This is a genomic window from Shewanella corallii (assembly GCF_023349125.1).
In the GTDB taxonomy this organism is placed as follows: domain Bacteria; phylum Pseudomonadota; class Gammaproteobacteria; order Enterobacterales; family Shewanellaceae; genus Shewanella; species Shewanella corallii.
Genome location: NZ_JAKIKT010000003.1, coordinates 1 through 57,671 on the forward strand (window position 1 = coordinate 1; position 57,671 = coordinate 57,671).

General features: G+C 51.3%; 47 protein-coding genes and 4 tRNA genes (1 of these 51 running past the window's edge). 10 read left to right on the forward strand and 41 right to left on the reverse strand.

Annotated features, from left to right (window positions below; all coding sequences use genetic code 11):
• Positions 1 to 172 precede the first annotated feature (172 nt).
• From L2725_RS09080 to L2725_RS09115, 8 genes are all read right to left on the reverse strand, one after another.
• Complete coding sequence (locus L2725_RS09080; RefSeq protein WP_249248675.1) at positions 173 to 1,297, reverse strand: acyl-CoA dehydrogenase family protein; 1,125 nt, start codon at positions 1,295 to 1,297, stop codon at positions 173 to 175.
• Positions 1,294 to 2,544 (reverse strand): acyl-CoA dehydrogenase family protein, encoded by a 1,251-nt coding sequence (locus L2725_RS09085; protein WP_249248676.1) that lies wholly within the window; start codon positions 2,542 to 2,544, stop codon positions 1,294 to 1,296. The genes L2725_RS09080 and L2725_RS09085 overlap by 4 nt, the downstream gene beginning before the upstream one ends.
• Before the next feature lie 182 nt (positions 2,545 to 2,726).
• The gene (locus tag L2725_RS09090; RefSeq protein ID WP_249248677.1) at positions 2,727 to 3,893 is read right to left on the reverse strand and encodes an acyl-CoA dehydrogenase family protein; all 1,167 of its coding nucleotides are present in this window, start codon (positions 3,891 to 3,893) and stop codon (positions 2,727 to 2,729) included.
• 9 nt (positions 3,894 to 3,902) lie between these two features.
• Positions 3,903 to 5,093, reverse strand: a complete 1,191-nt coding sequence (locus tag L2725_RS09095; protein ID WP_249248678.1) for a lipid-transfer protein — start codon at positions 5,091 to 5,093, stop codon at positions 3,903 to 3,905.
• Between the two features lie 13 nt (positions 5,094 to 5,106).
• Entirely contained in the window at positions 5,107 to 5,520 is a 414-nt protein-coding gene (locus L2725_RS09100; protein ID WP_249248679.1) for a MaoC family dehydratase, read from the reverse strand.
• Positions 5,507 to 6,619, reverse strand: a complete 1,113-nt coding sequence (locus tag L2725_RS09105; RefSeq protein ID WP_249248680.1) for an acyl-CoA dehydrogenase family protein — start codon at positions 6,617 to 6,619, stop codon at positions 5,507 to 5,509. Before L2725_RS09105 ends, L2725_RS09100 begins: the two co-directional genes overlap by 14 nt.
• 8 nt (positions 6,620 to 6,627) lie before the next feature.
• Complete coding sequence (locus tag L2725_RS09110) at positions 6,628 to 7,620, reverse strand: OB-fold domain-containing protein (RefSeq protein ID WP_249248681.1); 993 nt, start codon at positions 7,618 to 7,620, stop codon at positions 6,628 to 6,630.
• A 54-nt stretch (positions 7,621 to 7,674) separates the two neighbouring features.
• Complete coding sequence (locus L2725_RS09115; protein ID WP_428985283.1) at positions 7,675 to 8,445, reverse strand: SDR family oxidoreductase; 771 nt, start codon at positions 8,443 to 8,445, stop codon at positions 7,675 to 7,677.
• 186 nt (positions 8,446 to 8,631) lie between these two features.
• On the opposite strand from L2725_RS09115, the gene L2725_RS09120 reads away from it, so the two are divergent.
• Entirely contained in the window at positions 8,632 to 9,447 is an 816-nt protein-coding gene (locus L2725_RS09120; protein ID WP_249248685.1) for an enoyl-CoA hydratase, read from the forward strand.
• 38 nt (positions 9,448 to 9,485) lie between these two features.
• On the opposite strand, the gene L2725_RS09125 is transcribed toward L2725_RS09120, so the two are convergent.
• The 8 genes from L2725_RS09125 to L2725_RS09160 form a co-directional block, all read right to left on the reverse strand.
• On the reverse strand, positions 9,486 to 10,331 hold the full coding sequence (locus tag L2725_RS09125) for an alpha/beta hydrolase (RefSeq protein ID WP_249248687.1): 846 nt from the start codon (positions 10,329 to 10,331) through the stop codon (positions 9,486 to 9,488).
• Between the two features lie 166 nt (positions 10,332 to 10,497).
• Complete coding sequence (locus L2725_RS09130; protein ID WP_249248688.1) at positions 10,498 to 11,670, reverse strand: helix-turn-helix transcriptional regulator; 1,173 nt, start codon at positions 11,668 to 11,670, stop codon at positions 10,498 to 10,500.
• Between the two features lie 92 nt (positions 11,671 to 11,762).
• Positions 11,763 to 12,716: an electron transfer flavoprotein subunit alpha/FixB family protein gene (locus L2725_RS09135; protein WP_249248689.1), complete on the reverse strand. Its 954-nt coding sequence runs from the start codon at positions 12,714 to 12,716 to the stop codon at positions 11,763 to 11,765.
• A gap of 27 nt (positions 12,717 to 12,743) precedes the next feature.
• Positions 12,744 to 13,493, reverse strand: a complete 750-nt coding sequence (locus tag L2725_RS09140) for an electron transfer flavoprotein subunit beta/FixA family protein (RefSeq protein ID WP_249248690.1) — start codon at positions 13,491 to 13,493, stop codon at positions 12,744 to 12,746.
• 23 nt (positions 13,494 to 13,516) lie between these two features.
• The gene (locus L2725_RS09145; RefSeq protein ID WP_249248691.1) at positions 13,517 to 14,617 is read right to left on the reverse strand and encodes an alkene reductase; all 1,101 of its coding nucleotides are present in this window, start codon (positions 14,615 to 14,617) and stop codon (positions 13,517 to 13,519) included.
• Positions 14,618 to 14,628: 11 nt separating this feature from the next.
• Entirely contained in the window at positions 14,629 to 15,411 is a 783-nt protein-coding gene (locus tag L2725_RS09150) for an SDR family NAD(P)-dependent oxidoreductase (protein ID WP_249248692.1), read from the reverse strand.
• Between the two features lie 164 nt (positions 15,412 to 15,575).
• Positions 15,576 to 16,619 (reverse strand): ferredoxin--NADP reductase, encoded by a 1,044-nt coding sequence (locus L2725_RS09155; RefSeq protein ID WP_249248693.1) that lies wholly within the window; start codon positions 16,617 to 16,619, stop codon positions 15,576 to 15,578.
• A 27-nt stretch (positions 16,620 to 16,646) separates the two neighbouring features.
• Positions 16,647 to 17,867, reverse strand: a complete 1,221-nt coding sequence (locus tag L2725_RS09160) for an acyl-CoA dehydrogenase family protein (RefSeq protein WP_249248694.1) — start codon at positions 17,865 to 17,867, stop codon at positions 16,647 to 16,649.
• 383 nt (positions 17,868 to 18,250) lie between these two features.
• Here L2725_RS09160 and L2725_RS09165 point away from each other — a divergent pair, with 383 nt between their 5' ends.
• Together L2725_RS09165 and L2725_RS09170 are read left to right on the forward strand one after the other, a co-directional pair.
• Positions 18,251 to 19,312 (forward strand): WD40/YVTN/BNR-like repeat-containing protein, encoded by a 1,062-nt coding sequence (locus L2725_RS09165; protein WP_249248695.1) that lies wholly within the window; start codon positions 18,251 to 18,253, stop codon positions 19,310 to 19,312.
• Between the two features lies 1 nt (position 19,313).
• On the forward strand, positions 19,314 to 21,761 hold the full coding sequence (locus L2725_RS09170) for an efflux RND transporter permease subunit (protein WP_249248696.1): 2,448 nt from the start codon (positions 19,314 to 19,316) through the stop codon (positions 21,759 to 21,761).
• 44 nt (positions 21,762 to 21,805) lie between these two features.
• Here the strand turns inward: L2725_RS09170 and L2725_RS09175 are convergent, their stop codons facing one another.
• Positions 21,806 to 22,405, reverse strand: a complete 600-nt coding sequence (locus L2725_RS09175; RefSeq protein WP_249248698.1) for a hypothetical protein — start codon at positions 22,403 to 22,405, stop codon at positions 21,806 to 21,808.
• Positions 22,406 to 22,430: 25 nt separating this feature from the next.
• Entirely contained in the window at positions 22,431 to 23,036 is a 606-nt protein-coding gene (locus tag L2725_RS09180) for a TetR/AcrR family transcriptional regulator (protein ID WP_249248700.1), read from the reverse strand.
• Between the two features lie 216 nt (positions 23,037 to 23,252).
• Between L2725_RS09180 and L2725_RS09185 the strand changes: the two genes are divergently transcribed.
• On the forward strand, positions 23,253 to 24,260 hold the full coding sequence (locus tag L2725_RS09185; protein ID WP_249248702.1) for an HlyD family secretion protein: 1,008 nt from the start codon (positions 23,253 to 23,255) through the stop codon (positions 24,258 to 24,260).
• 3 nt (positions 24,261 to 24,263) lie between these two features.
• Positions 24,264 to 25,802, forward strand: a complete 1,539-nt coding sequence (locus tag L2725_RS09190) for an MFS transporter (RefSeq protein ID WP_249248703.1) — start codon at positions 24,264 to 24,266, stop codon at positions 25,800 to 25,802.
• A 250-nt stretch (positions 25,803 to 26,052) separates the two neighbouring features.
• Here L2725_RS09190 and L2725_RS09195 read toward each other — a convergent pair whose 3' ends face one another.
• The 4 genes from L2725_RS09195 to L2725_RS09210 all read right to left on the reverse strand — a co-directional run bounded on the left by L2725_RS09195 (position 26,053) and on the right by L2725_RS09210 (position 32,411).
• Positions 26,053 to 27,669: a FadD3 family acyl-CoA ligase gene (locus L2725_RS09195; RefSeq protein WP_249248704.1), complete on the reverse strand. Its 1,617-nt coding sequence runs from the start codon at positions 27,667 to 27,669 to the stop codon at positions 26,053 to 26,055.
• A gap of 31 nt (positions 27,670 to 27,700) precedes the next feature.
• On the reverse strand, positions 27,701 to 29,446 hold the full coding sequence (locus L2725_RS09200) for an FAD-dependent oxidoreductase (RefSeq protein WP_249248705.1): 1,746 nt from the start codon (positions 29,444 to 29,446) through the stop codon (positions 27,701 to 27,703).
• Positions 29,447 to 29,654: 208 nt separating this feature from the next.
• A complete protein-coding gene (locus tag L2725_RS09205) occupies positions 29,655 to 31,340 on the reverse strand; it encodes a class I adenylate-forming enzyme family protein (protein WP_249248706.1) in 1,686 nt (561 codons plus the stop codon).
• 15 nt (positions 31,341 to 31,355) lie between these two features.
• Positions 31,356 to 32,411 carry an MBL fold metallo-hydrolase gene (locus L2725_RS09210; RefSeq protein WP_249248707.1) on the reverse strand — a complete coding sequence of 352 codons (1,056 nt, stop codon included), beginning with the start codon at positions 32,409 to 32,411 and terminating at the stop codon, positions 31,356 to 31,358.
• Between the two features lie 280 nt (positions 32,412 to 32,691).
• Between L2725_RS09210 and L2725_RS09215 the strand changes: the two genes are divergently transcribed.
• Entirely contained in the window at positions 32,692 to 34,065 is a 1,374-nt protein-coding gene (locus L2725_RS09215) for a spinster family MFS transporter (RefSeq protein ID WP_249248708.1), read from the forward strand.
• Positions 34,066 to 34,095: 30 nt separating this feature from the next.
• The gene (locus L2725_RS09220) at positions 34,096 to 35,190 is read left to right on the forward strand and encodes an aromatic ring-hydroxylating dioxygenase subunit alpha (RefSeq protein WP_249248709.1); all 1,095 of its coding nucleotides are present in this window, start codon (positions 34,096 to 34,098) and stop codon (positions 35,188 to 35,190) included.
• A 74-nt stretch (positions 35,191 to 35,264) separates the two neighbouring features.
• On the opposite strand, the gene L2725_RS09225 is transcribed toward L2725_RS09220, so the two are convergent.
• The 7 genes from L2725_RS09225 to L2725_RS09255 all read right to left on the reverse strand — a co-directional run bounded on the left by L2725_RS09225 (position 35,265) and on the right by L2725_RS09255 (position 44,071).
• A complete protein-coding gene (locus L2725_RS09225) occupies positions 35,265 to 38,408 on the reverse strand; it encodes a hybrid sensor histidine kinase/response regulator (RefSeq protein ID WP_249248710.1) in 3,144 nt (1,047 codons plus the stop codon).
• 6 nt (positions 38,409 to 38,414) lie between these two features.
• Positions 38,415 to 39,368 (reverse strand): ABC transporter substrate-binding protein, encoded by a 954-nt coding sequence (locus tag L2725_RS09230; RefSeq protein WP_249248712.1) that lies wholly within the window; start codon positions 39,366 to 39,368, stop codon positions 38,415 to 38,417.
• 1 nt (position 39,369) lies between these two features.
• A complete protein-coding gene (locus L2725_RS09235) occupies positions 39,370 to 40,287 on the reverse strand; it encodes a diguanylate cyclase (protein WP_249248713.1) in 918 nt (305 codons plus the stop codon).
• A 139-nt stretch (positions 40,288 to 40,426) separates the two neighbouring features.
• A complete protein-coding gene (locus L2725_RS09240) occupies positions 40,427 to 40,708 on the reverse strand; it encodes a YeaC family protein (RefSeq protein ID WP_249248714.1) in 282 nt (93 codons plus the stop codon).
• Positions 40,705 to 41,022, reverse strand: a complete 318-nt coding sequence (locus L2725_RS09245) for a zinc ribbon domain-containing protein (protein ID WP_115136852.1) — start codon at positions 41,020 to 41,022, stop codon at positions 40,705 to 40,707. The genes L2725_RS09240 and L2725_RS09245 overlap by 4 nt, the downstream gene beginning before the upstream one ends.
• A gap of 9 nt (positions 41,023 to 41,031) precedes the next feature.
• The gene (locus L2725_RS09250) at positions 41,032 to 42,159 is read right to left on the reverse strand and encodes a M14 family metallopeptidase (protein ID WP_249248715.1); all 1,128 of its coding nucleotides are present in this window, start codon (positions 42,157 to 42,159) and stop codon (positions 41,032 to 41,034) included.
• Between the two features lie 130 nt (positions 42,160 to 42,289).
• The gene (locus tag L2725_RS09255) at positions 42,290 to 44,071 is read right to left on the reverse strand and encodes a DUF885 domain-containing protein (RefSeq protein ID WP_249248716.1); all 1,782 of its coding nucleotides are present in this window, start codon (positions 44,069 to 44,071) and stop codon (positions 42,290 to 42,292) included.
• Positions 44,072 to 44,242: 171 nt separating this feature from the next.
• On the opposite strand from L2725_RS09255, the gene dgt reads away from it, so the two are divergent.
• Positions 44,243 to 45,700: a dGTPase gene (gene dgt, locus L2725_RS09260; protein ID WP_249248717.1), complete on the forward strand. Its 1,458-nt coding sequence runs from the start codon at positions 44,243 to 44,245 to the stop codon at positions 45,698 to 45,700.
• 9 nt (positions 45,701 to 45,709) lie between these two features.
• Here dgt and L2725_RS09265 read toward each other — a convergent pair whose 3' ends face one another.
• Positions 45,710 to 46,543, reverse strand: a complete 834-nt coding sequence (locus L2725_RS09265) for an endonuclease/exonuclease/phosphatase family protein (RefSeq protein ID WP_249248718.1) — start codon at positions 46,541 to 46,543, stop codon at positions 45,710 to 45,712.
• Between the two features lie 120 nt (positions 46,544 to 46,663).
• Here L2725_RS09265 and cls point away from each other — a divergent pair, with 120 nt between their 5' ends.
• Positions 46,664 to 48,121: a cardiolipin synthase gene (gene cls / locus L2725_RS09270; protein WP_249248719.1), complete on the forward strand. Its 1,458-nt coding sequence runs from the start codon at positions 46,664 to 46,666 to the stop codon at positions 48,119 to 48,121.
• Between the two features lie 32 nt (positions 48,122 to 48,153).
• Here cls and L2725_RS23215 read toward each other — a convergent pair whose 3' ends face one another.
• The 10 genes from L2725_RS23215 to astE form a co-directional block, all read right to left on the reverse strand.
• On the reverse strand, positions 48,154 to 48,744 hold the full coding sequence (locus L2725_RS23215; protein WP_283164261.1) for a type II secretion system protein: 591 nt from the start codon (positions 48,742 to 48,744) through the stop codon (positions 48,154 to 48,156).
• Between the two features lie 153 nt (positions 48,745 to 48,897).
• Positions 48,898 to 48,985 (reverse strand) — tRNA-Ser (locus tag L2725_RS09280).
• Positions 48,986 to 49,073: 88 nt separating this feature from the next.
• Positions 49,074 to 49,161: transfer RNA gene (locus L2725_RS09285), tRNA-Ser, on the reverse strand.
• 96 nt (positions 49,162 to 49,257) lie between these two features.
• Positions 49,258 to 49,345: transfer RNA gene (locus tag L2725_RS09290), tRNA-Ser, on the reverse strand.
• A gap of 87 nt (positions 49,346 to 49,432) precedes the next feature.
• Positions 49,433 to 49,520: transfer RNA gene (locus L2725_RS09295), tRNA-Ser, on the reverse strand.
• Between the two features lie 209 nt (positions 49,521 to 49,729).
• Positions 49,730 to 50,797 (reverse strand): quinolinate synthase NadA, encoded by a 1,068-nt coding sequence (gene nadA / locus L2725_RS09300; RefSeq protein WP_115136860.1) that lies wholly within the window; start codon positions 50,795 to 50,797, stop codon positions 49,730 to 49,732.
• A 195-nt stretch (positions 50,798 to 50,992) separates the two neighbouring features.
• On the reverse strand, positions 50,993 to 52,537 hold the full coding sequence (locus L2725_RS09305) for a dihydrolipoyllysine-residue acetyltransferase (RefSeq protein ID WP_249248720.1): 1,545 nt from the start codon (positions 52,535 to 52,537) through the stop codon (positions 50,993 to 50,995).
• Positions 52,538 to 52,548: 11 nt separating this feature from the next.
• Positions 52,549 to 53,526, reverse strand: a complete 978-nt coding sequence (locus L2725_RS09310) for an alpha-ketoacid dehydrogenase subunit beta (RefSeq protein WP_249248721.1) — start codon at positions 53,524 to 53,526, stop codon at positions 52,549 to 52,551.
• A 3-nt stretch (positions 53,527 to 53,529) separates the two neighbouring features.
• Entirely contained in the window at positions 53,530 to 54,717 is a 1,188-nt protein-coding gene (locus tag L2725_RS09315) for a thiamine pyrophosphate-dependent dehydrogenase E1 component subunit alpha (RefSeq protein ID WP_248936245.1), read from the reverse strand.
• Between the two features lie 164 nt (positions 54,718 to 54,881).
• Entirely contained in the window at positions 54,882 to 55,928 is a 1,047-nt protein-coding gene (astE, locus tag L2725_RS09320; protein WP_249248722.1) for a succinylglutamate desuccinylase, read from the reverse strand.
• A gap of 238 nt (positions 55,929 to 56,166) precedes the next feature.
• Between astE and msrA the strand changes: the two genes are divergently transcribed.
• Positions 56,167 to 56,649, forward strand: coding sequence for a peptide-methionine (S)-S-oxide reductase MsrA (gene msrA / locus L2725_RS09325; RefSeq protein WP_115136865.1), 483 nt, complete (start codon positions 56,167 to 56,169; stop codon positions 56,647 to 56,649).
• A 118-nt stretch (positions 56,650 to 56,767) separates the two neighbouring features.
• Here the strand turns inward: msrA and pgm are convergent, their stop codons facing one another.
• Positions 56,768 to 57,671: the 3' portion of a phosphoglucomutase (alpha-D-glucose-1,6-bisphosphate-dependent) gene (gene pgm, locus L2725_RS09330; RefSeq protein ID WP_249248723.1), read on the reverse strand. It continues 764 nt past the right edge of the window; only the last 904 of its 1,668 coding nucleotides appear in the window; its start codon lies off the right edge, out of view; it ends in the stop codon at positions 56,768 to 56,770.

Genomic DNA, 57,671 nt, shown 5'->3' on the forward strand with positions numbered 1-57,671 from the left:
TACTCTTTGTTGCAAGGTATTTGCTTAGGCCCACTAGGCGGCACACCTTGCGTCGCGATTAAAGCGCGTCTATCTCGAGCAAAATTCAACCATGAAAGGTCAACAGACCCTTGCTTCTTTTGTTTCTTTTCGGCCAAAAACTACCAAGCTCAGGCAGCTTTCCTGCTCAGGCTCACTCCTGAGTCAATTGGTGATAGCGGCTGACCATATAGTCGCTGTCACCCAGTGCCATTTGCGCAACTCGAATGCGCTTGAGGTATAGCCCTACATCCAGCTCATCTGTCACACCGATCCCGCCATGCATCTGCACCGCTTCACCCGTGACCTTGTCAGCCATTACCCCGACTTTCCATTTAGCCAGGGCGATAGCGGAAGCTGTCTCTTTGCTGCCGGGGGCCTTGTCGATGGCCGCCAGAGCGTTGATAACTGCACTCTTCGCCAGCTCCAACTCGACAAAGCATGCCGCCGCTCTGTGCTGCAATGCCTGGAAGGTCCCTATCTGCACATCGAACTGCTTTCGGGTCTTCAGGTAATCTGTTGTCATCTGAAACAGGGCTTCGCAGGCGCCAAGCATCTCTGCAGCCAGACAAGCTCTTGCGCTGTCTATCACTTGCTCAAGAAGCGCCTTTACCTCTTCACCTGAGCCCAGAAGCTCAGCATTGACCTGCATCAGCTCAAGGGCTGCGTTATTGCGGGAGTCCACCAAACCGGTATTTCGGACATTCAGGCCTGCAGCGTTGGCATTGACAATAAACAGCCCAAGACGGTTTGACTGGGGAAAGCGAGCCGCCACCAGATAGGCATCGGCCTCCAGACCATCAAATACCAAAGCCTTGGTACCTGTCAGCTGATATCCCTCACCGGACTTTGCTGCAGCGCTAGCAATACGGTCAAGATCAAATCTGTGATGCTCCTCCAGCGCCAGCGCCATGCGCTGCTCACCATACATCAAGGCATTGAGCCAGCTGTCCTGCTGCGCCTCGCTGCCCAGCTTCTCAATCAAACTGCCACACAAAACCACAGATGACAGCATGGGCGAGGCAGACAGATGCCTGCCCAGCTCCTGAAACACCGCGCCCATACCTTTGTAGCCAAACTCCAGCCCACCTTTAGCCTCAGGGAAAGGAATGGCGCCCCACCCCAGTTCTGCCATGGTCTGCCAGATCTGGGCGTCGAACCCCAACGTCACCTGCTCGTCTCTGAGTTTACGCTGCGCCGAAACCGGACTTTGCGCCGCCAGAAATTCAGCGGCCGTATCCGCCAGCATCTGCTCATCCTGAGAGTACACCATGCTCATTGAGCACCTCCTTTCGCCTGTGGCTGAGTTGGGATTTTGGTTTCAGGTAACTCCAATACCCGCTTGGCGATCACATTCAGCTGAACTTCTGATGAGCCACCGGCAATGGTTTGGGTAAAGCCATTAAGCCAGGCCTTGGTCAGTTTGAGTTCCTGTGCAGAATATTCACAGCCTTCGCCTGCCAACGAAAGGTTACCCAGCGCCCGATACCCCATGGCATGCAGCAAAAGCTCAAACTTTTGTTTTTCCTGCTCGGTGTGCACCAGTTTCATAATCGACATGGTGCCAAATACATTCTTACCGGCACGAACCTCTTCGCCCATACGTTGCACTGTCAGGTTGTAGGCGATTTCATCCATCTCAGCCGCCATTGCACGCTGACGCAGCGCGATATCAGAAGCAGCTTCGCCCTCTTCTGCCATAGGCAGATAATCTTTCACCAGAGACATCAGGCTGAAATGGGTGGGCAAGCAGAACTGACCAAATTTGGACATGGCACTACGTTCATGTTGCAGCAACTTCTTGGCCAGTGCCCATCCGCCGTTGAGTTCGCCAATCAAATTGTCTTTGGGCACTTTGACGTTATCGAAGAAGACTTCACAGAAAGTGGACTTACCGCTGATAAGATCGATAGGCGCTACCGTTACCCCCTCAGCGTGCATATCCAACACCAGCAGGGAGATCCCCTGATGCTTGAGTGCATTGGCATCGGTTCGCACCAGGGCGTACATGGCATCAGACTTATCACCGTAAGAGGTCCAGATTTTAGAGCCATTGACCAGATAGTGATCGCCCATATCCACAGCACTGGTGCGAATACCCGCCAGATCAGAGCCGGCATTGGGCTCACTGAAGCCCTGACACCAACGCACCTCTCCACGGCACATAGGGCCAAGCAGACGCTGCTTTTGCTCATGGGTGCCATATTCCAGTACCACAGGCCCCAGCATCCAGATCCCCAGGTTGATCTGAGGTGGACGGCAGCCCAGCTTCATCATCTCTTTTTCCAGTACCGCTTCCTGAGACGGTGTTAATCCGCCGCCCCCAACGTCAACAGGCCAGGCCGGCGCAAACCAACCTTTGTCGCGCATCCGCTCAAACCAAACACGCTGATCCTGGGTATTAAACTGGACATGACTGCCGCCCCAGATCATCTCATCATCACTCATTGGTGTACGCAGGGACTGAGGACAGTTGTCCTCAAGCCACTGTTTCACTTCAGTGCGAAAGCTGTCGATTTCGCTCATCCTGCTCTCCTTCGCCGGACTGAGATGCCGACTGTACAGTGTTCTTTGTTTTCGCCCGCTATCTTTAGCCAACCAATAACGGGCGATGGTTATATGGCACTGGGCCTTCTATCTGACTCTGGGCTTTTTATCTCGCTCTTAGCCTTCTATCTGGCTCAAGGCTGTTATCTCACTCTTAGCCTTTATCTGGCTCTGGGCAGTCCCAGGCCAAACTGGGCGATAAGCTCACGCTGGATCTCATTGGTGCCGCCACCGAAAGTCAGGGTGACAGAGGCGCGCACCTCATATTCCAGTTCGCCACCCAGCAAGGCGGCAGCACTGCCCTCGCGGATCATGCCATTGGCGCCAACCACATCCTGCAACTTGCGCAGGATCTCAACGGCAGACTCACTGCCATACACCTTGGTAATGGACGCCAGCGCCACATCCATCTGACCTTGTTCAAGATCTGCCGCGATGCGGAAGTTAATCAGACGCATGGCTTCCAGGCGGGAATAGCATTCAGCCATGGCCGAGCGCACCCAGGGCTTGTCCATGGCGCGCTTGCCCTGCTCGTCACGGGCCTTGGCCCACAACAGCACCTTGCGATACAAACCTGCGACTTTATCTGACCAGGAACCCAGTCCCAGACGCTCATGGTTAAGCTGAGCTGTGATCAGCTTCCAGCCGCCATTAAGCTCACCCACCAACATCTCTTTAGGCACTTTGACATTGTCGTAATAGGTCGCCGCTGTGGGGTTGGAGCAGGTCGGGATAACGGTATGAGAGAAGCCCTCTTCCTGAGTGTCCAGAATCATGATGGAAACCCCTTTATGGCGGGGAAGATCCGCATCCGTTCTGGCCGCGAGCCAGATGTAATCCGCACTTTCCGCGCCAGAGGTCCACAGCTTATTGCCGTTGACCAGGAAGTGGTCACCATTGTCTTTGGCCGAGGTTTTTAAGGTTGCCAAATCTGAACCGGCATCCGGCTCTGAATAACCAATGGCGAAGTTAATTTCGCCCCGGGCGATCCCAGGCAGGAACTTCTCCTTCTGCAGATCTGTACCGTAAGTCATCAAAGATGGGCCGACGGTACTGATGGTGACAAAAGGCAGTGGCGCACCGGCAATATTGGCCTCTTCAAAGAAGATCAGCTGCTCTGTGGCTTTATAGCCCTGACCACCAAATTCCTTGGGCCAACCGACGGCCAGCCAACCATCTTTACCCATCTGGCGGATCACAGAGCGAAATTCATCACCACCCTCTTTGCCCCGCAGGCTGGACTTGAGCTCAGGGGTCATCAAAGAGGTAAAATAATCTCTGACTTTAAGACGCAGCTGATGCTGCTCTGGCGTTAAATCAACAAACATACCGCCTCCTTAATCTGCGCTACCCAGAATCAAACCACTGGTGGGCACACCAGTACCGGCAGTGACCAGCACATTACGAACATTGTCCACCTGATTGACCGCAGTGCCGCGAACCTGACGAACCGCCTCAGCCACTCCGTTCATACCATGAATGTAGGCCTCACCTATCTGACCGCCATGGGTATTGATAGGCAACTTGCCGCCACGGGCGTGATGGCCTGCACGGATAAACTCCTTGGCCTTGCCTCTGTCAGCAAAACCAAACTCTTCCAGCTGCGGCAATACAAACGGGGTAAAGTGGTCGTAAATAATGGCGGTCTGGAAATCATCCGGCGTCAACCCTGACTGCTTGTAGAGCTCACGGGCCACAACGCCCATTTCCGGCAGGCCAGTGATGTCGTCACGATAGTAGGAGGTCATAATTTGCTGCCCTTCTGCGATACCCTGAGCACCGGCTTTAATCACTACAGGCTTGACTGACAACTCATTGGCTCGCTCGGTAGAGGTGATCACCATGGCTACAGCACCATCTGACTCCTGACAGCAATCCAACAGATGCAGCGGCTCACAAATCCAGCGGGACTTCTGATGTTCTTCCAGGGTAATAGGGCGTTCATAAAAGAAAGCCTGAGGATTGGTAGAAGCAAAGTCTCGGGCTGCCACAGCCACACGGCCAAAATCTTCCGATGTTGCGCCATATTCATGCATATAGCGCTGAGCAAACATGCCTACCCAGGCCGCAGGCGTATGGAAGCCATGGGGCATGTACCAACCGTAGTTAACGTTCTCGAAAATGGGCGTTGAAGCAAAGCCATAGCTGCCCGCACCAAAGCGGTACCAGGAACGCTCATTCATTGCCCGATAGACCACTACGGTTTTAGCCACACCTGACGCGACCGCCATCGCAGCATGCATAATCGGCGCACAGGCGGCACCTCCGCCGTGGGGGATCTGAGAGAAGAACTTTACCTCTTTACAACCCAGCAGACGGGCGATCTCATACTCAGGCACCTTGTCCACTGAATAGCTGCAGAAACCATCGACGTCAGCCGGATCTATGCCCGCATCTTTAAGGGCTGCCAGTGTTGCTTCCATCGCCAGCTTAAGTTCAGTCCGTCCTGAGTTTTTGGAGAACTCAGTCGCGCCCAGCCCCACAATTGCTGCCTGACCACTGATATTTTTTTCCATTGCACTTGTCATTGGCTATTCTCCCTTAGACCGGCAGCGTCAGGCTGACCGTACCGCTCACATGGGTGCCCATGGAGTTCTTTCCTGCCAGCGCTACCGTGACAGTTTGGCTGACCTCATCCTTGTCTGTTACCTCACCCATCAGCTTCATGGTGTCACCCGGGTAGTTGGGCACACCCAGCTTGATCTTAAGATCCTTGAATCTGGCCTGTGGACCCGCCCATTTCTCTACAAAACGTTGCACCAGCGCATTGGTGGTCAGGATGTTCATAAATACATGGGGTGACCCCAGCTCCTGGGCCGCATCTTTATCATGATGTCCCGGAAAGTAGTCACGGGTAGCAATAGCGCCACCTGTGATCAGGGCTACTGTGACAGGGATTTCCAACTCCGGCAGTTTGTCGCCCGGATTGGTGTCATTGAAATTAATGGTTTTCATCGAGGTCATACTTCCATCCAAGCTTATCGTTATCGTTCAGCCAGTCGCCCAGCTGTGCCAAAGTGTCACCACTGCCCCCCAGTGCCAGACGAATTGCCCGGCTCCAGTAGAGGTATCTGTGAATGGGGTAAGTGATGTCGACGCCAAAACCGCCATGTACGTGCTGAGCTTTATGGCCGATAAGGTGGCCAGCATCACTGGCCTGAAATGCGGTCGCCAGCGCTTCTGAATCGCAGCCAAGGCCCGCATCCAAGCGGTATACCAGTTGCCACAGGCTGGAGCGCAGTGCTTCCAGTGCCATACGGCAATCTGCCATGGTCATCTGTACCGCCTGAAAGGCCCCAATCTGACGCTCGAACTGGCGGCGCTCAGAGATATATTCAACGGTGCGTTTGAGTTGATGTTCACTGATCCCAAGTTGTTGGGCGCACAGTGCGGCTATGGCCCTTGGCTGCAGCCAGGCGCTCGCGTCTGCAGCTAGCAAATTAACCGCCGGAACTGTGACCTGTTTGCATTCAACATCAGCGACCTTCTCACCCTGGGTCATCACACCTTCAATTAAGGTGACCCCATCAGTCGCAATTTGCAGGGCCAACAAGCGGATCTCACCATCCAGGTTTACCTTGATAACGGCCGTCTCGGCGTTATTCGCTTCGGCCAGCGCATGCACTTTGCCACTCACTAGTAGACTCTCGCCCTGCCACTTCGCCGAAATCGGGGATGAAGCGGGATCTGCCACGCTCAGGAGGTTCCCCCCTTCTGCGGCGGCCAGCACTGTGGGCATCAGGGCTTCATCGCCATATTCAGCAATAACCGTTGCCGCTAACTGATGGCGCCATAAAGGCACCAAACCCAGTGCGCTGCCCTGAGCCTGCAATACCAGCATCAACTCAGTCATGCCCAGGCCACTGCCGCCTGCGCTTTCCGGGATGTACAAAGAATGCAGTCCAGTCTCGATACAGGAGGCCCAAAGGTCGTCCATTGAGGTGTCCCCACGCTCAACAAACTCCCGCAGAAAATCATCGCTGCAGGTGTCATGAAACAGGCTGGTTGCCATCTCTTCTATGGCGCGCTGCTCCTCGTTTAAAGCAAAATCCATGTCGCCTCCTAAGTCAGTGATTCCGCTGCAGCCGATACCGGCGCGAACAAGGGCAATGTCATCTCGTCATCGAAAGTTTCGAAACGCACCTCCAGTGCCATGCCAATCTGCAACTGATCTTTGTCAACATCAATCAGCTGCGCAGACAGACGAACGCCCTCTTCCAGCTCGATAAGGCCAATGGGGTTTGGATGATCAAATGGAGGGACTTCGGGATAGTGCATCACGACAAAGGAGTAGAGCTGACCTTTACCACTGGCAAGCTGATAATCGAGCTCGAAGGAGTGGCAATACATGCATACTGGCGCTGGCGGGTGTTGCAGCTTGTCGCAGGCCTTACAATGTTGAATACGCAGCTCACCCTGCTCACAGCCTTCCCAGAAAAAGCGGGTATCGTCACTTATCCCCGGCTTGGGACGTTTGATTTTTGGCAGACCGGACTCTGTCTTCTCCGGCCTGGCAACCGGATTGGCGGGCTTGAACTTGAACACCCGGAACAGCAGCTCACCGACTTTGTCATCTTCGCCGCTGTCATTGATAGAGAAGTAACTCATGATCAGGGTGACAAAAAATCCGGTCCCCAGGGCAGTCACCTTCTCTTCGCTGATGGCATCAAAGCGGGTGGTGTAATACAGCTTTTCCCCCATTTTGACGTAACGCTCAAAGGTCAATTCAGAGTTGACCGCGACTACAGATGGATAGCCTTCAGCTTCGATAAGCTTAAGTACGGTATAAGGGTTGTCCTCTGTAGAACCCGGCGCATAGCTGTCACGATAAAAGCCCGCTTCACACCAGCTTTGCAACATGGATGGCGGAGCCACCAGTTCCCCAAACTCACTCTGATGGGCATATTCAGCATCTGTATAAAGAGGATTTTCCACACCCATCACTTCGCACCACTGCCTCACCATGGCAGGATTCACTTCGTCCCAGGCGATGATGCGACCGTACTCACGGCCTACCATCTCGCGTATCGGTTTTAACCATTCATAATCTGCCAAGGTGTTTCTCCTGAGTTTATGGACGTGCGTCCTCATCTTTAATTTTTAATGCGGTTATTCGTTGGCGCCTGAAGCTGACAAAAACGCCGGCATTTCACCGCCGCCATTAAGTAGTAAGTTGCAACCACTGGCATACAGACAATGCTCTGAAGACAGGTATACGCAGGCTTTGCCGATATCTTCGGGTTCAGCCATACGACCAGCGGGGATAGTTTTGCTGACAGCGGCAATGCCTTCGTCATCGCCATAGTGCAGATAGGATTGCTCGGTTTTTACCAGGCCAGGGCTAACAGCGGTCACCCGCACTTTTGGGGCCCACTCCACCGCCAGGGATTGCACCAGCGAAAGGATGCCGGCTTTAGCCGCACCATAAGCTGCAGTACCCGGAGATGCTCGCAGCGCGCTGATACTGCCAATAAAGATGGTCGAACTGCCCTGCTCCTGAGTTTGCATCAACTGGTTGGCTCGTTGAGCCACATTCAGCGGAGCGATCAGGTTCAGGCGTAAAATGCTTTCGTGAAAACGAGGTGAGACGGTATCCGCCATGGCAAATGGACTGCCTCCGGCGTTATTGACCAATACGTCAAGCCGGCCAAACTCCTGCTCGATGAAATTAAACATCTCATCAATAGAGTTAAGATCCCGCACATCACAGGCAACGAACACCGCGCTATTGCCATCGCACTGTGGCAGTGTGTCCGGCGCCTTACGCCCACAAACCACGACTTTTGCGCCTGCACTCAGATACTCCTGTGCGATACCGGCTCCGATACCCTTGGTGCCGCCGGTAACCAGCACCACCTTGTCTTGATAATTAAGCTTCATCATTGTGTTCCCTCAATCGCCCTGACGGAGATAGATCAGCATCTGGGCTGCCGGTTAAGCTTCGGCTTTTTTCGATGTTTCACATTCTGGGCTGATGTGGGCAAACCCATCTTCGTCTGAATGGACGATGAGAGAAATTGGGTGAAACAGAGAATGGAGTCAGATGAAAAAACAGGACCTTTTCCCATGAACACAAACGTCAGCCAAAGCCAGAGTGAGAATTACCCTGAAAGCCAGACTGTACTCCTGAGCTTTCCCGAGCCCGGTATCGCCCTGCTGACCCTGAATCGGCCTGATGCCACCAATGCTCTCAGTCTTGAACTTCAACATTGTCTGGCCAAACACTTTGAGATCCTGTCTCAGGATGACAGCGTACGTTGTATCGTTCTGACCGGAGGCGATAAGGTATTTGCGGCTGGCGGCGATATCACCGGTCTGGTGGATGCCGATCCCATCGAGATCTATAAGCGTCATACCGAACGATTATGGGCACCTATTGAGAAATGCCCCAAGCCGGTAATTGCAGCAATTTGTGGTTACGCCTTTGGCGGGGGCTGCGAACTGGCGATGCATGCCGATATTCTGATCGCAGGGGAAAGCGCAAGCTTTTGCCAACCTGAAATCGCCATCGGCATTATGCCGGGCATTGGCGGAACACAGCGCCTGGTGCGCGCTGTCGGCAAAACCAAAGCCATGAGCATGGCACTTACCGGCCGCCCGATTAGTGCCAATGAAGCCTGGGTAGCAGGCCTGGTGAGCGAGGTATGTAAAGATGAAGACGTCCTGATGAACGCTTTGGTTGCCGCAAAGCGTATCGCCCGCATGCCACCGCTGGCCGCGGAGCAGATCAAAGAAGTGATTTTAGCCGGTATGGACGCGTCACTGGATTCTGCCATGGCACTCGAGCGAAAAGCTAACGCATTATTGTTTGCGACCCGGGATAAGCGAGAAGGCATGACGGCATTTTTGGAAAAGCGCTATCCCGAATTTAAAGGAGAATAAGATTAAACTCTGGCAGCAGTGATCCGCCTTGCTGCCAATCAGTTGGTTTGTGGAACGCCATATATCCAATCAAGCCCTTGGATAAGCGTTGTGGGAAAAGCTGTGGCATGGGTTGCCCCTTCGATAACCCTGTATTGCAAGCTGACTTTGTTCCCCAGCTCTAATTTGATCTTGTCAGCGAGTCTGCCTGCGCCCTTTATCATATCGTTGTTTAATCCAAACTCAGGAGTTTCTCTACTGCCGACAGAGAGATAAACCTTTACAGGCACGTCAGGTTTTTCCACCTTTGATGACAATATTTGATCTTTGTTAAACCAAACTGATGGACTGCCAAGCAGATAACTGCTGAACAATTCAGGTTGAGAGAACAAGATATACGCACCAAACAAACCTCCCAAAGAGTTGCCGACAAAAGTGCGCCTGTTTGGATTGGTTCGATAATTCCTCTCTACATGTGGGATCAGAACATTTTTGATAAATTCTGCATGCCGCTTTGCGTCACCTGTTTCCCGCTTCCAGTCAGCTGCCTTGGTGGGCGTATAGTCTCTTATCCTGCTTTCAGCCCCTTTTGACCCTTTGGAATATGATAGGGCTATCAGAATTGCTTCATCCATCTGCCCTGAATTCATCGGGAACCGGGTAGCCCCTGAAGCGATTTGAAAGCTATAAGCTCCGTCGGTCAGATAGATTACCGGGTAATGTTTATCGGCATCAGATTGGTAGGATTTCGGGAGTTTGATAAACGCTGGATAGGTTCTTTTACTGCTGAGGTCTTCAAGCTCAATCACCTCACTGCGGGGGATCTGAAATGCGTCTTTTGCAATGACAGGTACACTCGCAAGGAGCCAAACCAACGCGACTGGTAAGCGTAATAAATTTATCATGTCGGTTCCTCCCCGGGCGTCACATTAAAGGCTGTATTGAAAATATTTGAACCAAAGATGCCCACCTAATATAACTTTGAGACGCATCCATCTATCCAAAGTGGGTATCTAGTGAATTACTTTCACAAAAAAGCCGGTATCACTACCGGCTTTTAACTGACGACGTTTACCTCGGTGGCTGACTGTCTGTATAACTCAACGGAGCCACACTATTGAGGAAAATACGTACCAGCTCAGTTTGGCGACGAACACCTGTCTTGGAGAAGATAGCTCTCAAATGTGCTCTGGCAGTGTTACGGCGAATATTCAACGCCTCTGCCGCCTCCTCCAAAGACAAACCATTGGCCAACTGCAAAGACAGCGCGGTTTCTGCCGGTGTCAGGCCAAACAGTTTTTTGGCCACATCACTGGATGCCTGAGACTTGGCTACAGAATCACGGATATAGACCACCGCTTTGCTCTGCCCCTTGTTCTCAGCCCAAACTGGTGTAGGAACCACTTCAATCACAATCCCCAGATTTACCTCACCAGAAGGTCTGGTGACCGACATAGCTTCCGGCAAAATTGCATTATTGTTCTCTTTGGCTCGCTCAAAAGCGCCTTTAATCAGCTGCTTGAGTTCCCGGTTATCGCTGGCATAGGTTGCAGTCAGCTTACCGGCGACTACCTGTAAGCCATCGGCTTCTTCCAGGATCTCCTTGGCAAATACGTTCTGTTCCAGGATTCGACCTGACTCATCTATCTGCACTGTGGCGATAGACAGTCGACCAATGGCCTGAGAGAACATAGAGCCAATGGAATGGCTTCGATCCAGTTCCAGGTGAATTGCCAACGCCCGTTTCAGGTGAGGTACCAGAAACTGACACAGAGCTTTTTGTTCAGAGCTGAAGTTTTCAGAATCTTGCGGGCGCGTGATACGGAATCTGAGGCTGCCCACTTCCGGCGCTGAGATATCCACCGCCATCACGTGGTAGACGTCATTGGCTTCGCACCAATGCTTACGATAGGAGCTTTCCCGCCACTCGCTTTCGTCCATCAGGTCATCGACAGTGAAAACCTGATCGGGTCGTTGATCAGCGAAAGGCGTTAGGTTGTGGCGATATGGCAGGTATTGAACCCTGCCTTTGCCATTTAGATTTCCCCCAACAGCGATCATCAGACCGAGGTCCTCCTCATCGTCCTGAGCCGGCTGTTTAAGGATTAGCGTCACAAAGTTTGCGCTGAACAGATTCCGGAATTCTTCCAGTGGCTCTGCCCAACTGATTTTATCCCTGGCTGCGTCATAGATTTTTTCAATGAGGCCATTATAACGCTCAAGGTCCATGTTGATATCTGCCAAAGCATCCCCCTGTTATTATTGTCTGCAAGGATAGGCAACCGCAGCGGTCCTGCACTGCTGCGGCAAATCATCATGTTTGTGCAAGACGCTGCTTAAGCGAGGCACTCGGTCAGCTCTGGCACCAATTCATTGAGGTCACCTTCAAGACCATAGTCTGCCACCTGAAATATCGGAGCATCCGGATCTTTATTGATAGCCACAATCACCTTGGCGTCGCTCATACCTGCCAGATGCTGGATAGCACCTGATATACCCACCGCCAGATAAAGCTCCGGCGCGACTATCTTTCCGGTTTGTCCAACCTGATAGTCATTGGGTACAAAGCCTGCATCGACAGCTGCCCGTGATGCCCCCAAAGCCGCACCCAATTTGTCAGCCAGGGGTTCCAGCAAGCGCTGATAGTTATCGCCACTGCCCATACCACGTCCACCGGACACCACTATGGGCGCACTGCTCAACACCGGACGGTCTGACTTGCTGAGTTCACGCCCCAACAGGCTGGACAGTCCGGCATCCTCGCCGGCATCAAGACGTGTAACAGTCGCGCTGCCACCCAGGTCTGCTTTATCAAAAGCAGTTGGACGAACGGTCAGAACCTGTACCGGCTCAGCAGACTCGCACGTTAACATGATGTTACCAGCATATATAGGTCTGATATAAGTTCCAACCCCAATAATCTCTGTAACATCAGAAACCTGGGCAACATCCAACAGGGCTGCAATACGGGGGGATATGTTCTTTCCTACGCTGGTACTGGCACAAATCACTGCCTGATAATCACGGGTTCTGACTAATTCCACAACCAAAGTAGTGATATTTTCAGCAAGAGACGCAGCATATTGTGGCGCGTCGACCTGTATCACCTCATCAACGCCAGCCACTGCCGCACACTCTGCTGCCAATGCATCAGTGTTGTGCCCGGCAGCCAGCACGTCGATTGCCGCAGAACCATGACTGGCGGCCAATTTTTGTGCTGCATTTATTGCGTTCAGCGAAGTTTCCACCAAGCTGCCATTTTCCTGCTCAGCTATGACCAGAATTCTCATTTCATCTCTCCTTACAATCCTTTGCCATCAGAGCACGCGTGCTTCACTGCGCAGTTTCTCAACCAACTCGGCGACATCAGCCACTTTCATTCCGCCGCTTCTGGGTGCTGGCGCTGCAAACTTCACAGGCTGAATTCTTGGTGTGATATCCACCCCGAGTTCAGATACAGGGATCTGCTCCATCGGCTTACGCTTGGCCTTCATAATGTTGGGTAAAGAGGCATATCTGGGTTCGTTCAGGCGCAGATCACAGGTGATGACCGCCGGCATCGCCAGCTCCAGCGTTTCCAGGCCACCGTCAATTTCCCGGGTTACAGTGGCTTTATCGCCATTGAGCTTAAGTTCTGATGCAAAGGTTCCCTGAGACCAGCCCAACAAGGCTGACAGCATTTGACCTGTTTGATTGCAGTCATCATCAATCGCCTGTTTGCCCATAATCACCAGCTCAGGATCCTCCCGGCTGACAACCTGCTTCAGGCATTTAGAAACGGCCAAAGGTTCAACACCATCTTCAGCGTCAATATGAATAGCGCGGTCAGCACCCACCGCCAACGCAGTGCGCAAGGTCTCCTGGCACCCTTTTCCGCCCAGGCTTACCACAACCACTTCAGATGCGCTGCCTGCTTCCTTTAAACGCACCGCTTCCTCTACGGCTATTTCGTCAAAGGGATTAATGGACATCTTCACATTGTCCAGGTCCACACCAGAACCGTCCGACTTCACTCTCACTTTAACGTTGTGATCCACTACCCGCTTTACCGGGACTAAAATCTTCATACACTTGTCCTCTTGCTGGGCCTTCAGGCCTCTACTTCCAATTCAAGTTTCGGGTAATCGTTATAGCCTTTGTCTCCCGGGGTATAGAGAGTCTTGCGATCAAAACGAGCAAGCTCTGCACCATCACGTACCCGTGCCACCAGGTCTGGATTGGCAATAAAGTGACGGGCAAAGGACACCGCATCACCTTTACCAGCTCGCACCGCCTCCCCGCCTGTCAGGGGATTGAAGTTGTCATTGACGATAATGCCGCCTTGCCAGGCTGTTTGCGCCATGGCAAAAGCATCCAATCCCGGAACAGGCGATCTCATGATGTGGACATAGGCCAGAGGTAGTTCAGCGGCCATCTCAAGCAGCACTCGATGGCTTTGCTCCGGGTTGGCGTCATTGGTGTCATTAAAGGTGTTGCCAGGATTGAGCCTGATACCAACACGCCCTGGCCCCATGACCTCACACATCCCCTTTAAACATTCATAAGCAAACCGGGCACGTGCTGTGACACTACCACCAAACTCATCGTCTCTTTGGTTGCTATCTGAACAGAGAAACTGCATCGGCAGGTAACCACTGGTGCAATGAAGTTCAACTGCATCAAATCCAGCCAATTTCGCGTTTTTAGCGGCCTGGCGATGAATATCGACCTGCTGCCAAACCTCCTGAGTTGAAAGGGCTCTTGGGGTGTCAAAGGGCTGCATACCTGCAGCATCGGTGTAAATTTCACCGCTGGCACGGATCTCACTGGGGGCAATATGGTCTACATCAACCCCTTTGATATGGTGACTGCCAATTCGACCTGAATGCATGATTTGCAATGAAATCAAACCATCCTGTTGATGAACTGCATCCGTCACCTTGCGCCACCCCTCTATCTGACTCGCATTCTCAATACCAGGCTGGCGGTTATATGCCTGACCTTCGCGACTTGGCCAGGTTCCTTCTGCAACAATCAAACCTGCAGATGCTCTGTCGCCGTAGTGCTTCACCATGGCAGCAGTGGGCACACCCTTATCATCAGCGCGGTTGCGGGTCATAGGGGCCATCACGATGCGGTTTTTGAGCTTTAGCTCACCCAGCTGGAAGAGTGATAATAAAGGGGAATGAACAGCCTCAGTACCTGGCTTCATAAACTGCTCCTTTAATCCAATGCGGTGATCAGCACAGCGCTGCGACCACCATCGACAGGCAGACTCACACCGGTAATGTAGGAGGCGTCATCACTGGCGAGAAATGCAATCGCCGCGGCCAGTTCATCGGGCTTACCAACCCGTCCCATGGGGATCAGCGTCTCAGTATTACGGCGGGCAGAATCATCGGACAGCATGCCAGCGGTTGCCGGGGTTTCCACTACAGCGGGTACGACACAATTAACCCGGATATTATCAGCCGCGCCCTCTGCCGCAGCTGCACGGGAGAAGTTATTTACCGCGGCTTTGGAGGCTGAGTAACCTGACATCCAGGGTGTCCCCAGCTCGCCACAGATAGAGGAAATATTGATAATCGCGCCGCCCTTGCCTTTCATTAGCTTCATGGCGGTGCGGGTGCCCCAGAAAGTACCATCGACCGAGGTTTTAAAATTGGCGTGCCAGTCCTCTGTGCTCATCTCTTCAATCGAGCCCCAGGTAAAAGCCATGGCGTTATTGACCATGATATCCAGGCCATCGAAATCATCAGCAGCTTTCAGCATGGCACCTACAAGCGCGCGCTCGTCGCTGACATCTGCAACCAAAGCCGCTGCCTTGCCCCCCAGAGCCTCAATTTCAGCGACAGTGTCATCCAGCACCTGGGCACGGCGGCCACAAATCACGACGGTGGCACCTTCAGCCGCCAATCTGTGGGCTGTGGCTGCACCTATGCCTGTACCGCCACCGGTTATAAATGCGGTCTTGCCCGCCAAACGCTGTTGTATTTGATTATTCATGGTTGACCTCCAGCCAGCAGGCTTGGTTATTGATTGAACCAAGTTAAAAAAGCAGACGCCTGAAGCCATCGTCCAGAGGGACTAACGGCAATCAAGATTGAAATGGAGGTAATAAAAAGCCCCGGCTAAGGGGCTTGATTGGCATTGACAAATATTCAATGGTGTCAGGTATAGCGGATATGCACTTTTTCCGTCAGCGGCACGGCCTGACAGCTTAAGGTCAGGTTGTTTTTCAGATCTCTTTCATCAAGTACATCATTGATCAGCAGATCGACGTTGCCCTCTTTGACTTCACACATACAGCTGGCGCACATGCCACTGCGACAGGAGTATGGCAACTCCAGCCCGATCTTTTCAGCAGCATCCAGCAAGGTTTCACCACCTGCCCAGGGGATTTCATGAGTCTGCCCATCCAGCTCAACCACAGCAATCGCCTGGTCTACCGCAGCGGCTTTTGCAGGCCCCTGGGATGGCTGATCATTTGGGGCTCCCACACTTTCGTCCGGCAAAGACACAAAACGCTCTACATGAACTTTCGATGATGGCATGCCATTTTGTTTCAGCGCCGTTTCCATAGCATCCATAAAAGGCCCAGGCCCGCAAATAAAAGCTCTGCCGTGCAACAATGGCTTGGCCAGCGAACTGAGCAACTCCATTGAAGGAATGCCATTTAGACTATCCAGCAGGTGAATTAACTGGAGACGCTTTGGATACTCCTGTGCCAATTGCCTCAATCGCTCGGCAAAAATGACAGAGGCCTCATCGCGGTTGGCATAGATAAAGCGGACTTTACCCCGTCCTTTGGCCAACGCGGTTTGCAGTATGGAAAACACAGGTGTTACCCCACTGCCACCGGCGCAAAGCAAAAGATCTTCATCCTGGCTTTTGGGTACAAACACCCCGGCAGGACGCATCACCTCAAGAAGATCACCAACCCGGACTGTGTCACACAGGTAATTTGAAACCCTGCCTCCTTCCACTCTTTTGATCGTCACCCTTAACCCTTTATCAAGTTCCGGGCTGGACGACATTGAGTAACACCGCAGCAATTGCTCTTTGCCCTGTGCAATGCGAAAGGTCAGGAACTGACCGCTGGCATATCGATATGACTCTACAAGTTCAGGAGGCACATCGAAGATCAATGATTTCGCATCATGGGTTTCCTCAATCACCTCAACAACTTTCAAGCTGTGATATCTGGACGACATGGAACCTCCTTATCGCGATTTCCGTGCTTATACAAAGGGATCCATATTGGGCAGACCCAGCATAACGCCGCCATGGGCACGGGCGTACGCATCGGTATTATTAGCGATATGGCCCCGGGCCTGATTAATGTCACGGAAGACCCGTTCGATGGGGTTTCCCCGATACAGGCCGGATGCAGCGCAGGCACGCAGCAGGTCATCCACTCTTTCGGCACAAATCTTGGGCACACGACTGGCCTGGGCTCGCTGCAGCAATCTCTCTTCGACAGACATGGGGTCGTCATTGCGGATAGAGTCGACGATGCGGCCATAGTTGCGGATTAGCACCAGTTTGAGCTGATCAGCCTCTATCATGGCTTGAGTCACTGCCATCTGAGCATTGGGATCTTCCGCAGTCTTGGAGCCATGTTTACCCACGTGGGCACCGGCGCGAGCTCGAAACTCTTCAATGGCGCCGTCCAGTGCACCAATACAAGCCGACGATACAGCACGCTGGAACACCTGAGTAAAGGGAATTCGATACAGCCAGCCCGGGTTGGTCTCACGGCCGGGACACCCGTTATCTGAGTGATTGTTGGTACGCTGAGTTCTGTGCTCAGGTACAAAGGCATTTTCCACCGCTATGTCGTGGCTTCCTGTCCCCAGTAACCCATGGACGTCCCAATTCTTTTCAATCTTGAAGTCTGACTTGGGAAGCAGAAAAGTGACATGCTCCAACTCATCACCACCCTCCTCTTTGGGCAACATGCCGCCGAGGAAAATCCACTCACAATGCTCACAGCCACTGGAGAAACCCCAGCGACCGTTGAACTTATAGCCACCTTCAACCTTCTCTGCCTTACCTGTTGGCATATAGGTAGAAGCAATCAGGGTAGAGTCATCAGCTGACCACACATCCTGCTGCGCTTTTTCGGGAAACAAAGGCAACTGCCAGTTGTGCACACCAATCACCCCATAGATCCAAGCAGTGGACATACAGCCGCTGGCAAGAATCATCTGCACCCGGTAAAACACACGTGGATCCAGCTCATAGCCGCCCCAACGCTGAGGTTGCAGGATACGGAATAATCCGGCATCAGCGATCGCTTTAACATTAGCCTCAGGCACCTTGCCTTCCCTTTCTGTTTGAGCAGCACGCTCACGCAGCTCAGGCACCAGCGCTTTAGCCTTGGCAATCAATTCCAGCGCCACATCATTGAGATACTCTTCCGTGGTCGACAGGGCCACATTATCCAGCTGAATTCCCATATTGCTCTCCTTGGTCCACCCCGTCTGTGGCGTGGATTGTCTTGCTTTTTGGATGCTTCCGAGAATTTCACAGCCCCTCAAGTCACTCATCGTCAAAATGGACTAACGCGGCTGAAGCGCCTAAACGCCTAACCTTTACGTTAACTACCCCCCCTAAAAATCCCTCCTGTCCGTTTGGACGATGTTGCACCGGGTGAAGGCGGAATAATGAGCCCAAGACCCATAGAAGGTTGCGACCAGAGCCAAACAGCTTAAGTCTCCTTTGAATAGGGGCACGCCTGATGACAGGCAATAATAAAAACAAGCCAGATGAGCCCGGTTCTTTGGCACAACAAGACTATTGCAAACCTCAGGTTTGACCTGAGCAACACAGGGGAGGTGTTATGCGAACAACACTGGCCATAGGGATCTCTTTGGCGGTGGCGGCTGCAGGCGTTTTCGCCTTCTCGCCCCGTCATTCAGCCCCACTCGCCCCCACCCGTATCCCGGTGGACAATATGAATATCACCAGTCTGCACTCAGGTTCAGCGGGTATTATTGCTGCAGGAGAGTTAGGACATATCCTGATTTCCAAAGATCAGGGTAAATCATGGCAAGCTGCCAGCATCGATAATCAGCGCAATGCACTAATCACCCGAGTCCGTTTCTCCGATAACGACCATGGTCTGGCTATTGGTCATGAAGGCTGGATATTGAAAACTCAGGATGGTGGTGAGAGCTGGAATGAGATCAGCTTTGGTGAGTTTGGTAGCACGCCTTTATTATCACTGGAAAAACAAGCTGATGGTGATTGGCTCACTTCTGGGGCCTTTGGCTACTACCGAAAATCATCTGATAGCGGGTCCAGCTGGCAGGATCTGCCGCCACCTCAAGGCCTGGATTGGCACCTGAACAGCATGATTCCTGGAAAAGATGGTCAAACCTGGCTGCTGGCGGGTGAAGCCGGTACCTTGCTGCGTTCCGACGATAGTGGGGACAACTGGCAAACCGTTGACCCTTTTTATGATGGCTCCTTTTACGGCGGCCTGCATCTGGGTGGAGAACGTTGGTTGGTGTACGGCATGCGCGGCAACATTTTCCGTTCAGATGATAATGGCCATAACTGGCAACGCCTCAACTTCAATATCCCGGTCTCCCTGTTTACCCATGAAGTAATGCCTGATGGCGAACTGCTGTTGGGTGGACAAGGCGGCTTTGTCATCAGCACCCGAAACCAGGGAGATAGCTTTAACATTATTCGTCGTGGCGGCCGCCTGGCCATTACAGATATCCATCCTCTTGGATTGGATGAATTACTACTTGCAAGTGATAAGGGCCTGCTCACTCATGGGCTCACATCCAACTCCAGTCAAAATAGTTCAAAGCAAAACACAACAATGGACACCCACAAAAATACCCAGGACGCCATAAAGCCAACCGCAAAAGCTGAGAAAGCAGGAGTATGATATGAATCAATTTCAACCCAGCAGAACCCAGCTCCTAGTCGACAATATTGCACACTGGCTTATCAGCTGGCGTAAACCTCTGGGCGTGATGTTTATGTTGCTGACCATATTGCTTGGTTATACCGCAACCCAGACCCGCTTTGACCCGGGCTTTACCAAACTTATTCCGGTTGAGCACCCATACATGCAGGCGTTTATGGACCACAGCGCCAAGTTCACCGGGACCAACCGCATCATGATTAGCCTGAGCTGGAATGGTGAGGGCGACATCTATAACCCAGAGTTTCTCAGCCGTCTTCGCACAGCCACCGATGAGGTGTTCTTTACGCCTGGCGTTAACCGGGTAACAGTGCGATCACTGTTCTCCCCCGAAGTGCGCTATATGGAGGTCACTGAATTTGGCTTTATGGGCGATGTGGTGATCCCCTCTCGCTTTACTGCAGATAAAGAGGGCCTGGCCCAGGTACGCAGTAATGTTGCCAAATCCGGTCAGGTGGGCAACCTGGTGGCCAATGATCTCAAGTCAGCCATGGTGCAGGCAGAGCTCTTGGATATAAACCCGGAGACGGGTGAGAAAACCGACTACGCGGAAGTTGCCAAGCATCTGGAGAAGATCCGCTCAGATCTTTCAGGTGCCGGCGTTGATATTCAAATTATCGGCTTCGCCAAGGTGATGGGAGACGTAATGGATGGCCTGGAGACAGTGCTGCTGTTTTTCCTGGTAGCCTTTATCATTACTCTGCTGCTGCTGTGGCACTACAGCCTGTCTATCAAGCTCACTCTGCTGGCCATCACGGTTGCTTTGCTGCCGGTTATCTGGCTGCTTGGCATTTTGCCCCTGATTGGCTACGGCATCGACCCAATGTCGGTGCTGGTGCCCTTCCTTATCTTCTCCATCGGCGTTTCCCATGCTGTGCAGATGACCAACGCCTGGAAGCTGGATGTACTTGAAAATCATGACCCGGAAAAAGCAGCCGCCAATGCGTTTCGTCGCCTGGCCATTCCGGGCACTGTTGCCCTGCTCGCCAACGCCCTTGGTTTTATGGTGATCATGGTGATCGACATTCCTATTGTGCATGAGCTCGGTGTTACCGCGTGCCTGGGTGTTGCTCTGATGATTATGACCAATAAGATGTTTATGCCGATTGTGCTGTCACACCTTAAGCTTGAACAGATGGCGCTTAGGCATGAGAAGCAGCACGAACAGGACAATGACAACAACAAACACAATCTGTGGTGGAAACTGTCGGCACTGGCAACGCCGGGGCCAGCCAAAATCTCAATCACAGTGATGTTGTTATTGTTGGCATTGGGTACCTGGCAGTCACGATCGCTGCTGACCGGTGATGTGGGTACCGGTGTGCCTGAACTGCGCGCAGACTCCCGCTACAACCTGGATAACGACACCATAGTCAATGACTATTCTATTGGTATGGATGTGCTGTCGGTTTACGTCGAAACCCGTAATCGTGAAGAAGCCTGTCTGGATTGGGAGATAATGAACGCGGTTGACCGCTTTGATTTCCATATGCGCGGGGTCGATGGCGTGCAGTCTGTTACCACTACCGCGGGTATGGCTAAACTTTATGTCTCCGGCAATAACGAAGGTAACCCGCTGTGGCGTACGCTGCAACGCAGCGAACAGTCGCTGGTCGCTGGCTCTCACGCCGCTCATCCTCAGTTGGGTATGAATGATAACGGCTGTAAAACCATTAATATGATGGTGTATCTGGAGGACCATCAGGATGCGACACTAAAGCATGTGGAAGGCGAGATCCTTAATTTTATTGATAATGAGCAGCTGACCGACGCCAACTTCCGTCTGCTTGGGGGCAACGCCGGCGTGGCCACTGCCACCAACCAGGCCGTGGAAAAAGCTGAAGTACAGATGCTTATCTCCATCTTCGGTGCCATCAGCCTCTTGTGCTGGCTGACCTTCCGCTCTATCAAAGCGGTACTCTGTGTCATCCTGCCTTTGGTGCTGGTGTGTATCCTGTGTAATGCCCTGATGGCCCTGCTGGGGATCGGTCTTAAGGTAGCTACCCTGCCGGTAATCGCCCTGGGCGTTGGCGTAGGTGTGGATTATGGCATCTATATCTATGAACGCATGCAACATGCGCTGAACAGAGGCACCCCACTGCGCCAGGCCTTCTATGAAGCGATGCAAAGCCGTGGCACAGCCGCAGTATTTACCGCAGTGACCATGTCTATTGGTGTGGGCACCTGGGCCTTCTCGGCTCTCAAGTTCCAGGCAGATATGGGCATACTGCTGGCCTTTATGTTCCTGGTAAACGTACTCGGCGCCATCTTCCTGCTGCCGGCACTGGCCTGTATTTTTGATGTGGGTGCGGTGAGACTGAGTAAAGAGAAATCCAGCAAGAGTGCAGACACAAGTGATACTAGTGCCGGTACCGTAACACCTGAACTAGCCCGTGAAGGCGGAAATTAGCCCTGCTGTGTCAATTGCATAAAAACAAAGCCGCGCGGAATTCACTAGAGCGCGGCTTTTTCATTTAAACCAGACATGCATAGCGCCGCTTCAATCCCTACCCATTTATGCCTGGCTTCAACATCCAGGTAAAGTGGGTGGTGGGGCTGATAATAGCCTTCCGGCATCCTATACCTGAGACCGGCAGCCCTGAGTTTGTCATCTTCGGCTTTGGTGACCTGACGCACATGATAAAGCCTGCCGATGAGTTCAATCACCCTGGCAGCATTCAGGCGCTCTTCGGCATTTGATATGTCAGTGGCATTTGATATGTCGGTGCCACTTGATAGATCGCTATCCTTGGATGTGTTGGCCCTACCGTCCTTCGTTTGCAGCTTTTGCAACTCCTGAAAGATCACCGCCATTGGCACTATATGCTCGAACACTCTAGGCAGTTCAGGTGCCTGTGCCGCCGCTTTTGATAAAGGTGCAGATTTCTTGTACCTGTCCAATGCCCTTTGATTGTTTTTGGTGACATGCCCATAGAGGTGACAAAACACGCCGTTGATGGGCTCGCGGTAGGATGCGGAGTCGTCAATGCCAGCTTCAAGCATGACGATGATGGCGTTGGCGTAGCCCAGTGCCTTGGGATCCAGGTGATTCATGTACTGCATCTGCCAAAAGTCGCTGTCAGTCTTTGCTATAAATCCGGTAAAAGGTATCCACCGTACGGCGAATATGCGCTTGCAGCCACTCCTGGCCGGGCATCCTGTGGCCCAGAGTGGCCTTGGATTGGAGATCTAATCTCAACAAAGCCAACAACTGCGAGCATGCTATATCGGCATCGGTAATTGCCAGTTTTTCACTGACAGGGGCACTGGTGAGAAACGCCACCAGGTTCTGATGAATACGTGCAGGACCGCTGCGCCAAAATATCTGGCCGATCTCGCTTTCGTACTGATGAAATTCAGTCAGCACTACCCGGTATAACCCCAGAATCGGGTCCTGACACAACCCCTCAATATACTGACGCCCAAACCGGCAAAGCACAGAGTCAATATCGGCTTCATCCTCACCCTGAAAATCAAATATCTTCTCAAAGCTCTCCATATGGCTTTCGAGCACAGCCAAAAACAATCCCTCTTTGTTTCCAAAGTACTTATACATGGTTTGTTTAGACCCGCCGGTAATACTGACCACCTGATCCAGCGTGGTATCACGGTAGCCCTGCTCCAAAAACAACCTGGTCGCAGTATCAATAATGGCTTGCCGCTTTTGTATGGTCGATGGCCGCATCTGTATGAAGTCTCCGGTAATTTGGCTGCGTCACATAATATCACCTGCAAGGCAAAGCACAGAGATGCGCTGTTGCGAACAGCCGATAAAATGATCTCATTGCGCGTTATCGTACTGTACGGTACAGTATCGCGATCTTCCCGACAAGTCATGCCCGGATCCTTCTGGCTTAGCGAGGGATTCGGGCCCTCTCCTTGTATTTTTCAGGAATCTTAAATGAAACGCATACTGCCTGGCTTGCTTTTGGTGGGTGTTGCCGCCACCGCGATCAACTGGTATTTGAACCACAAAGATGTTGTCACCACAGACAATGCATATGTAAAGGCCGACATTACCCTGCTCTCGCCTGAAGTTTCGGGCCAGGTAGCCAGGGTATTGGTCAGCGACAACCAAAAGGTCAATGCCGGCGATCCCCTGTTCACCATCGATGATGCGGACTTTATTGCCGAGCGGCAGATTGCACAGGATGCCTTATCTGTGGCGGAATCAGCACTTATCAGCAATCAAACCCAGCAGGCTCTGCAAAAGCTCAAGGTGCAACAGGCTCAAAGCCAGATTGAAGCCATGAATGCTCAGCATCAATTGCAGCAAAATGAGCTTAAACGGTATCAGGCTCTGCTGAAAACCAATTCTATCAGTCAAACCCAATACGATCTGCAGCGCACCCGTGCTGTTGAGGCCAAAGCTGCATTGGACACGGCAAATATTGCTTTATCTGCAGCCAAACAGGAAATAGATATCCTGAATGCCCAAAGGCACCAATTAACGGCACAAAAAAACCAGGCTCAGTCAAAACTCGCTTTGGCAGAACTGGCGTTGAGCCGCACTGTCGTAACCGCCCCTGTCAGTGGCACTATTGCCAACCGCCAGGTTCAGGTGGGCAAATTTGTTCAACCCGGCATGGGCCTGATCACCTTAATCCCCGATAACATCTGGCTTGAAGCCAACTTTAAAGAAACCCAATTGACCGAGGTGAAACCAGGGCAATCAGTCCAATTGGCGCTGGATATCTATCCTGATCAGCCCATTACCGGCAAGGTCGAGTCAATCACACCGGCCACCGGTGCCCAGTTCAGCATGATGCCGGCGCAAAATGCCACGGGTAACTTTGTAAAGGTGGTACAAAGAGTTCCGGTAAAAATCACTCTGGATATCCCGAAATCTCTTGAAGGCAAGGTATACCCTGGTCTGTCAGCCAACGTATCAGTGGTCACCCGGGGATAGTTGATGAGATCACAATTCAGATTGATGCTGCTTGTAATCCTGGGCCCGACGCCATTTGGTATTGCAACCTCTTTGTTTGGTGTCGCCAGCGCAGAAATGGCGGCAACGGCCGGCCTCTCTTTGGATGAAATGAGTCTGGTCAATATCCTGTTTATGACCAGTCAGGTGCTGGGGTTTATTGCCTGTGGCCTGCTTATCAGAGCGCAGGGGCTTGTCACCACCATTAAGCTGGCGCTTTCTGGCGGCACTGTAGCAGCAGTGCTGCTTGCCAATGCCAGTAATCCACTGTTGATAACTATGGGGTGGAGCTTAATGGGATTGAGTGTCAGTTCAGTGATGATCGGGATCACCCAATTAGTACTGGAGCACTGTGACTACAGGGAGATGACGTTAATGGCTGCTTTAATGCTGGTACTGACTACCCTGGCTCCTATGGGTCTGTATCCCTGGCTGTTGGCCAGCATCACAGCTGAAATGAACTGGCAACTATTGGCGATTCTGGTTGCGGTATTTATGCTGCTGGCATTGCTTTGGCTCCTTCGTCAGTCTGATAAACTGACAACGTTAACCCCAGCTGACTCAAACCCGGTGCCCGAACGTTCGCCCTGGCAGTGTTATCTGGCACTGTCCAGCAGTACTGCACTGATGGTGTATCTGCTGATGCGGGGCGAATACTACAACTGGTTTGATACCGGGCTTTACACTTTACTCTGGGCTGCTGCGCTGGTGCTCCTGGCTATCGGTTTTGTGTTCAGATCCAAAGGCAAAAACTGTGGGACTCAAAGCGACAAGTTGCTTAAAGATTTTAAGTTCCTGGTGTTCGTCTATAACGGTTTTCTGGCTGGCTTTGCGGTTATGGTCAGTGGCAATTTGTTGATTCAGTTTCTACAAACATTGTTAGGCTATAACCATATCAATACAGGCTGGGTGCAAGTCATCAGCTTTGCCACCATGCTGCTGGGCATGCTGCTGAGCGTATTAGCCTGCAATCAAAATCGGTTTCCGGCAGACGCACTGACACCCATTGGCGTTGCTATGATTTTGGTTTCTGTGTGGATGATGAGCGGGATGACGACTGAAGTGGGACCGGACAATCTGTTTCTCCCCATGTGTCTGCGGGGCCTCGGCGTTGGCCTGTTAAATGTGTCGGTCACCATAGCGGTATTTGCCTATATCATACCAGGGCAAAGAACCGAGGGACTGGTGCTGTTTTATCTTATCAGAACCTTTGGCGGCATTATGGGAGGCGCGCTGTTTGGTTGGTTAATGCAGTGGCAAAAGCATCAGATGACCCTGGAGTTGTCCAACGTGATGACAGCGGGAAAGTCCAGTATACAAAGCGTGGTCAGTCAGGTCTCAGGCCAGCTTGCCAGCTCCGGCTATCTACCAACAGACGCGCTGATTTCAGGACAGATGCAACTTCTGGTTAAAGGTCAAAGCGCCAATCTGGCACTATCAAACGGCCTTATTTGGTTTATTGGCTGTATAGGCATTATGGGCCCTATCCTGCTTGTCGGTAAAAAGATCGCGGCAAAGCCTTAACATCCTTTACAACGCCCCAAGGGCTAGTGTTTCAGCTCGACATTCAGGTAATTTCCGCAGCAAGCGATAAACTCACTAGCCTGTTGCGGGGAAGCCTGACGAATAATACGAATTTACGCGTACGATGGGACCTGAACCATCGCCGGATAATGCTGACGATTGGTGTGGTTCGCTTGCAATTGCCATCCAGTAACTAGGTCCGGCGGGCAATCTTCCCCAACCAGGCAAAAGTGTTACGGCCCTGCCAGCGTTACGCTGGCTCAGCCTGGCTTTGTTTGGATTGATTAAACATATGGACCAGATCCTGTTTAATCACTTTATTGGAAGCATTGACAGGCATGGCATCCAACACTCGCACGTACCTGGGCACTTTATAATTGGACATGCGTTCCCGGCACCATTGAATCATTGAAACTTCATCGATGGCGTGTCCCGGCCTTAATACCAGGCAGGCACATCCGACCTCCCCCATACGATCATCCGGCACACCAATGACAGCGCTTTGGGCAATAGCCGGATGCTCCGCCAACTGAGCTTCAATTTCAGCCGGGTAGCAGTTAAAGCCACCGACGATAAACATATCCTTAAGCCGCCCGGTAATTTTCAGATTACCTGCGCTGTCGAGCTCACCCAGATCCCCCGTATGCAGCCAGCCATCACTGTCAATGGTTTCAACGGTTGCTTTGGGGTTATCAAAATAACCCTGCATAACATTAAAGCCACGAATGCAGATTTCGCCGGTTTCACCGGCAGGCAAAATAGTCCCCTGTTTGTCCAGAATCGAGACCTCAGTACCGGGAATCGCTTTGCCACTGGTGCCCGCTATGATTTCTGCACTGTCCTGCGGATTGCAGATAGTCGCTAAACCGCCACATTCTGTTAAGCCGTACGCCGTGGTGACCACCTCAAAGCCCAACTCCGCCCGCATACGCGAGATAAGTACCGGAGGTATGCTTGATGCGCCTGTAGATGCCACCCTCAGACTGGATAGATCCGTATTACCCAGCTCAGGATCCGCCAGCAGAGAAAGGTAAAGAGTCGGTGGCCCGGGTAACACACTTACCCTATCCGATTCGATTCGCTTAAGTACCTTTTTGGCGTCAAACACCTGTTCCGGCAATATGGTACAGCCCGCAAGCAAGCAGGCGAGCCAGCCAGCCTTGTAACCAAAGGCATGAAAGAATGGGTTGACCACCAGATACCTGTCACCTGCTTTTAAGCCGAGTATCGTCACGAATTCACTGAAGGCCTGCAGACAAGCTGAGTGTCTGCTCATGACGCCTTTAGGTTTCCCTGTGGTGCCAGAGGTGAACATCAGATCTGACAGATCATCTCCGGTTACCGATGCAGCTCTGTTGATTGCCACCAACCCGGCGATATCTGCTCCATTGGCAATAAAGTTGTCCCAGCCGATAATCCGGTCGCAGGCGGGAGCTTGCCTGTTGCTCATCACCACTATGGATTGCAATGATTCTGGCCACACAGGGTTAAGGGATGCCGGATAATCTTTATCCAGAAAATCACCGACTGACAGCAGCAGCTTTGCACCACTTCGACTTAGTACATCGGCAGCTTCTGCCGGTTTCATCCTGGTATTAAGAGGCACCAGCACAGCGCCAGCCATCTGTAAGCCAATGGCAGCTATCACCCAGCGGCTACAATTGGGCGCCCACACTGCTACCCTGTCTCCCTTCTCAATCCCCGAAGCGATCAAGGCCCTGCACACACTCAGGCACTCTGCGGGGAGCTGGTCATAGGAGACTGATTCGCTCCCGTCTTCAATAGCAGGTAAATCACCATAGCGCCGGGCTGCATCGAATACCAAAGCCGGAATGGTTTTAATTGGGTTGGTGGATAAATCGCTCATGAATTACTTAGCTCCCTGCTGTTTACCCGGCTTACGCCACACTTTGGTGTTGCTCTGATGTGTCAGCTTCACTGGCTTGCGAAGCGATGTGATTGGCGGCGATATAGCCAAAGGTCATGGCAGGCCCAAGTGTGGCACCAGCCCCAGGATAGCTGGTTCCCATGACAGAGGCTGAGCAGTTACCTATGGCATAGAGCCCTTTTATAGGACTGCCACTCTCACCTATTACCCGGGCATACTCGTCTGTCAGCAAGCCACCTTTTGAACCTATGTCACCGGCGTCCATACGCATGGCATAAAAAGGACCTTTGTTGATGGGGGCCAAACATGGGTTGGGTTTGACATTGCGATCGCCATAGTAGCGGTCAAATACATTACCCCCCCGGTCAAAGTCTTCATCGACACCGGTTTGGGCAAAATGATTCATTTTGGCGACGGTATCTTTAAGCCCCGACGCGCTGATGTTAATCGACGAAGCCAGCTCATCCAGTGAGTCTGCTTTCCAATACAAATTATTGTGCCAATCTTTGGGTAACCGACTGTCCGGCATAATCTGTCCCGGCATCAACGGCCCCATTGCGTAGTTGAATCTGAAGCTGGCATCGAAGATCACCCAGGCCGGTATCGATTTGCCGCCGGACGCCTGATGATTGCGGTACATGGCATCGCCAAACTCCAGATATGGCGCGGCTTCATTAAAGAAGCGCTGGCCATTGCCATCCACCACTATGGCGCCGGGAAAGGCACGCTCGGCAAACACGCCTCTGGCTTTATCTTCACGTGGTACACTGATGGTTGGAGCCCACCAGCACCAGTCCAGCAGATCGGTCGCAGCACCCAGCTTTTGCCCTGCAACCAGAGCAGCCCCGGTATTGGCATTCGGTGGCGTTGCACTCCACTCCTTGCGGCTGGGTTTAGCCAGATACTTATCTCTGAGCATTTGGTTTTGCTCAAAGCCACCGGACCCCATGATCACCCCTTTGCGGGCATAGATGGTTTGTTCGCCCTGTTGCGTGGTTACCCGAATGCCTGCGACTTTGTCATTCTCCATCACAAAGTCGGTAAAGTCGGTATTGAGCCACAGGGGAATATTTCTGTCTCTCATTGATTGACGCAATGCGGCGACTAAAGACCCTCCCAGGCCTGCACGTTTATCACGTCGGGTTTTCTTACGCTGTTTAAAATCGAATTTATATCTGAGCATGAGTTTGATAAGCATCCAGCGCCAACCGGACTCTCGAGCCATGGCTTTATGAGCATCTCTTGCAGTCCAGGCAATTTTGCCCATCAATAAGGTAGAAGGAGACGCCTTGCGCTGGTTTTCGACCTCGTCGCCCAACACACTGGTATCGAACAGCTCTGGGTCCAGAGTTCTTCCCCCGGGCAACGCCCCTTCCAGATGCTGATAGTAGTCCGGATATTTTTCGGCAACTGCGTAACTTACCCGACTGTTCTCTTCAAGATAACGGATCATCTCGGGCGCATTATCCAGATAGGCTTTCAACCTCTCCGACTCCACTCGTCCTCCGGTGGAATGTTGCAGGTACTGCATCGCAAGCTCATGGCTATCTTTGCCACCTTTGTTGCGGAAGTAGTGATTATTGGGGAGCCAGATGCCACCTCCGGATAAGGCTGAGGTACCGCCATACTTGTCCGTTTTTTCAACGACTAAAACCGATTGGCCTTTATCTGCGGCAAACACTGCAGCGGACATGGCGCCAGCTCCTGAGCCGACGATCACTACGTCATAGATTTGCTTGTTGTGACTTGCACTCATTAATGAACCCCGATTATTGGCTGACCCCTGCCTTGCAGGTTTGTTGGTTATGCCGATAATCGCCTGTCATATCCCGTCCCTCATCGTCGAAGCGGACTAGCTCAACAGAGCCTCAGACTATTCATCAAAAATTTTGATAACAAGACAACAAAAAAGAGCCCATGCAAAACACAGACTCTAATATCGATGCATTTCAGCCATCAAGTACTCAGGTAGTAAAAGCCTGTTTCAATTGACTGCGGAGCAATTTACCCGCTGGGTTACGTGGTAAATTCTGCTCCAAAATATGAATTTTAGACGGGACTTTATAAGCCGCGAGAATGGCAGCGACATGAAGTCTGAGGTTCTGCTCACTCACAGATTCCCATGGAGATACCGACACAACGGCGACCACAGCTTCACCGGTTTCTTCATCGGGCACACCAAAAACTGCAGCCTCCCGGACGGCCTGATGCCGAAGCAAACAAGATTCCACCTCTGCTGCGGCAATCTTCTCACCAGCGCGGTTAATCACATCCTTCAGACGGTCTACGATATACACAAAGCCATTATCATCCAGATAGCCGAGATCGCCTGTATGCAGCCAGCCGTCTCGCATGCAGTCGCGGGTGGCAGCATCATCCCCTACATAGCCGTCCATCAAGGTGACACCCCGCAGACAAATTTCGCCATTTTGGCCAGGAGGTAACGGGTCCCCAAGAGGGTCTGCCACCATCACCTCCATCAATGGGGAGATCATTCCTGAGCTTTTGGGGTGCATACGGAACAGATCGCCGGAGATAGCAGAGCCAACGCCATTAGTCTCTGTCATACCAAAGCCTATGCCCACCATCTGTTTGGGCAGCTTATCCATCACCAGCTCAACCAGAGTGTCCGGCAAACCGGCGCCGCCGAAGCCCAGACCCGAAAATCCTGCCAGGATCTCATCACTGAAGAACTCCTGGTCACGAAGCAGTTGCATCACCATGGAAGGCGCACCGTTAAACTGAGTGACCTCTTCAGCCTTCATGGTGTTGATGGCATCCTGCGTATTCCACTTATGCATAAACACCAGGCGACGACCTGTTCTTAAAGCCGTTAACAGTTGTGCATGCAGACCACTGACATGAAACAGAGGAACAGCGGTCAGGATAACCGGCGCTTTGGCCTGCGCCATAATGTTTTGCACTATCTCAGGGGACGTCATGGCGGAAATCGCCGAGATATAATCTATGTTAAACAGCGCCTGACATACAGCCAATTGGCTCGACAGCACCGCCTTTGCCCGGCTGGTCGCCCCTGAAGTAAATAGAATAAGGGCAGGATCTGAGTCGTTAAGCCTGGGTATGGCGAGCGGGACATCGCTGACATGATCAGACACTAGATCCTGATAATGGAATACACCGCCTGATTGACGCATATGGTCATCCACCATCAGGGTGCGACAGTCGATATCTCCCTCCAACCGGGTATATCTGTCCAGATCGCACACCAACAAGCGAGGCTCAATATCATTAAGGGCGGCCGTCAACTCCTCTTTCTTACCGAAGCTATTCAGTGGAGCAGGTACAGCGCCAATACGGGCTGCGGCACAAAATGCCGCCACCCATTCTGGACGGTTGCGACATGCTATCGCGATAGGATCCCCCGCCTGGACTCCCTGTGACAGCATCCAGCGCCCAAGAGCATCCATCTCCTGAAAAAAGCGCTTAAAGCTCCACCTGTCATCGCGATATACCAGAAAGCAGGCATCATCGTCCCGTCTGGCGGATTCGATAACCTCCGCCAGGCTCCGGGGGGCATTTTTGTATCTGGGCAGTTTGACGCCATCCTGCTCTGTCATGCTGAGTTCAAATGGGGAACCGGGCGCAGTCAGCTGGGCCTTAACCTCCATAGCTCTTGCAATTGCATCCATGACAATACTCCTGATTTATTGAGTCTTTTGGTCTTGTTGTCGTAGTTTTATATATTGTTCGCCGTCCTGTTCTCGGACGTTATTTTTCTCAAGCCTTGCGGCATCGCAAAGATAGTTCAGGTGTGCCTGGGTCTCTCCCAAAGCCAACATCTTCTCAACCGGGCCAAGCTTGCGGCTGCTTAGCTGCCGGTTAAACATCACCTGCATTGCCTGCCATAGGGTCAATCCCTGCAGGGCTGCAGACTCCAGCAAGTCTAAATGGGTATGATGATGCTCAATCAAGGCCCGACTTCTGGGCTTTATTCCCCTGAATACCGGCCCATGGGCTGGCAGTACCAGGGTATCCGCCGGAAACTGTTCAAGGCGGTCAAGCGACTTAAGCCATAGCGCCAGCGGGTTGGCGTTTGGTTCAATCTCATTGACCAGTACATTTGAGCTGATTTCGGGCAGCAACTGATCACCGGCCAACAAAATGCCGTCCTGTTCACACCAGAGGCAGGCATGCTCGGGAGAATGCCCCTCCCCAATGACAACCTGCCACTTTCTGGCACCGATCGCCAATTGCTCACCCTCCCGCAGGCGGTTGAAAGTGTTTGGAAAATGACCGACAAAGGGATCTTTTACCACGGCTTTGATAATGTCTGTTATCTCTTGCGGCGGAACCCCGCCAACCTGGTAGAAACGGGTGAGTTGCTCAACCATGTCAGGATTTCTTTGGGCGCCAACACTGCGCATAAAGAAATACTCGCCGAAACTCATGTAAAGGGGGATGTTGAACGTCTGGGTTAACCAGGGTGCCAATCCGGCGTGGTCATAGTGAAAATGGGTACAAATAAGCCCTTTCAGCGGCTTGCCCTTTAGCTGAGTGTCCACCAGGGTTTGCCATAGTTTTTTAACCTGATCGAGCTGCAAACCAGTATCGACACCGTACCAACCATCGTCATCTTCCAGCAGATACACATTGATATGGTTAAGCGCCATCGGCATGGGCATCCTCGCCCAAAGCACGCCAGGTACGACTTGCTGCACTGAAGCATCCGCAGCCGGTACCGGAAAAGGGTATTCCAACATTGCTGCCTGTCCTTTTACCTGTTGCAACGGCTCCCCCTTTACTGTGAATGCTTATTCCTGAATGTGTTCATAAGAATTCATTCACCGGCCAGCCAATACGTCCAAAAGGACGATGATGGTTTTTTTGTGGACGCTACCTTCAGAAGCAAGCGTGTAATCCCACAGGTTTTTCACGGACAAATTTTACGGACTTTCCAATCCCTGAATACTTGCCCCTTAACTGCAATCGTTCCGGGTTTAAGTCCCGCCGGTCACCCCGGCTATAACAAAGGAGCGAACCATGCAGTCGTCCAACTCATCCATTCCCAATTGGCGTAAGCACACTACGCTGGTGTTGCTGGCGTTGGTATATGTCTTTTCTTTTATTGATCGCAATGTTATTGCCATTGTGCTGGAACCTATCAAGCAGGAGTTTGGTGCATCAGATACCTTGATGGGCCTGCTGACGGGCCTGGCCTTTGCGGTCTTGTATGCCGGATTAAGTCTGCCCCTGGGGCGGATGGCTGATAACGGCGCCAATCGTCGCAATATGGTGGCCATTTGCTGTGGAGTGTGGAGTTTCGCCACCATGGCCTGCGGCATGGCCCAGCAGTTCTGGCAGATGATGCTGGCACGCATGACAGTAGCCGTGGGTGAAGCGGGAGGCATGGCGCCTTCGGTCTCCATGGTTTCGGATCTCTATCCGCCTCACCGCCGCTCGCTGGCCATGAGCGCCTTTATGCTCGGCCCTCATATTGGCTTGCTGGCCGCCATGGTGCTTGGTGGCTGGATTGCACAAGAGTATGGCTGGCGTTCCGTGTTTATCTGGTTTGGTGCCCCGGGCATTTTGCTGGCAGGTTTACTGCTGCTCCTGGGTAAAGAGCCGGGACACGGCGTGTTTGACAAACATAAAGGCGATAAAGACAGCCGCCCCTTTATGACCCAGCTTAACGGCATTATCCGTGTACAGGGCTTTGGCTGGATTGCCATGGGTTGCGCCCTTGCCGGCATGGCGGGTTATGGCTATGGGATCTGGGCACCGACCTTTATGGTGCGCAATTATGATATGTCCCTGGCTCACGCTGGTATCAGCTTTGGTGTTGCCGGCGGTATTTTTGCTGCAGTGGGCTCGATTTTTGCCGGTATTTACTGCGACAAGTTAGCCAATAAAGACGCCAGATGGCAGGTATGGATGCCGATGATAGGCATAGTGCTGAGTCTGCCCATGGGCATCGCTTTTCTGATGTGGCCGGCCGACGCGATTTGGATGCTTGGCGATCTTGTCGTGCCTCACGCCATACTTTTTGCTGCAGGTTTCAGTTTTTTTGCATCCTGGTGGCCCAGCCTCTCCTACGCCGCCGTCAGCCATATCATGACCAGTCGCCAGCGTGCGACAGGCGCCGCCGCGCTGAATCTGTTTTTGACCCTGTTTGGCGCGGGTCTGGGACCTATGCTGACCGGCACACTCAGCGATCTCTTTGGTGAAACCGATGGACTTAAATTTGCCCTAATCGTCACCCTGTCATTCCTGTTGCTGTCTGCCTGGTGTTACTGGCGGGCTGCGACGCCTTACACCCAGCGTATGGCCAACCTCGAGGGCAATACCCCACAAACATCAACTGACTCAGGCGATGCGGCTGAGCCGGAAATGAATACTCAGGGCGCCGCTGGATAAGCGCCCGCTTAAGCCAATAAGGAGAACTATATGGCGACTTCACAAGATTATCGTATGGGTGATTTCACCTTCCCAAGAGGCTGGTTCATGATTGCCACCTCGGAAGAAATTAATACCCACAAGCCACTGGCTATCCGCTATTTTGGGCGCGATTTTGCCCTGTATCGCGGTCGCGCCACTGGCCGTGTGGTGTTGTTGGATGCTTATTGCCCCCATATGAAAACCCATCTGGCGGCCGAGAATGATACCTCCTATGTGATTATTGATGGCGGTGGTACCAATATCGACGGTGATGGCATTCGCTGCCCATACCATGCGTGGCGCTTTGGTCCTGATGGTCAGTGTGATGATATTCCTTACCATGATGGCCCCATTCCCAAGACCGCCTGTGTCAAATCCTGGCCTGTGGTTGAAAGTCTTGGCGCCATTTGGGTCTGGCACGACCCGGAAAATGGTGAACCCGAGTGGGACCATCCATCACTGCCCCAGTGGGATGATGAAGCCTGGGTACAGTGGCAATTCGACCACCTGGGCATGCTGGAACACCATCCACAGGAAGTGATCGACAATATCTGTGACTATGGCCACTTAAGCCCGATTCATGGCTCTACTGTGCAACGTTATGAGAACGAGTTCAGCGGACATTACGCCATTCAACGTCAGTGTGGTCCTCACCGGACCCTGGTTGGCGATGATGGCGTCAGCCCAGTGCTGCATACTGACACACGCTATCATGGTCCAGGTGTGCTGATCTCTCATCTAACCGGCTACTATGAGTCAATTTTGATGATTACCCATACCCCTGTGGAAGATGGCTCGGTTAAAGTGTGGCACGCGCTGTTGGTCAAGTCCCCTTATGGCAATGACAAGGCAACTGTGGAAGATACCATTGCCGCCCGTCAATTCCAGCAAGCCAGTCGACTGGCGTTTGAGCAGGATTTCCAGGTGTGGATGAATAAAGCGCCCTGCCTCAACGGCCTGTTTATTCCAAGTGATGGGCCCTTTATGAAAGCCCGTATCTGGTATAAACAGTTTTATAACCCAAGAGAGCGTAAAGCTGAGTATCTGGATAAATGTGAAGGCACTTATGTGCCAAGAGGGATTGAGCCTTATACACAGGGCTAAGCTTGAGTACAGACGCCCCAACAGTGATATAAAAAAACGCCGCAATTGCGGCGTTTTTTTATATCACTGTTGATTTACCCTGCGGTATTTCCTGAAACAAACTCGCTGTTATCCTGTGGCTTGATATTTAAGATCTCATTCACCTGTTGCACAGTGGCCTCAAACAGTAATGAAAGCTCACGGTACCTGTTGGCAACATCATTCGACTGCCCCTTCTTCGCAATGCTCTCCAACTCTTTGGCCTTGGTGGCCAGGGGACCCATTGAAAGATTGGCGGAGGCACCTTTGATGGTATGACTGATAGCCACTATGGCATCAGCATTTTGAGCCTCCACCTCAACTTCAAGCTGAACCGCCAAAGAGGTCATCTCATCCACAAACGCAGCGAGTGTTTCGCTTAATAACTCCCTGTCACCCATAAAAGTTTTAAGGGCTGAATCCAGATTAAACATGCAAGGCTGATCCATCGTTTTCCCTTCATAAGCAACTACGGGTTGTGCATTAGCTGTTGACCCATTAACCCCAAGATACTTGCTGAGTGTAATACCCAGTATGGGGATAGACAGGGGCTTGCTGATATAGTCGTCCATTCCTGCCGCCAGGCACTTCTCCCTGTCTCCCTGCATCGCATTGGCAGTTAACGCGATCACAGGTAAATCTCGCTTACCCTCTCCGGCGTCCCCCATCCTGATCGCCTGAGTGGCGTGATAGCCGTCCATCACGGGCATCTGACAGTCCATCAGAACCAGGTCAAAATCAGTGGATTCAAGCACTGCCAGAGCCTTTTCTCCATTGGCTGCAATCAACACCTGTTGAAGCCCCAATTTCTTCAACATTCCCTTGATCACGATTTGGTTAACCTTGCTGTCTTCCACCAGCAGAATCTTATATTTGTTCTCAAAGTTAACGATAGCTCCTTCGCTTGCAGGATCTCCGGCAAGTTTGCCTTTTAGGCAGGCCTCTATCACATGGAGTTGCGCAGGACGGGTACTCAGATGGATCTTATTGCCAAATCGTTCCGACGCCTCCAGCACCTGCTTGTGGGACATAACTGCCATGACATTACTTCCCAGGTTGGCCACCCCAACCAACTGCTCGAGAAGAGCTTCGATATCAGTAGGATGCAAAGGAACGCTGCAGATCAAAGATGACGGCGCATTTTCAATATCATTGAATATACTCATGTCACGCACTTGAGTATCTGCTCCCCAGGAATTGAGCAATACCCGAACCTGATCGTCATCAAAGGCTTGTTCCCGCACCATCATAATTTCCTGGTCAGCAAGACAAGGGGGCCATAGTTCATCACTCTGTTGAGGTGCCTCTTCTACTTCAATATGGAAAGCAAAGACACTGCCTTTTCCCGGCTGACTACTGACTCTGATATCTCCACACATCAACTGACAAAGACGCTTCGCAATGGAAAGTCCAAGTCCAGTTCCGCCAAAATGGCGGGTGGTAGAGGAGTCAGCCTGAACGAAGGGTTGAAACAACATGCCCTGATTTTCTTCATCTATACCTATGCCGGTATCTTCCACTTCAGCCCTCAGCCTTAGCCGACCATCATATTCAGTGACATTGACCGAAACCTTAACCCACCCCTGTTCGGTAAATTTAATGGCATTACCAATCAGATTACTCAGGATCTGACGGATCCGGGTAGGGTCACCCTTAATCCAACGACTATCCACTGCTTTCACATCCAAGACAAGCTGAAGTCCCTTCTCTTCGCTTCTCATTGCCAGTGGTTGAATAACGTCGTCAAGTAACTGAAGGAAATCGAACTCTGTCTTGTCTATGACGAACTTGCCGGACTCTACTTTGGAAAAATCAAGAATATCATTAAGTAAAGTCAGAAGAGCATCGGCACTGGATGATGCCACCGACACATATTGTCGCTGCTGGCGGGAAAGCTCTGTCTGCTCCAACAAGGATAAAATTCCCAATACCCCGTTCATCGGTGTGCGTATTTCATGACTCATACAAGCGAGAAAGTCTGCTTTGGTTCGCGTCGCTTCCTGAGCTTTCTCCGTCGCCTCTGTGAGCGCCCAGTTTTTAAATTCCATCTCTTGGGCGTAAAGCTCAATTTTATGTTCATTTGCCTTAATATGCGTCATATCCTCAACGCACATAAAGAAGCCATTAACATCCTGATGTTCATCCAGATCCGGCACATAGGTAGATTGCAAAAACACCTGGCCTGTATCAGCTTCTTCAAGCTGAGATTCAAATACCTGAATTCGCCCTCTGAGGGCTCTTGAAATGTGGGGGCGGATAAGTGTTTCAAGCTCCTGAGGCATCACGCTGGCAAGGTCTTTACCCAGTACCTGAGCCTCTGATTTTCCAAGCCATTGAAGCAACCTGCGATTAACGAAACGAAGCTTCAGCTCACGGTCTACATAAGCCAATTGTACCGGGATAACGTTGGTGACTTTATCGATATAGTGACGGGACTGAAGCAGCTCTCTTTCCCCAATTTGGCGTTGGCGTATTGCGTTGTTATAGCTGTCAATCATCAGTCCAAACTCATCGTTGGAACGAAAGTCGATGGTGGCTTTGGGGTTTTTGCTGATTTGAGTTCTGATACTACGAATAGGTTTAAGTACCACTTCACGCTGAATCAAAGGGTTTACCAGCAGAATTAAGATAAAACCGATTGCCTGAATAATAATAAATTCAATAAGATCAGATTTAGCCTGCCGTTCCATCAGGTCAGTGTTGTAGGCAATATACACTTGATATGGCCTGAGTCTCTGCTCCTCAGGCGACACCCAAAACAGTTGATGAGCCTGATGCATTACCCCTTGAGCCTGATCCAGCAGAAACTCCTGATTCTGCTTTACAGACTGTTCAAAAAGCCGGCTTACCTTGTTATCAAACGCAAAGTCCCTGCTACGTCCAATAAATTGACCATTACTGTCTGCTATCACAGTATCGCCTGAGAGAATACTCATACGTCTGATGGTAGACTTGGCTGCCAAAGCTCCTACCACTCTCTGCAAATCAGCGACTTCTGCTTTCGCTTCCAGAGAGATATTCAGCGTGCTGAGTACATCAGCTATTTCGGCCCTGGCCTGATCTTCAATCCTGTTTGCCAGCACGTTGTAATAGGAAACCGTGACCATCAGGCAAACCATAATGCTCAGGGTAATATTGGCAACATTGAGTTTGACGCCCAAAGAGCGTCTGAATCTGGCTTTGGCGTTACTGGTCTGCATCCCTGATTACTCTCGGCCCTGGCTCCATAAAATGTCAGCTATATGCGTACAGTCAGTTTCCAGCGCATTGACCTCTACCAGAGTGGCACACACAGATTGCATTTTTTGATTAATTTCGCTGTCAGTAACAAACAACTTTCGCTGTTCGTTACTGCTGATGATATGAACTCCATTGAGAGCGTCCGTAAACTCCCTGGAGCTTATCCCTTCACGGGCTGCCATCAAGGCTGCTCCAGCCTCTGGATTGCTGGCGTAATCATCCAGCGCCATCTGCCACGCCTGCCATAACTTATTGACAAGATCAGGATGCGTTTTCAGTACTGCGTCCGACACAGACACAGTATCAAGAATCTCCCAGGGGATGATGTCGCTGCCGAATATCTGGTGAGCCAGCTCCTCTCTTATATATTCAGTAGAATAAGGAGGGTAAGTGACCATAGCGTCAATATTGCCTTGGATCAGCTGATTTTTTCCGTCACCCTGCTCGACATTAACAACATTCACATCACTCAGTGTCATCCCCTCATTTTGTAGCGCCCGGGCCAACACATACAGACCAAGGCTACCCACCTCGCAACCCACAGTTTTGCCCTTAAGCGCTGACACCGAGTCAAATTCACTGGCAGCCACAATCACATCGCTGCCGTTGGAGTAATCTGCCGCCAAAACCACTTTGACCGGCTCGCCTCCCAGCGCTTCGACCTGTATCGCTTCAATTAAGGTACTGGCGAAACCATCAACCCTGCCTGCCAGATAAGCCCGTTGCGAATCTGACAGTGTGGATACCTGAACCAACTCAAGATTCAGATCCACAGCTTTAAAAAAACCCCTTTGTTCAGCAAGGTACAGAAACTCGTATCCCGGCCAGGGGTTGATGGCTATACGAACGGTTTTTTGCTGCGCGGGCGAACAGGAGAGCAGCAATAGAACAGCTGCGAGTAACACCATAATCCTTTGCATCTTAATTTCCTTTGTAGTTCAGTTCCTGAAGAGCTGCAGGCTTGGAGCACCAACCCACCACCTGATTACGGCCCTGATCTTTGGCCTGATAGACGCATTCATCGGCCCGCTTAAGCAGTGGATTCAATTCCATCACTTCGGCACACGCATCGACGACACCAAAGCTACCTGTCACCATCAGTCCCTGAGGCATTAATTGCTCCATTTGCTGCCTCAGCTTTTCCACCTTAACCATAGCGGCATCCAACGGGCACTCCATCAGGATGACGAACTCTTCGCCCCCCAAACGAGCAACCACATCTTCTCGCCGGGTATTATTCTCAAGCAGTTCCGCGACCGCCATCAACACCAGGTCACCCATCTCATGGCCATAGGTGTCGTTAATGGACTTGAATTTATCTATGTCCATCAGGACCACACTCAAAGGGGTTTTATGGCGGCGGAAATGGGCCAGGCGGACTTCAGCATTCTCGGTAAGAAAGTAGCGATTAAACAGACCAGTTAGCTGGTCATGAAGGGCCATAAATCGCAATTTATCCCTTTGTTGTTTAAGCTGCATATGCACAGATACACGGGCTCTGACAATCACAGGGCGTATCGGTTTGGTAATGTAATCTATCGCTCCCAGCAATAATCCCTGCTCTTCATCTTCCTCACTGTCGTTACCAGTGACAAAAATCACCGGAATAGATTCTGTTTCTGGCGAGGCCTTCAGCTCTTTGCACACAGCATGTCCGTCCATATCAGGCATGCGAACATCCAGCAGAATTAAATCTGGCTGTGGATGAGTTCTGGCAAGTTCCAGGCAGTCACGTCCATTGTGCGCTTTGATGACTTCACATAATCCCTGAAGACATTTTGCCATCACCATCAGATTACTTTTGATGTCATCGACGATGAGGACGCGAAACGCTTCCATCAGGACAGGTGTCCTTATTGCAACCAACTGTTACGCATAAGTGTAGTCAAAGAACAAAGATGCGCCCCAAACAACAGTGAAGGCAAAAATAAAAAAGGAGCCAAAGGCTCCTTTTAAACGGCTGTACCGACAGTACGGGTTACAGATCTTCTTGTTTAAACTCTGCGATAGTTTCGCCTTTAAACTGTTTTTTCAGCTGTGCCTTGGAAAGTTGATTCAACTCGCCACCAGACGCAATGGTAAAGTGCTCATGCTGATCCAGGCGACGGGCCTGATACAGCATCACTACCTGCAGTGTTGACTCTTTTTGCTCGGCTGTGAGAGGGGAACCATCTTCCCATTTCCCCAACTCAACGGCTGAAACCAATCGCTCATACACCTCGAGGGGCATATCATCGATCACCTTATTTATATCTGTCATATGCTCTTCCGTTTATGCAGGACGATACGAACCCGGCAAATCAAGTAGCCGATAAAACCAAATACGAAACAAACGCCAGCGGCGATTGCCCGGGGCCCTTCTGCGGTTTCGCCCCCCCAGAACCAAAGTACCATACCGGCAATAAACAGTGTCATTGCAATAAAACTCTGGTTCATCAGTGTCTGCGAACGTTTGATGTGGTTGATACGCTGCAGCGATTCAAGGTTTCCTTCGAGTTTGGCACTGCAATGCTTACACTCCCTGGCAAGGCTGGAAATCCTTTTACTGCAAACCGGACATTCGATCAGTGCCATAAAGCTTCCTTATCTTAACTTATCTACCACAGCCAACATGGCGATCAATGAGGCTTCGCCCAGGTAAGCGCTGCGTTCAGGAGACCAACCTGCATAAGGGTCTGGCAGGTTATCGTTATCTTTGAACGGCATTTCCAGCGTATTGGACAGACACTGGAAGGTCTCAGCCACCCAGTTGGAGGCGATGGTCAGGTTAGCTTTACCCGGCTCATCCTTGTCATAACCAAACTCGCTCTGGAAGTCTGCACTGGCAAGAGTCAGCGCGTCGACAAACTTCTGCTGCAGATTTTCCAGACGCTCATCCCAGCAAGGTACACCTTCGCAACCGGCCAGGAAAACATAAGGTAGCCCCTCGTCACCGTGGACATCATAAAACAGGTCAACACCTGTCTCTTTCATCTTATCGGTAACGTAAAGTACTTCCGGGCTTTTCTCTTTCGATGGTGCCAACCATTCGCGGTTCAGGTTAATACCCGCGGCATTGGTTCGCAGATGACCGCGGGCGCTGCCGTCCGGGTTCATGTTTGGCACAATGTAAAAGTTGGCTTTATCCAACAGTGATTTGGACGTCGGATTTTCACTGTCGAGCAGCTTGTACAGCAGGCCTTCCATTAACCATTCAGCCATGGTTTCACCTGGATGCTGGCGGGCTGTGATCCAGATATTCTTCTTGGCTTCGTCACCATCACCGATTTTCACCAGAGTCATATCCCGGCCATCCAAAGTCAGACCCAGATGTTCCAGAGAGACTTCCGGGTGCACCTGCACAGCACTGAGCAGATCAAGATGACGTTCATAGCTGTAAGGCGCAAAGTAGGCGATTTGAATAGCTTCACAATCCAGGTCAAGTTCGATGCTGAGTACGCCATTCTCATAAATGGTTGGCAGACGGAACCAGGCTTGACGATCATAGCTGGCAACCGCCTGATAACCTTCCCAGCCTTTCGGGTAGGAAGATTGACCGGCATTCATGATGTTCAGTCGGTACTGATTGCCCACCTGCCCCTCAAAGCGGAAGTTAAACCACTGATAAAACTCCCCACCTTCGTCCTCACGGATCGCCAGTTGAATATCATCTTTGTTGTCCAGGCTCAGTACCTGAATGTTGCCGCCATCGAAATTGGCCGTGATACGCATATTCACATCCTTTGCGTTTTCAGTATTTAGTGAGCGTAAGCATAAACCAAAATGCTCAAGCCTTAAAACCATCGGCAGGATTAAATGTTATTGACCATTTAATCCTGCGTATCGGTTAAATATCAGTCAGTTACTTTGACAACATCAAGTCTCTGACGTATTTTACCGGCGAGCTGCCAAAGCTGAGAAACTCCTCATGGAACGCCCTTAAATCGAAGTTCTCTCCTTTTACACCCTTATACTCCTCACGGAAATCGTAAATCTCACGATAACCTGAGTAGTAACTGGTCAACTGAACCTGACTTAAGGTCGCTCTGCGCCACTTGCCTTCCGCTTCAGCCTGTTGCTGGAACGCTTCCTGAGTCAACAGGTCAATCGCTTCTTCCTCTTCCATCCCCAGAACCTGAATGGAGTAATCCAGTATGGTGTTGCAGATAACTCTCAGGTTCCACTTGTAATACATCAGCCACAGCTCAGGCTCAAAGTCACCATACCCCTCTTCCAGCATCATTCGCTCGGTATACACTGCCCAGCCTTCAATCATGGCGCCATTGCCGAACAGGCTCTTTACCATGCTTGGTGACTCATTTGAGTACACCAGCTGGGTGTAATGTCCTGGGATCGCTTCATGAATATTCAGGATCTGCAAAATCCAGTGGTTATACTCCCGCAGATAACTCTCGGCCTGTTCATCATTCATCGCGTCCAAAGGGGTAACATTGTAGTAAGTATTGCCCCCTTTATCGTAAGGGCCTGGCGCACTGATCGACGCGCCGGCAAAGCCCCGCATATATTCCGGAGTCTCACGCACAACCAAAGGCTTGTTGGGATCCAGCGTGATTAGCTGCTTTTCAACGACAAAGTCGTTTAATTCGGGGATTTGTTTGCGCACTTCGCTGACAAAGTCCTCCCGCTTAACATGACGCACCGACAGGTGATCAATCAATTCGCGGATGGCAACTTTGTCATCGGACGGCATTGGCTTGCTGAAGTATTTTGGCCAGAGATCTTTGGTAATTTTGGCCATCTCACCCTGAACACGGGTTTTGTCCGCCATCGCTTTCTCATACAGTGCCCTGGCGCTCATGCCGGCCTGGATGTCCATGGCAAACTTCTCTTCATACAGGGCTTCGCCGATGCGAAAGTCTCTGGCGCCCTCTTTCTCGAGTGTGGCTGCAAGATCTTCAAGCCAGACAATATGTTCATTGATCGCCTGGGTCGCCAAAGCAAAGCGTTCATTAAACAGGGCTTTTTCCGCTGTCGTCAGACCTGAACCGGCCACCTTTTGCTTAAGCGCGTCCGACAAGACAGAAAATGCGCCTTTATTCTGCATGATCGCCAACTGGGTATGCTGCAGTGTTGGATCGCTGATATTGCTCCGCGCGGCCTCATAATAAGCAGGGACATGCACAAGGCGGGAAGTTACTGAGCGCAGGCGCTCTTCCAGCGGCGCAAAGTCCTCATTGATTATCTGAGCAAAACCACCGGCAACGTTATAGTTGGAAGGCATCCACTGCCAAGATTTGAAGCTGGTGATTTGCCATTCCATCTTATTCAGCAGATTTTCAATCAACCTGAAGTCAGTGACTTCATTTGGTGTCAGTAAATTGAGGTCAAACACCTTAAGCAGATTGCGCTGGGTATTCACAAATGCCAGGGTTTGCTTACGGCTTGCTTCATCGGGGATCTCAAGAATGCCATCATATTTGTGATAGCCGGAATACAAACCCCAGGTCGGCGCAATTTGCCACAGGGCATCAATAAACGCCTGGCTATAGGCTGCAAATGCCTGTTGCTCCGCCTCTGCGGACACAGCTGGGGATTGGCTCTGTTGCTGGGTAGTTTGGCAGGCGGTTAATGACGCACTGCCAAGCGCCAGCATAATCGCCAGAGATAAGGGTTTGTTCAACATAGGATTTCCTTCCTTAGATTGTTATTCTAGTTCTTAGGTATTTGTAGGTAGCCCAAGTTAATCATAACCCGGGACTTTTTTCAGCCCGTCCGTTAAGGTCTGTTACATAAAATTGCCCTTCTGATAACTGGCTCTGGCGCACCCGGTTATCAGATTGCACAGGATGTCGAGATGATAGATTTTCGCAGTAAGATTTTGGCCCATCGGCCCTATGGTGAACCCAGAAACCTCTCTGGCCGTTCCCTGCAAAGGCAATTTGAGAGTGACCGTGGGCGCATCATTAACAGTGCAGCGATCCGCAGACTGCAGCAGAAAACTCAGGTATTTCCTCTGGAACGAAATGCCGCAGTAAGAAGTCGGCTGACCCACTCTTTGGAAGTTCAACAAACCGGTCGATTCATTGTGCAAACCATATTCGACCGTTTATCAGATACTCAATTGGCCCAATATGGGCTGACGGATATGGAGAACTCAGTAGAGTCACTGGTGGAAATGGGCTGCCTTATGCACGATGTGGGTAATCCCCCCTTTGGGCATTTCGGAGAAGCCGCAATTAACGACTGGTTCAGTCGCTATATCCCCGCCCTGTTTCCAGCAGAAGTTTCGGCTTTACTTCCAACCCGGGATCAACTGATGCGGGATGTGTGTCAATTTGAGGGCAATGCTCAAGCGATACGCCTGCTACAGAACCTGCTGGGTCTGAACCTGACCTGGAGTCAGGCTGCTATTGTGATGAAATACACCCGCCCGGCGATCGAGCCCAAACCCGCGCACGATGACGCTCTGAGTTACCTCAAGAAAAAGCCGGGTTGGTACTTCAGTGAGCAGAGTTATATTGAGCGTTTGTGCGCCGCCTTGGAGATAACCCAGGGTCACAGGCACCCTCTGGCTTATATCATGGAAGCGGCAGATGATATCTCATACTGCCTCGCTGACATTGAGGACGCGGTTGAAAAAGACATTCTGAGTCTTAATGAGCTTGAGTCCCACCTGCTGGCACAACATTCAGCATTGATAGAGCAATGGCAATTACCGGATAAAGGGATATTGTCAGGCGCAATAAGCTATGCCAGTGAACAGGCTCAACGCCAGGGAATCAACCATGTCAGCCAGTTCTTTACCTTCCTCAGGGTCAAACTTATCCATCCTTTGGTTAAACATGCCGCCAGTCGCTTTCTCGACAATATTGAGGCAGTGTTCCATGGCAATTTCAATCAGGCACTTCTGGAAGACAGAAGCCCGGCTCATGCCATTACCGAAACCCTCAAGCAGGTCGCCTTTAAGCAGGTGTTCTGCCATAAAGAAGTGGAGCGGATGGAGCTTAAAGGCTACAAGGTGATTACCGGCCTGCTGGATGCGTATCGACCTCTACTGGAACTCAGTGAAGATGAGTTTATGGCACTGTCAGCGTCGGGCAAGAAGCCCTTGGTGGCCTCCCGCCTCTACAACAAATTACCGGGCAAACATAAGGCGACCTACCACCAGGCTCTTAAGGATGCTCAAGTAAATCACTGCCTGTGCCCCGGCCTTGAGTTTTACCACAGATGCCGCCTGATTCAGGACTATATCAGTGGCATGACAGATCAGTTCGCCTGGGATGAGTACCGAACCCTGATGGCGATAGATTAAAGATATCGACTACATCAGGCTGAATCTGGCCTGGATTGGATTGTGATCCGACGCCTGGGTTTGCCAGGCCTGGGCACTTTCAAGATGTAATCCCCGATAGAAGATATGGTCCAGCGGAAAACCAAACACCTGACTGCGTTCATCCAGCTGATATTTGACCTCCTTTAAGCCAAATTCAGCCATCATCTTATTCACCAGCTGAATACGTCCCTCCCGCCAGGTATTAAAGTCACCGGCAACGATCACAGGCCCCTGATGAGCGGCCAGCGCCTTTGCAGCACCTTTAAGTTGAGCGGTATAGGTTTCCAAACCCCAACTGAAATTAACGCTGTGGAGATTCACCACCAACAGGGATTCGCCGTTGGAGAGCGGATAACTGGCAACCAAAGTGGATTTTGGCAATCGAATAAGAGGCTCTGTGGTGAGTTGAGCGCAGATATCAGTTGCAGGAACTGCGGCAACATCAAGCACGCCATTGGCAATCTCAAAACCGGTGAAGGCGCGCACCATAGTGGCATGACCCGGTCTGCCTGCAAAGAAGCTCTTCAGCGGTGTCGTCAGACTGGCTTCCTGCAGCAATACCAGCTCACTGCTATCCAACAGTCGGGTTAACTCTGTTTTCCACCCTACATTTTGCTGCTTATAAATATTCCAGACGCTGACCGTCAGCTCGCCGTTGCTGTCCAACGGCTGCTGGCTGACGCGGCTTTCGCAGGCCTGATTGAAGTCAGGGCTGGCCAGATCACTGGTCAGGCCCGGAGGATAACGTTCAAAAATCCAACTAAGGCTGATTAATCCTGCAACAGTCACAAGGGCGATAGTTAATGAGAGTGTCTTTTTCATTTTAGTCAGGATCTGAGCAGTAACAGGGATAGAATTTGAAACAGGTGTATCAAAATAGCAGAATCAGACGGGTTTGTGATTATAATGGTTTTTCTTTCATGGTGTTGAAGACCCGTTTTCATGGAAAAAGTCGTTCATCTGCTCACCCTTGCCGGCATTTCGCTCTATTGGTTAACTACCGCCGCCATTACGATTCGCATTATCACCAAGCGTCGTGCCATTGGCGTCTCTCTGGCCTGGATGATGGTTATCTTCGTCGTTCCCCTCGGTGGCGTGATTGCTTATCTGATGTTTGGCGAACTGAACCTGGGCCGTCAACGCGCCTCTCGCGCAAGGGAGATGTTCCAGCCCTACTCCGACTGGTTTCATCGTTTACATAAGTGGCGTCAATATCAGCCAGGTTCACTCAGCCGTTACAGTGAAGCCATAACCTCTTTGTGCGAGCACAGAATGGGGATCCCGGCCCTGGCCGATAACAAGCTGGAACTGCTTGATACCACGGATGCCATATTCTCCAGTCTGAAAAAAGATATCAACCAGGCCAGTACCAGCATTGATATGGAGTTTTATATCTGGCACCCGGGAGGTCAGGCTGACGAAACTGCCACTGCCCTGATTGAAGCCGCCGGGCGGGGCGTCAAGGTCCGGATATTGCTGGATACCGCAGGAAGCCGTACCTTTTTTAAAAGTCATTGGCCCCAAACCCTTAGGGATGCAGGTATTAAGGTGGCTGCGGCACTGCCGGTGTCCCCTTTCCGTATTCTGTTTCAACGAATCGACCTTAGGTTACACCGCAAGATAGTGGTGATTGATAACACTATTGCCTACACAGGCTCCATGAATCTGGTGGACCCGGCCTTCTTTAAACAGGATGCCGGTGTGGGTCAATGGATTGATGTGATGGTGCGTTTGACCGGCGCCAATGCCCCGGTACTGGCCAGTATTCAAGCATGGGATTGGGAGGCCGAAACCTCAGAGCGCCAGTTGCCTCCGCCACCTGTACTGGATGCTCACACCCAGGTTGGCATTAAAGATCTGGTGCAGGTTATCCCGTCAGGGCCGGGTATGCCGGAAGCCATCATTCAGCAGGTATTGCTGCAAAGCATCTATCAGGCCCGCAGAAGCATTACCATCACCACCCCTTACTTTGTACCCAGTGAAAGCCTGATGCTGGCCATGATTTCAGCCGCGCAACGTGGTGTGGATGTGCGGATTATCATCCCAGACAAGAATGATTCCCTGATGGTGGAATGGGCCAGCCGCTCTTTCTTTGGCGAACTGCTTCGGGCAGGTGTGAAGATCTTCCGCTTCCGCGGAGGTCTGCTGCACACCAAGTCTGTAGTGATTGATGACAGACACGCGCTTATTGGCACGGTAAACCTGGATATGCGCAGTTTGTGGTTGAACTTTGAAGTCACACTGGCGGTGGAAGATTCAGAGTTCACCGCCAACCTGGCTCAGCTGCAGCGTGATTATCAGGAGCACGCTGTGCAGATAGATGCAGACAGCTGGAACAGCCGACGGTTACACAAACGCTTTGCCGAGCAGTTCTTCTACTGGTTCTCGCCTCTGCTGTAAAAATAGAAACGCCCGCATTTGCGGGCGTTTTATCATCCTTGAGAATTCCCATTCTCATCATAGTGGGCATCGTCTTTTATTGATACGTCCCCGGTGTCATTGTTATAGGACAATTGCAGTGTCTCCTGACCCTGTTGAACAAAATGAGATGCAACATAGATACAGGTTGATCCCTGGTAGGTGACGCCAATATCGGAATCAATTTTTCCAATGTGATTTTCGCTATCTGTGCCTTCTGCAGTCAGCTCGGTATCTGTCAGCCCGTTCCAAAGCTCTATACAGGCTGAATATTGGTCATGGCCATTGACGCCAGGTGAATATGCAGCCTCAGTACCATAAGGCCAACCAGTTGGAGTTGAACTGACGTCCCCATTTCCAAAACCTTCAAGGGAATTTACTCGCGCCGTATTCCCGGCAGCTAACCAACCACTGTGATAAAGCTTTACCGCACTCTGGAAGGCAGCAAACTGAGTCAATATGGCAGCCTCTTCGGCCTCGTCCTGCATATTGATGAATTTAGGCGCGGCGACCACGGCAAGAATGCCCAGAATAATAATGACCACAACCAATTCGATCAGGGTAAAGCCTTTTGCTCTTAAGCGAGCGTCTCTGGATACAAACATACTACCTCCGGTTCACATAGCCGCAGGATTATCAGTCCGGGCGAATATTCCGTCAAATCATATATTTGTTAACTTTTAACCAAGAGTTCACAACAAGGTTTCGGGTGTTGAAAACGCAAAAGCCCAGTCGACTGACTGGGCTCTTGCTGAATGTGGCGGTGAGGGAGGGATTCGAACCCTCGATACGTTTCCGTATACACACTTTCCAGGCGTGCTCCTTCGGCCACTCGGACACCTCACCAAATTGTTAGTTTTACGACAACCTCGTTGGAACGAGTTCACGGTCGGCTGCTTTCGCAGCGGTCACAGTCATGTTGACTGAAGGAAATTGGCGGTGAAGGAGAGATTCGAACTCTCGATACGTTTCCGTATACACACTTTCCAGGCGTGCTCCTTCGGCCACTCGGACACTTCACCATATTGTTGGTTTTACGACTGTCGTCGCCCTGCTCTTTCCTTAAGAGGCAGAACAGAGAGTTAATCCGTGACTTTACTCAATGGACCAACTGAATGTGGCGGTGAGGGAGGGATTCGAACCCTCGATACGTTTCCGTATACACACTTTCCAGGCGTGCTCCTTCGGCCACTCGGACACCTCACCGTATTGTTTGTTTTACGACATCAAGCCTTGACTCAGGTCGCCACTCATCACTGAATGGAACAGCCCGCAATGCGAACCGTTGAAATTTGGCGGTGAAGGAGAGATTCGAACTCTCGATACGTTTCCGTATACACACTTTCCAGGCGTGCTCCTTCGGCCACTCGGACACTTCACCATTTTGTTGCTAACCCACATTTGCCATATGGCTCAGCGGTTAACGGAGCGCTACTTTACGCAAAAGCGCTTGTCTAATCAAGGGAAAAAACGCCCATGTCACGCGTATGCGCGGAGTTTGAACAAATCACGGGGTAAATGTATAAAAACATGGCGGAATGCAGAAAAAAGAACCCGCAATCAGCGGGTTCCATTTCAGATACTGTGATATTAAGCGTTGCCTTTAACCTGCATATTCAGGCCGGCCGCAAAGCTCAACATACGATCCAGCGGGATTAACGCCTGCTCACGCAGTGAATCATCGACAAAAATCTCATGCTTATCACTGTCACCGTCGGCCAGAGCAGACTCAATAGCCTGCAAGCCATTCATCGCCATCCACGGGCAGTGAGCACAGCTGCGACAGGTCGCACCGTTACCACCGGTAGGAGCTTCAATCAAGTTCTTGCCCGGAGCTGCTTGCTGCATCTTGTAGAAAATGCCCTTGTCGGTTGCCACGATAAAGGTGTCATTATCCATAGTCTGAGCAGCTTTGATCAGCTGAGAGGTAGAGCCCACGGCGTCAGCCATCTCCACCACGCTGGCAGGTGATTCAGGGTGAACCAGAACCGCTGCATCAGGATGTTGCAGTTTCAGCTCCCGCAGTGCCTTGGCCTTGAACTCATCATGGACAATACACTCGCCCTGCCATAACAGCATTTCAGCGCCGGTTTGTTTGGCAATATAGCTGCCCAGATGACGGTCAGGGCCCCAGATAATCTTCTTATCTTCCGCATCCAGGTGCTCTACAATCTCCAGCGCAATACTGGATGTCACAACCCAGTCTGCACGGGCTTTAACAGCGGCAGAGGTATTGGCATAAACCACAACAGTATGGTCAGGGTGGGCATCACAGAACTTGCTGAAGTCTTCAATAGGGCAGCCAACGTCCAGTGAGCAGGTAGCGTCCAGTGTAGGCATCAGCACAGTTTTTTCCGGGCTGAGAATTTTGGCTGTCTCACCCATGAACTTCACACCGGCAACAATCAGCGTTTTGGCTGGGTGGTCACGGCCAAACCGGGCCATCTCCAAAGAGTCGGAAACACAGCCGCCGGTCTCTTCAGCCAACGCCTGGATTTCAGGATCTGTGTAATAGTGTGCTACCAGAACGGCGTCACGTTCCTGCAATAATGACTTGATACGGGCCTTATATTCTGCCTTTTGCTCATCACTCAATAGGGCTGGCTTGGGCGGAAACGGATAATCAACTGGGGTATAAACTGGGACCTGGGCTTCCATGTTAAAACTGCAAAAGGATCAAAACGTTCGGTAAGTATACGTAAATCCTTCTGCCCCCACAATTCTGTGATCTTCAACAGGTTACCCCTAATGTTATAAAGACAGAGCTCAATACCCTGCCCCACAACAAATTTTCGGTTTGCATTAAATTAAAAAAGAGCACCTGAGTGCTCTTTTTTTGGTCGCCGATAAGGCTTATCGCATCGCCATCAGCATATCCTGAGGGGACTCAAGATACTGCTTCCACAGGTTACAGAAGCGGGCAATGGTGCCACCATCAATCACTCTGTGGTCGCCGGACCAGCTCACCTGCATAATCTGGCGGGCTTCTACCTCACCTTTCTCATTGAACCTGGGCAGGCTTTGTACTTTACCCAAGGCCACAATCGCTACTTCCGGCTTATTGATAATGGGCGTTGCCACAGTACCGCCCAGAGCGCCAATATTGGAGATAGAGATGGTGCCACCTTTAAGATCTGCCGGTTGCACCCTGCCGCTGCGGGCATCTTTGGTCAAACGGGTAATCTCAGCCGCAACATCCAAAATCGACTTGGCCTGAACATCTTTGATATTGGGCACCAGCAAACCAACCTTGGAGTCCACAGCCATCCCTATGTTATGGCTGCCCTTATAGGTCAGCTCAGTACAATCGGCATTGACCTGACTGTTAAGCACAGGGAACTCGTTAAGGGCAAGCGACATGGCTTTCATAAAGAAAGGCATCATGGTCACTTTCAGCTCGTCAGTACCATACTTCTGCTTCATTTGGGCACGCAATGTCATCAGCTCTGTGATATCCAGCTCTTCACAATAGGTAAAGTGAGGAATGGTGGATACAGACTCCTGCATGGCGCGGGCCATAACAGCCTTAACCCCTTTGATAGGCTCTACCCGGTCGGCAGAAGTTACTGCGGCACTGGCGACAGGTGCTGTAGCTTCTGCCTTGACTGCTGCAGGCTTATCGCCGTTCAGATATCGCTGCACGTCCTCTTTGTAGACGCGACCATTTTTACCTGAGCCAGGAACCAGGCTTAAATCCAGGTCATGGGAACGCGCAAGACGTCTTACTGCTGGACTTGCCAGAGCCTTGCCTGGACGGCGACTTGGCGCAATGTCGCTTGGCGCGGTAGCAGCATTACCGGCCTCTGCGGGTTCAGGAGTCACTGCAGCACTGGCGCTGTCCACGGCAACCTCGATGGCGAACAGAGGTTCATGGACTTTTGCCAACTGTCCCTTGCGATAATACAGCTTGGCAATCTTGCCCGCTTTGATTGCCGGGATCTGAACCAGGGCTTTATCTGTCATCACATCTGCGATAGCCTGATCTTCCAGTACATGATCGCCTTCATTCACCAGCCATTCGACCAGCTCACACTCGACAATACCTTCGCCGATATCCGGCAACAGGAAGTCTTCCACCACAAAAGATGCGGTGCTGGAAGCCATAGGCTTTTCCTGAGCGGCTGGCTCAGGTGCGGCTTCAACAGCCTTTTCACCCTCACCGTCAATCTCAATGCTGTAAAGCGGCGCATGAACCTTGGCAATTTCTCCCTTGGCATAATGCAGCTTGGTAATTTTGCCGTTGTAAGGGGCGGGAATTTGCACCAGGGCCTTATCTGTCATCACATCAGCGATAGGCTGATCTTCAGTCACGACATCGCCTTCGCTCACCAGCCATTCGACCAGTTCACACTCAACGACACCTTCGCCGATATCCGGCAAAATAAAATCCTTAATCATTGCCGGGGCTCCTAGTAGTTCATTGTGGCCTTGATGGCTTCAAAGGTCTTAAGCGCATCTGGCATATATTCTTTTTCATGGCACAGCGGATAAGGCGTATCCAAGCCACATACGCGGGCAATAGGCGCTTCCAGATAAAGGAAACACTCCTGCTGAATGGTGGCGGCGATTTCACCGGCGAAACCACCGGTCAAAGGCGCCTCATGGTTGACCAGCAGGCGACCGGTTTTACGTACCGATTCAGCCACAGTGTCAACATCCCATGGAGCCAGACTGCGAAGGTCAATCACTTCACAGGAGATATTCTCCTTGGCAGCCATTTCAGCAGCTTGCTCAATGATCTCCATTTGAGCGCCCCAACCCAGCAGAGTGATGTCACTGCCCTGAGCTACAACCTCGGCCTTACCCAGTTCAATCTCATAATCACCCTCAGGGACTTCGCCCACTGACGCACGATAGAGACGTTTGGGCTCGAAGAACACCACTGGATTTTTATCGCGGATAGAGGCCAGCAACAGACCTTTGGCTTGATGGGGGTTGCGTGGCACCACCACTTTCAGTCCGGGGGTACCGGTAAAGTAAGCTTCGGGAGATTGAGAGTGGTAGTGTCCACCGGCAATACCACCGCCATAGGGGGTACGGAAGGTTAATCCACCGACGTCAAACTCATTACCACTGCGGTATCTGAATTTTGCTGATTCATTCACAATCTGGTCGAAAGCCGGGAAGATATAGTCAGCAAACTGAATTTCAGCCACTGGCGTCATACCATTGGAAGCCAGGCCATTGGCAAACCCGGCGATCCCCTGTTCGGTCAAAGGCGTGTTAAAACATCTTTCTCTTCCAAACTTGTCCTGCAGACCTGACGTCGCGCGGAAAACCCCACCAAAGTGACCAACGTCTTCACCGAATACCAGCATGCGCTCATCGGTTTCCATGGCGATAGTCAGGGCCTCGTTAATGGCCTGCAACATATTCATCTTTGGCATAACTCAGTCTCTCCCTGACGTCTTTGGATAGGCTTTTGGATACTTCTTAATATGTGCCTTTAATTCAGCCAATTGCTGTTTCAGCGCAGGCGTTGGTGTATCCAATACATCTTCAATCAACTCATCCAGCGACGGACAAGGGATCTTTTCTGAGACTTTTACCTGATCCAGGACTTCCTGACGGTACTTTTCATAAAGAGCGGCATCATCTGCCTCTTTCAGCCACCCTTTATTGATCAGCCATAGCTTGAACCTTTGAACCGGGTCATGTTCACGCCATTTGGCTTCTTCCTCTTTTGAGCGATAGCCGGATGGATCGTCTGAAGAGGAGTGAGCACCAAGACGGTAGGTCATAGCTTCAATCAGTACCGGCGCCTTATGCTCAAGTGCGTATGCCCTGGCCTGCTGGGTGGCGGCCAGTACCGCCAACATATCGTTACCGTCGATGCGAATCGTGTGCATGCCGTAACCCACACCACGGCTGGCGATACCGTCACCGGCAAACTGCTCTTCTGTGGGAGTGGAAATGGCGTAACCATTATTGCGACAGAAAAATATCACCGGGGCTTTGTGCACTGCGGCCATGTTCAGGCCCGCATGGAAATCACCTTCCGAGGCGGCACCTTCACCGAAATAGCAGATTGCGACATTACGCTTACCCTGCATTTTCAGGCTGTAACCAACACCTGTTGCCTGTGGGATCTGGGTAGCCAGAGGAGAAGAGATAGTTTGGTAGTGAAGGTCAGCGCAGCCATAGTGAATGGGCATCTGTCTGCCTTTACCCAGATCCAGCGCGTTGCTGAACATCTGGTTCATAAATTGCTCAGTGGTGAAACCACGATAACGCAGTGCTGCATGCTCCCGGTATTGAGCCAGGATAACGTCCTCTTGGTCGAGACCAGCGGCACTGCCTATCACTGCCGCCTCTTCACCGGTACAGGTCATATAAAAACTGATGCGGCCCTGACGTTGGGCACCCAACATGCGCTCATCCAGAACACGGGTGAACACACAGGTATCATATATTTTCAAAGCTAACTGCTGATCGATAGTTGGCTCTATAGCGCCTTCGTAGGTCGTTCCATCGGCCTGCAGTATCTTAAGAATGGGAATTGACAGCGCATTGCCTTCAATAAAGTTGACACGATGCACCAGAGTCTGACGCTCGTCTTTTTGTGTTGCGTTGCTCATATTTTGCTCTTTATTATCCAGAGCAGGCGGGAAATCTCCCCTTCCCGACACTGCTCGCTGTGATTTCGATACGCAATCAGAACATTACGTTAACGTAAGCTAGCCAGCAACTTTTACACTTGGGCAATGCAGATCCTGCCCCTGCATGGCTTGTATAAATTGCTTTACATTACGTCGGGCTCATCCACCTGCACCAGACACAGCAGGGTTCGCTGGCCGATCGGCACCTTGGCATTAGGAAAAACAATAGCTTCCCTGCTCTCTTCAACAACAACATCCTGGCCGCCATCCCGCGCCAACACCACACCTTTGCTGAAGCTGGTGAAGTTCTCCACGTCATTGGCGAAGGTAAACTCAAAGTCTTCAGTTTCCTTAACGATGGAGCGGCTGACCCGGTACAGATGCAGTCGCTTAGGGTTATAGGCCGGCATCTCAAGGGGCTTGCCGGTAATCAGATCTGTGAGCATCTGGTCCATGGCGATAAAGCGGGTCATATCGTTTTGTCCCATAGGGAACACTTTACCCAGCTCGATGGTGAAAGCGTCAGCACCATAGCCATTGGCAGAAAAATAGCTGAAAGTCGTGGTAGGCTCGTGGTGGAACAAGACGCAGTTTACACCCGCCGCATCGAGGAATCGTAACTGCTCGGCACTGTAAGGGCGACCATGGCGGTATGGGTAGATAGCAAACTTTTCATACTTGGCGCCACGGATGGCGGTATGAAGGTCATAGTGGATTCTGTGTCTTGGCTCTGGCTCACCGGAAGGTTCGGCGCTGAAGAAGCCGTCTACCGCCTGCTCCAGTCTTTTGGCTCTGTGGCGCTCTGGGTTTGTCAGGCCTTCACCCCGGGAATGCTCTCCACTGAACAGACGATTAAGATTTTCATCAACGATACGGGTGCCGTTGAACATGGCATGAGGATTACCAAACAGGAACATGACTCTGTGGCTGGTACGTATCTCCTGATTCAGCAATCGCTTAATCAGGCCGTTACAAAGCTCAATGGGAGCTGTCTCATTACCGTGTACACCGGAAGAGAGCACAATATCCTTATTTCCCGGATTCAGTGGTTCAAAAACCAGAATCCCTGTGTCCTGTATTTCGACTCGGGTATGGTCACCAAGCACCATGGATTCTGGTTTTGCCAGTCCATCGGGATGTGCCAGGGTCAGAGCCAGAAAATCCTTTGAAGTCATCAGGGTCTTTAGCATTAATAGCTCCTTGTTATTTTTGTGTTTCCCTGTATCGCAAAATTTAATTTGCCGATTACCAGTGATTGCAGGCAATCATAACACAGATTTTTCATCATCAAGTCAGAGCCTTAGCAATTGACACAATCTATTCAAACAAAAACTTTATTCCAGCCACTTGCAATCCAATCAGGTTTGAAACAACATAAGACGTATAGACGGCTGAACGTCTTTACGTTTATTTTTATGGAGAGCAAATATGGCACAGGCAACTTTTGGCGCAGGCTGTTTCTGGGGCGTTGAACATTTCTTTCGTCAGATTGAAGGCGTAACAGATGTGACCTGTGGCTATATGGGCGGCAATGACAAGTACACCGACTATCAAAGTGTAAAGTCCGGGACGACCGGGCATGCGGAGGTGGTTCAGGTAGAGTACGACGAGGACAAGGTTAGTTTTGAGACGCTGCTGACCGTGTTTTGGCAAAATCACAACCCCACTACCCTTAATCAACAAGGCGGGGATATCGGTAGTCAGTATCGCAGCACCATCTTTTTCCACGACAGGATTCAAAAGCAGCAGGCTGAAGCATCAAAGCTGGCGTTGATAAAAAGCGAGCGTTGGGGTCTTAAGCAGATAGTGACAGAGATAGTCCCTGCCGCCAGGTTTCATGAAGCGGAAGCCTACCATCAGAATTACCTGGCCAAAAACGAACTGCCCAGCTGCCATATCTTTTATGGTTAAATCCTTAGAGCGATCAATCATATCGCAATAAAAACAAAAGCCCGCAGATATGCGGGCTTTTTCTGGTTAACCAGTCAATCCAGATTCGGGTACAGGCAAGTAAACTAACTCTGGAATCTTATCGTTTCAGCACAGCATCCAGCATGGCTTTGGCATCCGCCAGTAACTGCTTTAAATGGGCTTCGCTGACAAAGCTCTCTGCATACAACTTGAACAGCGCTTCAGTACCCGATGGCCTGGCGGCAAACCAACCATTGTCCGTGGTGACCTTTAAACCGCCAATAGCAGCGCCGTTACCCGGAGCATGACTGAGCACAGCAGTGATCTTATCACCGGCCAACTCAGTGGCATCCAGCGAGTCAGCATTAAGAGCGGAAAACTTCGCTTTTTTGGCAGCGCTGATAGGACTGTCAATTCGGGTATAAAAACTGGTACCGAATTGTTCGGTCAGTCTCTGATAATGCTCTGCAGGGTTTTTACCTGTCACAGCCAGGATCTCTGCAGCCAACAAACACAGAATGAAACCGTCTTTGTCGGTACACCAGGTTTGACCGTCCAGTTGCAGAAATGCGGCGCCGGCGCTCTCTTCACCACCAAAGGCAATAGACTGATCTGCCAGACCATCGACAAACCACTTAAAGCCAACCGGGACTTCCATCAGGGTTTTGCCGTGGGATGCACAAATACGATCTATCATGGCGCTGGACACCAGCGTCTTACCTATCGCTTTGTCCGCTGCCCACTGCGGTCTGTGGGTCACCAGATAATCGATAGCAACCGCGAGGAAATGGTTGGGGTTCATCAAGCCCCCCTTCACATCGCCTCGTGCAGGACAAACGATGCCATGACGATCAAAGTCAGGATCATTCCCCAGGCAGAGATCAAATTTGTCGGCATGGGCCAACAGTCCTGCCATCGCAAAGGGTGATGAGCAATCCATGCGGATCTTGCCATCCTTATCCAGCGTCATAAAACCAAACGCCGGGTCCACCTTGTCATTCAGTACAGTGATATTCAGACCA

What these genes read in the sequence shown, in the direction of transcription:
- L2725_RS09220 (WP_249248709.1), top strand. Translation starts at nt 34,096, where the DNA reads ATGGCGACTTCACAAGATTATCGTATGGGTGATTTCACCTTCCCAAGA.
- L2725_RS09095 (WP_249248678.1), bottom strand. Translation starts at nt 5,093, where the DNA reads ATGACAAGTGCAATGGAAAAAAATATCAGTGGTCAGGCAGCAATTGTG.
- L2725_RS09155 (WP_249248693.1), bottom strand. Translation starts at nt 16,619, where the DNA reads ATGTCGTCCAGATATCACAGCTTGAAAGTTGTTGAGGTGATTGAGGAA.
- L2725_RS09115 (WP_428985283.1), bottom strand. Translation starts at nt 8,445, where the DNA reads ATGAAGCTTAATTATCAAGACAAGGTGGTGCTGGTTACCGGCGGCACC.
- L2725_RS09160 (WP_249248694.1), bottom strand. Translation starts at nt 17,867, where the DNA reads ATGGGAATTCAGCTGGATAATGTGGCCCTGTCGACCACGGAAGAGTAT.
- L2725_RS09200 (WP_249248705.1), bottom strand. Translation starts at nt 29,446, where the DNA reads ATGAGTGCAAGTCACAACAAGCAAATCTATGACGTAGTGATCGTCGGC.
- L2725_RS09180 (WP_249248700.1), bottom strand. Translation starts at nt 23,036, where the DNA reads ATGCGGCCATCGACCATACAAAAGCGGCAAGCCATTATTGATACTGCG.
- L2725_RS09255 (WP_249248716.1), bottom strand. Translation starts at nt 44,071, where the DNA reads ATGTTGAACAAACCCTTATCTCTGGCGATTATGCTGGCGCTTGGCAGT.
- L2725_RS09150 (WP_249248692.1), bottom strand. Translation starts at nt 15,411, where the DNA reads ATGAATAATCAAATACAACAGCGTTTGGCGGGCAAGACCGCATTTATA.
- L2725_RS09230 (WP_249248712.1), bottom strand. Translation starts at nt 39,368, where the DNA reads ATGCAAAGGATTATGGTGTTACTCGCAGCTGTTCTATTGCTGCTCTCC.
- L2725_RS09210 (WP_249248707.1), bottom strand. Translation starts at nt 32,411, where the DNA reads ATGTTGGAATACCCTTTTCCGGTACCGGCTGCGGATGCTTCAGTGCAG.
- L2725_RS09105 (WP_249248680.1), bottom strand. Translation starts at nt 6,619, where the DNA reads ATGGATTTTGCTTTAAACGAGGAGCAGCGCGCCATAGAAGAGATGGCA.
- L2725_RS09215 (WP_249248708.1), top strand. Translation starts at nt 32,692, where the DNA reads ATGCAGTCGTCCAACTCATCCATTCCCAATTGGCGTAAGCACACTACG.
- L2725_RS09195 (WP_249248704.1), bottom strand. Translation starts at nt 27,669, where the DNA reads ATGAGCGATTTATCCACCAACCCAATTAAAACCATTCCGGCTTTGGTA.
- L2725_RS09165 (WP_249248695.1), top strand. Translation starts at nt 18,251, where the DNA reads ATGCGAACAACACTGGCCATAGGGATCTCTTTGGCGGTGGCGGCTGCA.
- L2725_RS09190 (WP_249248703.1), top strand. Translation starts at nt 24,264, where the DNA reads ATGAGATCACAATTCAGATTGATGCTGCTTGTAATCCTGGGCCCGACG.
- L2725_RS09170 (WP_249248696.1), top strand. Translation starts at nt 19,314, where the DNA reads ATGAATCAATTTCAACCCAGCAGAACCCAGCTCCTAGTCGACAATATT.
- L2725_RS09140 (WP_249248690.1), bottom strand. Translation starts at nt 13,493, where the DNA reads ATGAAGATTTTAGTCCCGGTAAAGCGGGTAGTGGATCACAACGTTAAA.
- astE (WP_249248722.1), bottom strand. Translation starts at nt 55,928, where the DNA reads ATGCTAAAGACCCTGATGACTTCAAAGGATTTTCTGGCTCTGACCCTG.
- dgt (WP_249248717.1), top strand. Translation starts at nt 44,243, where the DNA reads ATGATAGATTTTCGCAGTAAGATTTTGGCCCATCGGCCCTATGGTGAA.
- L2725_RS09125 (WP_249248687.1), bottom strand. Translation starts at nt 10,331, where the DNA reads ATGATAAATTTATTACGCTTACCAGTCGCGTTGGTTTGGCTCCTTGCG.
- L2725_RS09205 (WP_249248706.1), bottom strand. Translation starts at nt 31,340, where the DNA reads ATGGATGCAATTGCAAGAGCTATGGAGGTTAAGGCCCAGCTGACTGCG.
- L2725_RS09310 (WP_249248721.1), bottom strand. Translation starts at nt 53,526, where the DNA reads ATGCCAAAGATGAATATGTTGCAGGCCATTAACGAGGCCCTGACTATC.
- nadA (WP_115136860.1), bottom strand. Translation starts at nt 50,797, where the DNA reads ATGGAAGCCCAGGTCCCAGTTTATACCCCAGTTGATTATCCGTTTCCG.
- L2725_RS09305 (WP_249248720.1), bottom strand. Translation starts at nt 52,537, where the DNA reads ATGATTAAGGATTTTATTTTGCCGGATATCGGCGAAGGTGTCGTTGAG.
- L2725_RS09245 (WP_115136852.1), bottom strand. Translation starts at nt 41,022, where the DNA reads ATGGCACTGATCGAATGTCCGGTTTGCAGTAAAAGGATTTCCAGCCTT.
- L2725_RS09225 (WP_249248710.1), bottom strand. Translation starts at nt 38,408, where the DNA reads ATGCAGACCAGTAACGCCAAAGCCAGATTCAGACGCTCTTTGGGCGTC.
- L2725_RS09120 (WP_249248685.1), top strand. Translation starts at nt 8,632, where the DNA reads ATGAACACAAACGTCAGCCAAAGCCAGAGTGAGAATTACCCTGAAAGC.
- L2725_RS09085 (WP_249248676.1), bottom strand. Translation starts at nt 2,544, where the DNA reads ATGAGCGAAATCGACAGCTTTCGCACTGAAGTGAAACAGTGGCTTGAG.
- L2725_RS09185 (WP_249248702.1), top strand. Translation starts at nt 23,253, where the DNA reads ATGAAACGCATACTGCCTGGCTTGCTTTTGGTGGGTGTTGCCGCCACC.
- L2725_RS09235 (WP_249248713.1), bottom strand. Translation starts at nt 40,287, where the DNA reads ATGGAAGCGTTTCGCGTCCTCATCGTCGATGACATCAAAAGTAATCTG.
- msrA (WP_115136865.1), top strand. Translation starts at nt 56,167, where the DNA reads ATGGCACAGGCAACTTTTGGCGCAGGCTGTTTCTGGGGCGTTGAACAT.
- L2725_RS09090 (WP_249248677.1), bottom strand. Translation starts at nt 3,893, where the DNA reads ATGTTTGTTGATTTAACGCCAGAGCAGCATCAGCTGCGTCTTAAAGTC.
- L2725_RS09135 (WP_249248689.1), bottom strand. Translation starts at nt 12,716, where the DNA reads ATGAGAATTCTGGTCATAGCTGAGCAGGAAAATGGCAGCTTGGTGGAA.
- L2725_RS09080 (WP_249248675.1), bottom strand. Translation starts at nt 1,297, where the DNA reads ATGAGCATGGTGTACTCTCAGGATGAGCAGATGCTGGCGGATACGGCC.
- L2725_RS09240 (WP_249248714.1), bottom strand. Translation starts at nt 40,708, where the DNA reads ATGACAGATATAAATAAGGTGATCGATGATATGCCCCTCGAGGTGTAT.
- L2725_RS23215 (WP_283164261.1), bottom strand. Translation starts at nt 48,744, where the DNA reads ATGTTTGTATCCAGAGACGCTCGCTTAAGAGCAAAAGGCTTTACCCTG.
- L2725_RS09100 (WP_249248679.1), bottom strand. Translation starts at nt 5,520, where the DNA reads ATGAAAACCATTAATTTCAATGACACCAATCCGGGCGACAAACTGCCG.
- L2725_RS09250 (WP_249248715.1), bottom strand. Translation starts at nt 42,159, where the DNA reads ATGCGTATCACGGCCAATTTCGATGGCGGCAACATTCAGGTACTGAGC.
- cls (WP_249248719.1), top strand. Translation starts at nt 46,664, where the DNA reads ATGGAAAAAGTCGTTCATCTGCTCACCCTTGCCGGCATTTCGCTCTAT.
- L2725_RS09265 (WP_249248718.1), bottom strand. Translation starts at nt 46,543, where the DNA reads ATGAAAAAGACACTCTCATTAACTATCGCCCTTGTGACTGTTGCAGGA.
- L2725_RS09175 (WP_249248698.1), bottom strand. Translation starts at nt 22,405, where the DNA reads ATGAATCACCTGGATCCCAAGGCACTGGGCTACGCCAACGCCATCATC.
- L2725_RS09315 (WP_248936245.1), bottom strand. Translation starts at nt 54,717, where the DNA reads ATGAGCAACGCAACACAAAAAGACGAGCGTCAGACTCTGGTGCATCGT.
- L2725_RS09145 (WP_249248691.1), bottom strand. Translation starts at nt 14,617, where the DNA reads ATGAAGCCAGGTACTGAGGCTGTTCATTCCCCTTTATTATCACTCTTC.